Here is a 41,405-nt window from a genome sequence, read left to right on the forward strand (position 1 = left end):
CCTCCATCCGCGACGCGGGCGGCGAGGCTGCGGCGGTCGCCTTCGACGTCACCGACGTGCCCGCGACCGCCGCCGCGCTCGGGACGCTGCTCGAAGCCGGCCCGATCCAGGCCGTGGTCCACAACGCCGGCACGCACGAGGACGCGCCGCTCGCCGGCATGAGCGAGGAGCAGTGGCGCGGCGTGGTGGAGGTGTCGCTGACCGGCTTCTACGCCGTGCTGCGCCCGCTGCTGCTGCCGATGATCGGCACGCGCTGGGGCCGCGTGGTCGCCATCTCCTCGGTGTCGGGCGTCATGGGGAACCGCGGGCAGGCCAATTACGCGGCGGCGAAGGCGGGCCTCATCGGCGCGGTGAAGTCGGTGTCGCTCGAATACGCGTCGCGCGGCGTCACCGCCAACGCGGTCGCGCCCGGCATCATCGAGAGCCCCGCCGTGGACGCGGCGATGACGCGCGAGCAGATCGCCCGCATCGTGCCCGTCCGCCGCGCCGGCAGGCCGGACGAAGTAGCGGACCTAGTCGGCTTTCTGGCGTCGGACCGGGCCGGCTACATCTCCGGACAGGTCGTTTCCATAAATGGCGGCATGGCTTGACCGGTCGCACGAAACGAAAAGAGCGTTCCCCGAACGCTTCCGAATGGAACCCGGACCGCCACATGGGTTGTACCGGAATGACCAGCGGAATCCGCGTGTCAGCAAGCTTGGATGAAACCGGAGGTGGGACGACGGATGTCGCGAAGCGTAACTTCTGACGGCAAGCCCCACGGCGCCCACCCGCCCGGCCTCCACCAAAGCAGCGGCGTGCCTTCGAACGGCGAGCACGAATCGCCGTCGTTCAGCCCGACCGGGGGGCCGGGTCTGCACCACTGGCAACGGAGCACCATCAGCGAGCCGGGTCTCGAAGACCGCGGGAGCGTGTTCTTCGCAGCGATCGAGATGACGCGCATGCCGATGATCCTCACCGACCCGAACACGCGCGACAACCCGATCGCCTTTGCCAACAACGCGTTCTTGGACCTCACTGGTTACAGCACCGAGGAGATCGTCGGCCGCAACTGCCGCTTCCTCCAGGGCGCGGGGACCGATCCCAGGCACGTCCAGGAACTGCGGGACGCCGTCGCCGAAAGGCGCGCGGTCTCGGTGGAGCTCCTGAACTACAAGCGGGACGGCACCCCGTTCTGGAACGCCGTGTACATCGCGCCGGTGTTCGGCCCCGACGACGAGTTGCTCTACTTCTTCGCCAGCCAGCTCGACATCACGCGACGGCGCTCCTCGGAGCAGGCATTCCGCCAAGCGCAGAAGATGGAGTCCATCGGCCAGCTCACCGCCGGCCTCGCGCACGACTTCAACAACCTTTTGCAGGTGGTGGCTGGTAACCTCGAACTCCTGGCGGCCAAGCTGACGGAGCCGAAGCTGCTGCGCTACGCGGACGCCGCCGCCGGCGCCGCCGAGCGCGGATCGAGGCTCACCAAGCAGCTCCTGGCCTTCGCCCGCAAGACGATGCTCGACCCGAAGCCGACGAGCCTCAACGACCTCGTCCTCGAGTTCGGCGACATGCTCGAGAGCACGGCCGGTCCGGCCATCGAACTGGAATTCAGCCTCAAGCGGCGCGTGCCGGCCTGCTCGGTGGACCGGGTCCACCTGGAGATGGCGCTGCTGAACGTGCTCATCAACGCGCGCGACGCCATGCCGAAGGGCGGCACGGTGACGATCGGCACCTCCGCCTTGCGCCTGGAGAACGGCGGGGCGGAACGGCTCGGCCTCCCCGCGGGCGAGTACGCGGTGCTCTCCGTCGCCGACCAGGGCGAGGGGATGCCGCCGCATGTCTTGGAGCGGGCGACGGAGCCGTTCTTCACCACCAAGCCGCAGGGCAAGGGCACCGGCCTCGGCCTCGCCATGGTCCACGGCTTCGTCCAGCAATCGATGGGCCGCTTGGAGGTGGAGAGCGAGATGGGCCGCGGCACCACCATCCGCATGATCTTCCCGACCGCCGTCGAAGGGGCCGCGCCGACCCATCGCCGGCCCGCCGACTCCGACACGCCCCGGCGCGAGGACCCGCGCGGTTCGGCCGAGACGATCCTGGTCGTGGAGGACAGCGAGGACGTGCTGGCGTTGGCGCGGGAGCACCTGGAGGGCCTCGGCTACCGCGTGCTCACCGCGCGCAACGGCGACGAGGGCCTGGAGGTGTTCGAGCGCGAGGCCGACGGCGTGGACCTCGTGTTCTCCGACATCGTCATGCCGGGCGGCGTGAACGGCGTGGTGCTGGCCGACAGGGTGCGCGCGCGCAAGCCCGGCGTGCCGGTCGTGCTCACCACGGGCTACAACGAGCAGATGGTGGCCGACGGCCCCGCCCTCACCTCTTCGGACGTGCTCGGCAAGCCCTACAGCCGCGCCCAGCTCGCCGACCGCATCCGCGCCGCCCTCAACTCCAGGGCGCACGGCGCCGGCCGCCGCGCGCCCGCCACGGACGGGTACGCGGGGCCGCGCCACGAGGGCTGAGCCGCGCGGCGGCTAACCCATGTCCTCCAGGCCCAACGCCCGCAGCCGGCCGCGCTCCTCGTCCCAGCCGGGCCGGTCCTTGACGTTGAGGAACAGGTGGACGCGCCGCTCCAGGAGCGCCTCCAGCTCGCGCCGCGCGCGGCTGCCGATGGCCTTGATGCGCGCCCCCCCGTCGCCGATCAGGATCGCCTTCTGGGTGGCGCGGCCGACGTAGACAGTGCAGTCCACGCGCACGCTGCCGTCCTTGCGCTCTTCCCAGTTCTCGGTTTCGACGGTGGCGTGGTGCGGCACCTCCTCGTGCGTGAGGCGGAGGATCTGCTCGCGCACGATCTCGGCCACCAGCATCCGGTTCGGCAGGTCGGAAAGCTCGTCTTTCGGGAACAGGAACGGCCCCGGCGGCACCGCTTCGGCCAAGCGGTCGAGCAGGCGGTCCAGGCCGCTGCCGGTCTGCGCCGAGACCATGAACGTCTCCTCCAGCGGCAGCAGCGCGTTGATCTCCGCGGTTAGCGGCAGCAGGCGCTGCGGGGGGATGAGGTCGACCTTGTTGAGCGCCAGCCAGACGCGGTTCTTGCCCTTGGCCAGCCGGCCGAGGATGGCCCGCACGGGATCGGTCAGGCCGGCGCGGCTGTCGACGATGAGGAGCGTGAGGTCCGCGTCCTGGGCCCCGCCCCAGGCGGCGGCGACCATGGCGCGGTCGAGCCGGCGGCGCGGGGCGAAGATGCCCGGCGTGTCCACGAGCACGATCTGCGCCGCGCCGCGCATCACCACGGCGCGGATGCGGAAGCGCGTGGTCTGCGGCTTGGGCGAGACGATCGTCACCTTGGCGCCCGCGAGCGCGTTGACCAGCGTGGACTTGCCCGCGTTCGGCGCGCCCACGACGGCCACCAAGCCGCACCGCGTCGCGCTCGCCTCATCGCCGCCGCTCACCGCCGTTCCACCTCCGCCAGCCAAGCCTCCGCCGCGGCCTGCTCCGCGGCGCGGCGCGTGTCGCCCACGCCCTCCGCCTCGCGCCCCATGGCGGACACGGCCACGACGAAAACCGGCTGGTGCGCCGGGCCGGAGGTGGAGACGGTGCGGTATTCCGGCAAGGCCAAGCCGCGGCCTTGCAACCACTCCTGCAAGCGGCTCTTGGCCGGGGCGTGGGGGCGGCTTTCCGCTTCCAGCAACGGCGCGAAGGCGCGGCGCAGGAAAGGTCGGGCCGCGTCGAGCCCGCCGTCGAGGTAGAGCGCGCCGAGCAGGGCCTCCAACGCGTCGGCCAGCACGTTGCGCCGGGCGGTCAAGCCCGTCCTCCCTTCGCCGGGCGGCACCACGAGCGCCGGGCCGAGGTCGAGCGCTTCCGCCACCGACGCCAAGGTGTCCCAGGCGACCAGCGCGCCGAAGCGGCGCCCCAGCGCGCCTTCCCTCTCCTCCGGGAAGCGTTCGATCAGCCATTCCGCCATCAAGAGGCCGAGCACGCGGTCGCCGATGAACTCCAGCCGCTCGTTGGAGTCGAGTTGGCCGCGGCGCGGGTCGGCGGCGGAGCGGTGGGTCATCGCCTGGAGCAGCAGCTCCGGCCGGGCGAAGCGGAGCCCCAGGCGCTCGGCCAAGGCGTCGAGGTCGGGGGGAGCGATCGTTTCTTCGGGCCGGTTCCTCGCCATCGCGTCCTGACCAATCTGGGCCGGTGATCCGAGCCCCGGGCGTCCCGCCCGGGACGATCGCAGGCTAGCGCACCCCGTCGAAGATGCGGCCCCAGCGGATGGCGAAGGGCCACGCCCACACCTGCCACCACGCCGCCGAGCCGTCCCAGGAGAAGAAGATGAATTCCGCCCGGCCGACCAGGTTCTCCAGCGGGATGAATCCCACCGCTCCAGGCTCCCGGCTGTCCTGGCTGTTGTCCCGGTTGTCGCCCATGGCGAAGACGTGGCCTTCGGGCACGCGGAACTCCGGCGTGTTGTCGAGCCGCATGTCGTCCGACATTTCCAGGATGCCGTGGGACACGCCGTTGGGAAGGGTTTCGCGGTAGTGGCGGACGGTCATCCGCGGCCCGTCGCCATCCACGGTGTAGGGGCCGAGCGGCTTGCGCTCCACCGCCACGCCGTTGATGTGGAGGATGCCGTTGCGCACCTGCACGCGGTCGCCGGGCAGGCCGATCATGCGCTTGATGTAATCCTGGCTGGGGTCGCGCGGGAGGCGGAACACCGCCACGTCGCCGCGCTTGGGCACCGCGCCGAAGACGCGCCCCTCGAACAGGTTCGGCGCGAAGGGCATGGAATAGCGGGAGTAGCCGTAGGAATACTTGGAGACGAAGAGGTAGTCGCCCACCAGCAGGGTCGGGATCATGCTGCCGGAAGGTATGTTGAACGGCTCGAAGGCGACGGTGCGGATGCCGATGGCGATCAGGCCGGCGTAGACGACGGTCTTGATGCTCTCGGCCCAACCGCCGGTGTTCTTCTTCGCCATGGAGTTGCTCACGGTCGGGGCTTTCTCTGCTGACGCGCCGGAAAAGGCGGCGGAGCGCGGCCGGCCGGGCAGCGGGATGAAGCCTGGGGGGCCTCGGTTAGTCAAGGAAGCGGTCCGATCCGGCCGCCGCGCTCAGGGCATGAAGCTGCCGCCGCCCACGTCCAGGATGGCGCCGTTGAGGTAGGAGGCGTCATCGGAGGCCAGGAAGGCCACCACGGCCGCCACCTCCTCCGGGCTCCCGGCGCGGCCGAGCGGCGTGTCGGCGAGGAACGCGGCGTCGGCGCCGGGAGCGGCGGCCCGCGCCATGGGCGTGTCGATCCGCCCCGGGGCCACGCTGTTGGCGGTGATGCCCTCCGGCCCGAGTTCCACCGCCAGGCTGCGGGCGAGGCCGAGCAGGCCGCTCTTGGACGCGGCGTAATGGGCGCCGGCGATGCGGCTCTTGGTCCGGGCCGCTTGGCTGGCGATCATGATGATCCGCCCCCAGCGCCGCGCCGCCATGGGCGGGATGCAGGCGCGCGAGGCGAGGAAGGCGCCGGTGAGGTTCACCTCCAGCACCCACCGCCATTCTTCCGCCGGCGTGTCGCGCACGCGCCGCGCCCGGCCCTCGGCCTTGGGCGAGATGCCGGCGTTGTTCACCAGAACGCCGAGCCGGTCCCACCAGTCGCCCAGCAGGCCGGGCAGGCCGGCAACGGCATCCTCGTCGGATACGTCCAGGCGGATGGCGCGGGCCTCGTGCCCGGCGGCGCGCAGGACGGTGGCGGTGGCTTCCACCTCGTCCAGCACGTCGGCCAGGACCACGGGATGGCCCTCGGCCGCGAGGCGGGCGGCGATGGCGGCGCCGATGCCGCGGGCGGCGCCGGTGACGAGCGCGACCCGGCTCCGCCGCGCGTCGCTCATGGCGCGAGCATCACCTTGCTGGCGGCGCGCTGCCGCGCCAATTCGAAGCCTTCGAGGCCGCGCGACAGCGGCAGACGATGGGTGATCATCGGCCGGAAGGCTTCCGGGTCGCGGGCGAGGTGCGCCAGCACCCGCGTCCAGGTGCTCCGCGCCGCGCCATGGCTGGCGCGGAGCTGATGGCGCATCCGGACGAAGTCGGTCAGCGGCAGCGTGAGCGGCGCGGCGTGGATGCCGGCGGCGACGAGGACGCCGCCGCGCTTCAGCACCGCCAAGCCATCGTTGACGCTGGCCGGGACGCCGGTGGCTTCGATCACCGCGTCCACGCGCCGGCCGCCGGTCAGCGCCATCGCCTGGTCCGCCAGGGGCGCCTCGGCCACGTCCAGCAGCGCGTCGAAGCCGAGGGCGCGCAGCACGGCGAAGCGCGGCTCGTCCGCGCGGCCGGCCACCAGCACCCGCGCGGCGCCGGCCAGCCGCGCCATCAGGGCGACGCCCTGGCCGATGGTGCCGGGGCCGAGGACGAGCACGGTGTCGCCCACGCCGACGCCGACGGTCAGCACCGCTTCCAAGGCCACGCCGAGCGGTTCGGCGAGCGCGCCGACCTCGCTGTCCACGTTGTCCGGCAGCGGGACGCAGCACCGCGCCGGCACCCGCACCTCGCGGGCGAAGCCGCCGGCGCGGGTCAGGCCGATGGTTTCGCGCCGGGAGCAGTCGCGCGCCTCCCCGGCGCGGCATTCCGGGCAGGCGCCGCAGGAGACGAAGGGGATGACGCAGACGCGCGCGCCCGCCTCGAAGCCGCTGCCCGTGCCGGGGCGGGACACGCGGCCGGCGAACTCGTGGCCCATGACCACGGGCAGGTGCGGGGCCATGAAGCCGTAGCCCTCCGTCCACTCGTAGGCGTGGACGTCGCTGCCGCAGATGCCGACCGCCTCCACCGCCACGACCACCTCGCCCGGGCCGGGCGGGTGGGCCGGCGGGACCTCGTCGAGCGAGAGGCCGAAGCCGGGCGCCGCCTTGCTGAGCGCGAGCACGTCAGAAGGGCTCCGGGTAGTGCCCGGCGAAGGCCGAGATGGGCGGCTTGGCGTCCGGGTCGGTCATCAGGTCGAGCAATACCGGCCGCCGCGCGTCCAGGGCGGCGCGGAGCGCGGGGGCGATGCCGGCGCCGTCCGCCACCGTGACTCCCTCCACCCCGCAGGCGCGCGCGATGGCGGCGTGGTCCACGGCGGCGAAGTTCACCGCCTTGGTGTGCTCGCCGAACCGCACCTCCTCCGCGTGCTTCTGGTAGCCGAGGATGCCGTTGTTCAGGACCAGCAGCGTGACCGGCAGCTCCAGCCGCCGCAGCGTTTCCAGCTCCGCCCAGGAATGGGCGAAGCCGCCGTCCCCGCAAAGGCAGACCACGCGCGCGCCCGAGCCGGCCTCGTCCGCCGCGATCCGGGCGCCGATCGCCATCGGCAGGCCCCAGCCCAGGCCGGCGATGCCGCGCGGGGTGAGGAAGCGCTGGCCGGCGCGCTTCGCGGTCAGGTAGTTCGCCACCCAGATGGAGGCATAGGAGGCGTCGGCCACTACGATGTCGTCCGGCGCGAGGAGCCGGTCCAGTTCGGCCATGACGCGCTCCGGCCGGCAGGGCCCGGCGTCGCCCGTGGTGACGCCGGCGATGGTGTCGCGCCACCCCGCGACCGCGGCGGCGATCTCCCGCTCGACCGCCGTCCGGGCGGCGGCGCGCATCCGGAGGTCCTGGTCGCGCATCGCCGTCGCCAGGGCCGCGAGGGTGAGCTTGGCGTCGCCCACCAAGCGGTGCTGCGCTTCGTAGTTGCGGCCCACCTCCATCGGGTCGGCGTCGAGGTGGATGAAGCGCGTCTCCGGGCCGAACAGCTTCCAGCTGTCCGTGCCGTTCTGGTTGGTGCGGTTGCCCACCAGCAGCACGAGGTCGGCGCCCTCCACCATCGGCCGCAGCGCGTGGGCGCGGGCGCCCAGCCCCATGACGTAGCCGACGACGCCGAGGGAGAGCGGGTGTCCCTCGTCCACCGCGCCTTTGCCCATGACCGTGGTGCCGACGGGCAGGTGCGCCGCCTCTTGGAGCGCGGCGAGTTCCGGCGCGGCGCCGGACAAGTGGACGCCGCCGCCGGCGACCACCAAAGGGCGCCGCGCCGCGGCCAGCGCCTCGGCCGCGGCGGCCACCGCGGCGGGGTCGGCGACGCAGCGGTCGAGCGGGATGCGGCCCAGGTTGAGGCTGCGGGAGCGCAGCAGGGACGAGGCCGGCGGCGCCGCTTCGGTCAGCAGGTCGGCTGGCACCAGCAGCACCGCCGGGCCGGGACGCCCCGACGCAGCGGCGGTGAAGGCCATGTCCACGTAGTCGTCGAGCCGGTCGGCGCGGTCCAGGCGGCGCACCCACTTCGCCACCGGCTCGAACATGCGGAGGTGGTCCAGCTCCTGGAAGGCGTTGCGGTCGAAGGCGTCGCGCGTCACCTCCTGCACCAGCGCGAGCACCGGGACGGACGCCTTCAGCGCCTCGGCCAGCGGCGGCACCAACAGCGTCGCGGCCGGGCCGTTCTGCGCCGTGACCACGCCCACCTTGCGCGAGACGCGGGCGTAGCCGTCCGCCATGGCTCCGCCCGCGTTCTCCTGGCGGTACACCTTCTGGTCGATGCCGACGTGCGGCGCCGCCAAGTGGAAGGCCGAGGGCAGGCTCTGGCCAAAGGTGACCGACACGCCGTGGCGGGCGAACGCCTCCGCCAGCCGGAGCGCCACGGTCGCGTTCGCGGCGGCGGGGGTATCCGGCATGGCTTCTTCTCTCCTCCCTTTGGCGGCAAGCAATCGCCCTGCGCACGCGCCCGTCAAGCCGGGCGGCACCGGACCGGGGCCGGTTGCATTGCTTCGGAAACGATGCCTAGGCTTCCGGCAAGGGAAACGTGGCGCGCCGAACGTAGGGCAGCGCCGTCGCCGACGGCGCGCGGAACGCCGGCGGGTGGGAGGCGTGCATGAAGGTCGGCGAAGCCATCGCTGAGATAATGAAGCGCGAGGGCGTCGAGATCCTCTGCGGCTACCCCGTGAACCACCTCATCGAGCACGCGGCCGCCAAGGACATCCGGCCGGTGATGGTGCGGCAGGAGCGGATCGGCCTGCACATGGCGGATGCGATCTCCCGCGTCACCGCCGGCCGCAAGATCGGCGCCTTCTGCATGCAGCACGGCCCGGGCGCGGAGAACGCCTACGGCGGCGTGGCGCAGTGCTACGGCGAGTCGGTGCCGGTGCTGGTTGTGCCCATGGGCTACCCGCGGCGCCTCGCCCACGTGGACCCGAACTACAATTCCACCGTGCAGATGCGCGGGATCACCAAGTCCGCCGAGCCGATCACCTCGGCCGCGGAGGTGCCGAACATCATGCGGCGGGCCTTCACGCGGCTCCGGAACGGCCGCGGCGGGCCGGTGCTGGTGGAGGTGCCGTCCGACATGTGGACGGAAGAGCTGCCGGGGCCGCTCGACTACGAGCCGGTGCTGACCGCGCGCTCCGCCCCCGACCCGGCCGACGTGAAGCGCGCGGCGGCGTTGCTGGCGGGCGCCAAGCGGCCGGTGATCTACGCAGGCACCGGCGTGCATTGGGCGCGGGCTTGGCCGCAACTGCGGCGACTGGCGGAGCTGTTGGCCGCGCCGGTGACGACCAGCCTCGGCGGCAAGAGCAGCTTCCCGGAAACGCACCCGCTCTCCCTCGGCTCCGGCGGCCTCGCCGTCGCCAAGCCGGTGCGGCACTTCCTGGACAACGCGGACGTGGTGTTCGGCATCGGGTGCAGCTTCACCGAGACCAACTTCGGCGTGAAGATGCCGAACGGGGCGCGCTTCATCCACGCGACGCTCGACCCGATGCACCTCAACAAGGACGTGCGGGTGGAGATCGGCTTGCTGGGCGACGCCGGCTTGACCCTGGACGCGCTGCTGGCGGAGCTGGCCGGGACGGTGCGGTCGTCGCGCGACCCGTCGAAGGTGGCGGCGGAAATACAGGCCCACCACGAGCCTTGGCTGGCCGAGTGGATGCCGAAGCTCTCTTCCGACGACGCACCGCTCAACCCCTACCGCGTCCTGTGGGACCTCCAGCACACGGTGGACCGCGACAACACCATCATCACCCACGACGCCGGCAGCCCGCGCGACCAGCTCTCGCCGTTCTGGAAATCCACGACGCCGCTCAGCTACCTCGGTTGGGGCAAGACGACCCAGCTAGGCTATGGGCTGGGGTTGGCCATGGGCGCCAAGCTGGCGGCGCCGGACAAGCTCTGCATCAACGTCTGGGGCGACGCCGCCATCGGCTTCACGGGCATGGACTTCGAGACGGCGGTGCGCGAGCGCATCCCGATCCTGTCCATCCTGCTGAACAACTTCTCCATGGCCATCGAGCTCAAGGTCATGCCGATCAGCACGGAGAAGTACCGCAGCACGGACATCTCCGGCGACTACGCCGCCATGGCCCGCGCCTTCGGAGGCTACGGCGAGCGGGTGACGCGGCCGGAGGAGGTCGTGCCCGCGATCCGGCGCGGCGTCGAGAAGACGCGGGAGGGCGTGCCCGCCCTGCTGGAGTTCATCACGTCGAAGGAGACCGCGGTCTCCAGGCTCTGACCAGACGACCGGGCCGAAGATCAGGGAGGGCAAATGGCGACGGTCGACATCCGCGACGTTCGGAAGGCGTTCGGCGGCTTCGAGGTGCTGCACGGCGTCAGCGTGGACATCTCGGACGGCGAGTTCGTGGTGCTCGTCGGGCCGTCGGGCTGCGGCAAGTCCACCCTGCTCCGCATGCTGGCGGGGCTGGAGAACATCACCAGCGGCGAGATCGCGATCAGCGGCCGGGTGGTGAACAACGTGCCGCCGAAGGACCGGGACATCGCCATGGTGTTCCAGAACTACGCGCTCTACCCGCACATGACGGTGGCCCAGAACATGGGCTTCTCCATGAAGCTGGCCAAGGCGCCCAAGGAAGCGGCGGACCGCGAGGTGATGCGCGCCGCCCGCATCCTCGGCCTGGAGGAGCTGCTGCACCGCTACCCGCGCCAGCTCTCGGGCGGGCAGCGCCAGCGCGTGGCGATGGGCCGCGCCATCGTGCGCAACCCGCAGGTCTTCCTGTTCGACGAGCCCCTTTCCAACCTCGACGCCAAGCTGCGGGTGCAGATGCGCGCCGAGATCAAGGAGCTGCACCAGCGGCTCAAGGTCACGACCGTCTACGTCACCCACGACCAGATCGAGGCCATGACCATGGCCGACAAGATCGTGGTGATGAACGGCGGCAACGTCGAGCAGGCGGGGCCGCCGCTGGAGCTGTACGACCGCCCCGCCAACCTTTTCGTCGCGGGCTTCATCGGCTCGCCGGCCATGAACATGCTGCGCGGGCGGATCAGCGGCAACGCCTTCCGCACGGAGGACGGCACGCAATGGCCGCTGCCGCCCGCCAACGGGCGGGCGCTGCCCGAGGGCGACGCGGTGTACGGCATCCGCCCGGAGCACCTCCGCCTCGAACCGGAGGGCATACGCGCGACGGTGCAGGTGGTGGAGCCGACGGGGTCCGAAACCCAGGTGCTCATGCGGGTCGGCGAGGCGACGCTGATCGGCGCGTTCCGCGAGCGCGTTTCCGCGCGGCCGGGGGACGCGCTGCCGATCTCGCCGGAGCCGGGGCTGGCGCACCTATTCGACGGGGCCACCGGCAAACGCATCTGAACGACGGCAGGCAAGGCAGGGAGGGCGAGGACGATGGCGCACATCATCACCCGGCGCGGGGCGCTTGGCATCGGCGCGGGCGCGCTGGCGGCGGCCGCGGCGGGCGGCGAAGCCGCGGCGCAGCGGATACAGGCCGCGAACGTCGAGATGCCGCGCCTGCCGGTCGAGAGCGGCGCGACCTTGCGCGTCATCCGGCCCACCCGCTTCGTCGAGCCCGACGAGGTCATCTTCCGCGAGAACACGGCCAAGTTCACCCAGAACACCGGCGTGCAGGTCCGCGTGGACTTCGTGGGCTGGGAGGACATCCGCTCGCAGACCGCCGTGACGGCGAACACCGGCGCCGGCCCGGACGTCGTCGTGGGCTGGGCGGACGACCCGCACATCTACGCCGACAAGGTGGTCGAGGTCTCCGACATCGCCGAGTACCTTGGCAAGAAGTACGGCGGCTGGATGTTCCTCGGCGAGAAGTTCGGCAAGCGCGCCCGCACCAACAACTGGATCAGCATACCGCTCGGCGGCTCCACCGGCCCGGTGGTCTACCGCATCTCGGCGGTGAAGGAGGCCGGGTTCGACGGCATCCCGGAGGACCACGCCGGCTTCCTCCGCCTCTGCCAAGCGCTCAAGAAGAACAACAAGCCCGCCGGCTTCGCCCTCGGCAACGCGGTGGGCGACGGCAACGGCACGGCCAACTGGCTCACTTGGTCGCACGGCGCGTACCTGGTGGACGAGGACGGCAAGGTCGCCATCAACAGCAAGGAGACGGTGGAGGCGCTCGGCTACCTCAAGGAGCTGTACCCAACCTTCGCGCCCGGCACACTTTCCTGGCTCGACCCGTCCAACAACCGGGCCTACGCCTCGCAGGAGTGCTGGCTGACGCCGAACGGCGTGTCGCTCTACTTCGCCATGAAGAACGACCCGGCGACGCGCGCCATCGCCGACGACACCGACCACGCGCCCCTGCCCCGCGGCCGCGCCCAAGGGGTGCCGCAGACGGCCACGATCCTCAACGCCATGGTGATGCGCCACACGCGCTTCCCGAACGCGGCGAAGCAGTACATCGCGTTCATGATGGAGGCCAAGCAGTACGACCGCTGGCTGACAGGCTGCCTCGGCTACTGGTCGCACCCGCTCAAGGCCTACGGGCAGAGCGCGGTGTGGGATTCCGACCCCAAGCTGAAGGTGTTCCGGGAGGGCATGAACCACCCATTCTGGAGCGGCTACAAGGGGCCGATCACCCAGGCCTCCGGCACGGTCGCGGCGGAGTACGTCCTGGTGCAGATGTACGCCTCCGTCGCCGCCGGGCAGGCGACGCCCGAGGCCGCGGCGCGCGAGGCCGAACGCAGGGCGCGGCGCTACTTCCGCTGACCGGGGCGCGCAGGGACGGGGAACGGCGGCATGTCGGTCACAGCAGCAACGGACTGGACGCACGTCCGCCCGCAGCCGAACTGGCTCATGCGCCTGTTCGACTGGAAGCCGTTCCTGGTCTTCATGTGCATGCTGCCGGCGGCGGGGCTGCTGCTGGTGTTCCTGACCTACCCGCTGGGCCTCGGCATCTGGCTCGCCTTCACCGACACCACCATCGGCCGCGGCGGGCAGTGGGTGGGCCTGGAGAACTTCGAGTACCTGTTGGAGGACCCGCTGTTCTGGAGCGCGGTGTTCTACAGCGTGTTCTACACGGCGGTGGCCACGGTCGGTAAGTTCGGGCTCGGGCTGTGGTTGGCGCTGCTCCTGAACAACCACCTGCCGTTCAAGAGCCTGCTGCGCGCCATCATCCTGCTGCCCTGGATCGTGCCGACCGTGCTGTCGGCCATCGCCTTCTGGTGGATCTACGACCCGCAGTTCTCGATCATATCCTACCTGCTCGTGGACAAGCTCGGTTGGCTGGACGGCTACATCGACTTCCTGGGCTCGGCTTGGCCGGCGCGGTGGTCGCTCATCGCGGCCAACATCTGGCGCGGCATCCCCTTCGTGGCGATCTCGCTGCTCGCGGGGCTGCAGACCATCTCGCCCTCGCTCTACGAGGCGGCGCTGCTGGACGGGTCCACCGCTTGGCAGCGGTTCCGGTTCATCACCTTCCCGCTGCTGCTGCCGATCCTGGCGATCGTGATGACCTTCTCGATCATCTTCACCTTCACCGACTTCCAGCTCGTCTACGCCATCACCCGCGGCGGGCCGGTGAATTCCACGCACCTCCTGGCGACGCTCGCCTTCCAACGCGGCATCCCCGGCGGGCAGTTGGGCGAGGGCGCGGCCATCGCCGTGTCCATGATCCCGTTCCTCGTCTTCGCCACGCTGTTCAGCTACTTCGCGCTGGCGCGGCGGAAGTGGCAGCAAGGAGAGGGCAATGACTGAAGCCGTGGCTACCGCGGAAGCCCGGCCGGCAGCGGCGAACACCGCCACCGTCGCGCCGGAGCAGATGTCCTGGGACAGCCGGGCACGGCGGGTGGTGACGGTGTACGTCCCCCTCGCCTGCTTCGTGCTGATCCTGCTTTTCCCGTTCTACTGGATGGCGGTCACCTCGTTCAAACCGAACGCGGAGCTTTACGACTTCAAGACCTACAACCCGTTCTGGATCGACTCGCCCACGCTGGACCACATCCGCAAGCTGCTGTTCGAAACGTCCTACCCGCGCTGGGTGTTCACCACCATGACGGTGGCGGTGTGCGCGACCGTGCTGTCCCTGTTCTCCAGCACGCTCGCTGCCTACGCGATCCAGCGTCTGCGCTTCAAGGGCAGCCAGTACGTGGGCCTGGCGATCTACCTCGCCTACCTCGTGCCGCCCTCCATCCTATTCATCCCGCTGGCGACCATGGTGTTCCAGCTCGGGCTGTTCGACAGCCCGCTGGCGCTGATCCTGGTTTACCCGACCTTCCTGGTGCCGTTCTGCACTTGGCTGCTGATCGGCTACTTCAAATCCATCCCCTACGAGCTGGAGGAGTGCGCGCTGATCGACGGGGCGACGAGGCTCCAGATCCTGACGCAGATCACCCTGCCGCTCGCGGTGCCAGGCCTGATCTCGGCCGGCATCTTCTCCTTCACGCTCTCCTGGAACGAGTTCATCTACGCCCTCGCCTTCATCCAAAGCAGCGAAAGCAAGACGGTGCCCGTCGCCATCCTGACCGAACTGGTCTCGGGCGACGTGTACCAGTGGGGCGCGCTGATGGCGGGATCGCTGCTCGGCTCCCTGCCGGTGGCGATCTTCTACTCGTTCTTCGTGGACTACTACGTGTCGTCGCTCACCGGCGCGGTGAAGGAGTAGCGGGGCTACAGGCGTTGCTTCTGCTGGGCGATGTAGCCGCGGTTCCAGGTCGGCGTGAGCCAGATCTCGTTCACGCAGACATGCGGCGGCAGGGAGGCGATGTGCCGGATCATGTCGCCCACGTCCTCGGGCTGGAGCATCCGGTCGAGGTCTTCCTGGCTCAGCGGGTTGGGCCGCTTCTTGAGGATCGGCGTGTTCACCTCGCCGGGCAGCAGGGCGCAGCTCCGGATGCCGTTGGCGCACTCCTCGACATTGATGCTGTGGCTCATCGCCACCACGCCGTGCTTGGCCGCGACGTAGCCCGGCCCGCTCATCGGCCCGATGTTGCGGCCGGCCATGGAGGCGGTGTGGATCATCACCCCGCCGCCCTGGGCGCGCATGATCGGCAGCACCGCCTGCGCGCAGTAGAAGGCGGATGCCAGGTTGTTGGCGATCAACTCGTCCACCCCGGCCGGCGTCAAGCGGCTCCAAGAGCGGTCGGTGATGTTGCCGCCGGCGTTGCTGACCAGGATGTCGAGGCCGCCGAGCTCCTCGCCGATCCACTCGGCCACGGCGCGCACCTGGTCGGCCTTCGCCAGGTCGGCGGGGCGCACATGGGCGGTGCCGCCCGTGGTGCGGATGCGCCCGGCAACCTCGGCCAGCGGCGCTTCTCGCCGCCCGGTGAGCACCACGACGACCCCGGCCTCCACCAGCTTGAGCGCGGCGCTCTCGCCGATGCCGCTGCCCGCGCCCGTGACCCAGGCGATCTTGCCCCGCAGATTGTCCATGGCACGCTCCTCCCGATCCAGGGGACGCCGAGCCTACCAGCGGCCCGGGCCGTTGCCACCATGACCAGGGGAGGATGAGGGACGCATGGCGCGCTTCAAGATCGTCACGCCGGCCGGCGCGAGCTTCTCGGTCCATGGCGGCGGTTATGCCTACGAGAGCGAGGCCTTGGAGGGCCTGGATGCCGAGATCGCCGAGGCGCCGATGGACGAGGCTGGCTTCATCGCCGCCGCCCGCGACGCCGACGCGATCTACGCCAAGGGCATTGCGATCACCAAAGGTATCATCGATTCGCTGGAGAAGTGCCGCGTCATCGCCCTCGCCAGCGTCGGCGTGGACTCGGTGGACGTGAAGGCGGCCACGGCGCGCGGCATCCCGGTGACGAACGTGCCGGACACCTTCATCGAGGAGGTGGCGGACCACGCCATGTGCCTGCTGCTCGCGGGCTTCCGGCGCCTGGTCGAGCAGGACCGGATGGCCCGCGACGGCCGCTGGCGCGAGGGCCGGCCGGCGCTGCTGACGATCCCGCGCCTCATGGGCCAGACCCTCGGCTTCATCTCCTTCGGCCGGGTCGCGCGCGCGGTGGCGAGGCGGGCGGCGCCCTTCGGCCTGCGCATGGTGGCCTACGACCCCTTCGTGGAGGAGATGCTGCTGTCCGAGCACGGGGTGCAGCCGGCCACGCTCTCCGAGGTGCTGACCCAGTCGGATTTCGTGTCCATGCACGCCCCCGCGCGGCCGGAGGTCCACCACATGGTCAAGGAGCAGCACTTCCGGCAGATGAAGCCGAGCGCCGTCTTCATCAACACCGGCCGCGGGCCGACGGTGGACGAGGCGGCGCTCATCAAGGCGTTGCAGGAAGGCTGGATCGCCCACGCCGCGCTGGACGTGCTGGAGACGGAGCCGCCCTCTCACAACAACCCGCTGCTCAGCATGCAGAACGTCACGTTGACAGCCCACGTGGCCTCCGCCTCCGCGCGGTTCGACGAGGCGCGGAAGCGCCGGGCCGGGCACGAGATGGCGCTGGTGCTCTCCGGCAAGTGGCCGATGAGTTGCGTGAACCCCGCGGTCCTGCAATCCACCACGCTTCAGCGCTGGCAGCCCATCGGCATGGGCCGCGGGCCGAACAGCTAGGAGGAGGAGCGGAACCATGCCCAGCAAGATCGCCGTCGTCACCGGCGCCGGCTCCGGCGTCGGCCGGGCCGCGACCCTCGCCCTCCTCGCCGACGGGTGGACGGTGGCGCTCGCCGGCCGGCGCGCCGACGCGCTGGAGGAGACGATCGGCATGGCCGGCGGCGACGCCAAGGCGCGCGCCCTGGCCGTTCCGACTGACGTGGGCGACCCCAAGGCCGTGGAGGCGCTGTTCGCCACGGTGCGCGACCGCTTCAAGCGCCTTGATTTCCTGTTCAACAACGCCGGCGGCAACGTCCCCGGCACGCCTTTCGAGGACCTCGCCTACGAGGACTGGGCGCGCGTGGTCCAGGTGAACCTCACCGGCTCCTTCCTCTGCGCCCAGGCCGCGTTCCGGATGATGAAGGAGCAGCAGCCGCAGGGCGGGCGCATCGTCAACAACGGCTCCATCTCGGCGCACGTGCCGCGGCCGGACTCGGCGCCCTACACCTCCACCAAGCACGCCATCACCGGCCTGACCAAATCCGTCTCGCTCGATGGGCGGAAGTACGACATCTGCTGCGGCCAGATCGACATCGGCAATGCCGCCACGCCCATGACCAAGCGCATGCAGCAGGGCGTCAAGCAGGCCAATGGCTCCATCGAGGTGGAGCCGACCATGGACGTGGCGCATGTGGGCAACACCATCGTCACCATGGCCAACATGCCGCTCGACGCGAACATCCAGTTCGTCACCGTGATGGCGACGAAGATGCCCTTCATCGGCCGCGGGTGACGTAGCCCAGCGCCAGGTCGCGCTCGACGGCCTCGGCGGCCCTCATCGCAGGGTCGCCGAAGCCGCCGCCGCCCGAGGTCTCCAGCCGGACGCGGTCGCCCTTCCGCAGCGGCACGTTGTCGGCCTTGGACGGCAGGCCGCTTTCCTGGCCGTCCCTGACGAGGACCAGCCGCCCCACAGCCGCCGGCAGGCCGCCCGCCAATCCGTAGGGCGCGTGGACAAAGCGGTCCATGTTGGCGGTGAAAAAGCACTCCGGGCTGTCCACGCGCCACTCCCGCACCAGGCCCAGCCCGCCCCGGTGCCGGCCGGCGCCGGCGGAGTCCGGCAGCAGGCCGTAGCGCGTGATCGTCAGCGGCGTCTGGCTCTCGATCATCTCGACCGGGATGTTGCTGTTGTTGTGCATCCCGCTGGCGAAGGCGTTGACGCCGTCCTTCGCCGGGTGGCCGCCAGAGCCGCCGATCTCGATTTCCACCAGCACGTCCCGCCGCCCGTCCTCGGCCACGGTCTGGAAGGTGCAGACGTAGGAGTTTCCGTAGTAGGCCGCCGGGATGCGGTCCGGCACGGCTTGGTGCAGCGCGCCGAACATGGCGTTCAGCAGCCGGTGGGTCGCGGCGATGCGGTGCGCCACAGGCGCGGGATGGCGCGCATTCACCACCGTCCCCTCCGGCGCGACCGTGCGGATCGGGCGGTAGCAGCCGGCGTTGGGGGCGAAGGGCTCGTCGCAGGCGCACATCACGGCGAACATCACCGCGGCGTTGCTGCTGGCGAGCGTCGCGTTCACCGGCCCCCTCGCCTGAGGCGAGCAGCCGGACAGGTCCACCGCGATCGCGTCGCCGGCCACGGTGAGGGCCACGTGCAGCCTGATCGGCTCGCCGAGGTCCACGCCGTCGTCGTCCAGGAAGTCCTCGAACTCGTAGGTGCCGTCCGGCATCCGCGAGATGGCGCTCCGCATCGCCGCCTCGCTCATGTCGAGGATGCGGGCGCCGGCCTCGACCATTTCAGCGGCGCCGTACCGCCCCGCCAGCCGCCGCAGCGCCGCGGCGCCGACCTCCAGGCTGGCGATCTGGCTCTGGAGGTCGCCCGCCAGCAGGTCCGGTTTGCGCACGTTCTGGAGGATCATCGCCCAGACGCCCTCGTTCCGGCGGCCGTCCTCGATGAGCTTCACCGGCGGGATGCGCAGCCCTTCTTGGAAGATCTCGATGGCCTTGGCGGCGTAGCTGCCGGCCGCGAGCCCGCCCACGTCGATGTGGTGGCAGAGCGTGCCGACGAAGGCGAGGCGCTCGCCGTCGTGGAACACCGGCTTGAAGGCCACGATGTCCGGCAGGTGCTGCCCGCCGCAGTACGGGTCGTTGGTGACCACCACGTCCTCCGGCCCCCACCGCGCCGGGTCCACGTGCCGCTCCAGCAGCTCGCGCAGCAGGTGCGACATGCTGTTCAGGTGGCTGGGGATGCGCGCCGACTGCGCCAAGTTGTTCCCGTCGGCATCGAACACCGCCGTCGAGTAGTCCAGCAGCTCCCGCACGATGGTGCTGCGGCTGGTGCGCCAGACGGTCGCGTCCATCTCCGCCGCCGCGGCGGTGAGGGCGTTGCGGATCACCTCGATCTCGATGGGCCCGAGCGACGGCACGCGCGTTCCCTCCTAACCGCGGCGGGCGACCAGGGCGCCGGCCGCGCCGAGGCGCGCCGTCCACCCGGCCCCGATGAAGTGCGTGGCGAAAGGCTCTTCCACGATGGCCGGCCCTTCGATGCTGTCGACCGGCGCCAGCGCGTCGCGGTCCCAGATCGGCAGGTCGCGCCAGCCTTCCCCGTCGAAGACGCGGCGGTGCCCTTTGAGGGCGGGGCGCGCCGCCGGGGCCGGGGGCGCGTCGTCCGGCTTCGGCAGCAGCCCGACCGCCTTGACCCGCAAGGTGACGATCTCCACGGCGCCGTCCGGCTCCGAATAGCTGAACCGTTTCTTGTGCACGGCGTGGAAGCGCGCGACCAGCGCCTCCAACCCGGCCTCGCCTGTGCAGGGCGCCCCGTCCCACGGCACAAGCAGTTCGAAGGCTTGCCCCCGATACCGCATGTCGGCCGCCGCCTCGAAGCGGCGGGGCGCCGCCTCCACGCCGTCGCTTTCCAGCGCCGCTTCCGCCGCAGCGCGCAGTTCGCCCAGCAGCGCGGTGATCTCAGCCACGCTCCCGTGCTCCGCCGGCAGCACGCGCGACCGGGCGAAGTCCCGCGCGATGTCGCCGAACAGGATGCCGTAGGCGGAGAGCGTCCCGGGCTCGCGGGGGAAGACCACCTCGCCTATGCCCATCTCCGCCGCCACCTCCGTCGCGTGCAACCCGCCCGCGCCGCCGAAGGAGAGCAGGGCGAAATCCCGCGGGTCGAGCCCCTTCTCGAACAGCGACAGGCGCACGGCGGCGCCCAGCGCCGCGTTCGTCACCGTCAGGATGCCCTGCGCCGCCCGCTCCACCGGCAAGCCCAACGCGTCGCCGACGCGCGCCGCCACCGCCTGCCGCGCAGCCTCGATGTCCAGCCGCATGGCGCCGCCCAGGAAATACTCCGGGTCGAGGCGGTTCAGCACGAGGTTGGCGTCCGTCACGGTGGGCTCCGCGCCGCCGCGCCCGTAGGCCACCGGCCCGGGATGCGCGCCCGCGCTGCGCGGCCCGACGGTCAGGCGTCCGCCGGAGTCGACCGACGCGACGGAGCCGCCGCCGGAGCCGATGGTCCGCATCTCCACCATGGGCAGCCGCACCGGCAGGCGGTCCACTTCGCCCTGCGTGACCACGCTCACCCTCCCGTCCTGCACCACCGACACATCGAAGCTGGTGCCGCCCATGTCCACCGCGACCAGGTTCGGGCGTCCCAGCAGCCCGGCGATCCGCGCCGCGGCCAACGTCCCGCCGGAAGGGCCGGACAGCAGCAGCCGCGCCGGCTGCTCGGCCGCGACCGCCGGTCCGCACACGCCGCCGTTCGACTGCACCAGGAACACCGCCGGGTCGAACCCGCCCTCGCCCAAGCGCGACCGCAACCGGTCGAGGTAGGCGCGCACCACCGGCATCAGGAGGGCGTTGAGCACGGTGGTCGAGGAGCGCTCGTATTCGCGCAACTCCGGGCTCACCTCGCTCGACAAAGACACCGGCACGTCCGGCATCGCCTCCGCGATCAGCGCCTTGAGCCGCCGTTCGTGCGCCGGGTTGGCGTAGGCGTGCAGCAGACACACCGCGACCGCCTCCACGCGCGCCTCCCCCAACCGCTGGACGAGGGCGGGCACCGCCGCTTCGTCCAGCGGCAGTTCCGCCGTGCCGTCCGCCCGCATCCGCTCCGGCACGCCGAAGCGCAGGTCCCGCGGCACCAGCACCGGGAAGGGGTCGGGGTCGAGCTGGTACAGCTCGCGCCGGACGTGGCGGGTGATCTCCAGCACGTCCTCGAAGCCGGCCGTGGTCAACAATGCGCCGCGGGGGAGGCGCCGCTCCAGGACGGCGTTGGTGGCGATGGTGGTGCCGTGCAGCAGCAGGCCGACATCAGCCAGGGCAAAGCCGAAGCGCTCCGCGGCTTCGGCCACCCCGGCCATGAGGCCGCGCGACGGGTCATCCGCCGTGGTCGGCGTTTTCCAGGCCCGCACCGCGCCGGCACGGGAATCGAACACCTGCAAATCGGTGAAGGTTCCACCGACATCAACCGATACGCGAACGAGCCGGGACTTGTTCATACCCGGGATCGATCCTGGGAACCCAATCGCGTCGGCACGGAGCCCGCTCGCCGTATGTTTACGCTCATTCTGCTTCCCAACTGGTACGTCTGCGCATCTTCAATGCAACAGTTTCGCTTCCATTCGGCGGGTTTGGTGGCATCCTCCCCGTCGGGATCGGCTGTTGCGAACGCCCGAGGAGAGCCGACGCCGTGCTGATCGCCGAGACACCGTTCGGGCTGAAGGTCCGCGTCCCGGAAACCCCGGACGAGGACGCGTCCTACCCGAGCGTGGACCGCCCATCGGAGGTCGCGGCCGCTTACGAGCGCGACGGCTACGTCGTCCTGCGCGGCTTGGTGCCGCCCACGCTCTGCGACGCCGTCCGCACCGCCTTCGACGGCGAGGTCCGCCGGTCCGGCGCGCCGATCCTGCGGCAGAAGAACATGCGCTACGAGGCCAACGCCTTCGACGCCGACGGTTTCCTCTCCAACCCGATCTTCAACGTCCAGGACTTGGAAACCCGGCGCTTCGGCCGCTTCAAGCGCGCGGCGCTCGACGTGCTGACCCATCCGGCCGTCGCCGCGGCCACCGGCTCGGTGCTCGGCGTCCCGCGCACCAAGCTGATCCAATCCATGTTCTTCGAGGCGCCGGCCGGCACCTGGGCGCACCAGGACAGCTACTACCAGGACAGCGCCGACGGGCTCGGCGGCGGCGTCGCCGGCTGGTTCGCGCTGGAAGACGTGGACGCCGGCGCGGGGCGTTTCTACGTCGCCTCCAGGAGCCACGTCGCCCTCCCGCCGCTGCGCAACGAGGGCGAGTTCGGGGTCGCTCTCGGCCACGACCGCTACAAGCGGGCCGTGGTCGAGGCGGTGCGGAGCGCGGGCCTCGATTGCAGCGCGCCGCATTTGCGGAAGGGCGACGTGCTGCTTTGGAGCTCCCTCTTGGTGCATGGCAGCCTGGAAGCCCTGCGCCCCGGCGTGTCGCGCGCCTCGCTCACCGCGCACTACCTCGCCGAGAGCGCGGAGATGCTCCAGTTCCACGCCCGCGTCCGCAAGCTCGACATGACGCGGCACAACGGCATGGCAGTCGGGCTCCTGCACAACCAGGACCGCTTCCGCAACCGCGTGGTGCGGCAGGTGGCGTGGCGGGCGCCGGGCCTCTTCGGCGCCGCCCGACGGGCCGCCATCCAAGCGGTCCTCGCGGCCAACCGCCTCCGTGGCGCCGCGGCGGCAGCGCCGGCCGCGGCGGCGTCCGCCGTGCCCGGCCACGATGCGTCCCGGCCCGCCGGGCAAGGCGGTTAGCCTCCGGGCGCCCCGGACGGAGTCGCCGGGGGCGTGGCTCGCCGCCCTCCCGGCGGCGCCCGGCCGCGACCGGGAGCCGCCGGCCCCCGGCCCGCGCCGCGCTAGCCCCACGCCCGCGGCAGCCACAGCGCCAGTTCCGGGAACACCATCAGCAGCGTCACCGCCACGAGGTAGGCGGCGAGGAACGGCAGCACGCCCGCGAACATGTCGGTGATCGGCCCGCCGTCGCGGCGCATGCCTTGCAGCACGTACATCACCGTGCCGTCGGGCGGGCTGATCTGCGCGATCTCCACCAGCATCGTCACCACCACGCCGAACCAGATCGGATCGTAGCCGAGCGCGGTGACGATGGGGAACACCACCGGCACCGTGGTGATGATCATGGAGAAGCCCTCCATGAAGGTGCCTAGCGCGAGGTAGAGCGCCAGGATGCACGCCATGACCGCCCAGGGCGGCAGCGGCAGGTCCGCCATGAAGGCGGCCAGGGTCTGCGGCACGTTGACCGTGGTGAGCACGTAGTTCAGCAGGTAGGCCGCCAGGACGATGAGGCCGAGCAGGGCCGTGTTCCGCGCCGTCGCCTCCGCGCTCGCGTTCAGCAGCCGGAACGAGAGTTTGCCCTCGAAGGCGGCGAAGACGGCCGCGCCGACCGCTCCCAGGGCCGCCGCTTCCGTCGGCGTCGCCCAGCCGGCGTAGATCGAGCCGAGCACCAGCAGCATCAGCGCCAGGGTCGGCAGCAGGTCCGCGAGCGCCCGCAGCTTGAGGGCGAACGGCACCGGCGCCGGGCGCTCCGTGGGCCGCGCCAGCCCGTGCGCCAGGATCACCAGCACGAACAGCCCGGTGACGAGCAGCCCCGGCAGCAGCGCCGCCACGTAGAGCGCGCCCACCGAGGTTTCGGTGATGAGCCCGTAGACGATGAAGGTGATGCCCGGCGGGATGAGGTTGCCGAGCGCCCCGCCGGCCGCGAGGGAGCCAAGCACCATGCGCCGACTGTAGCCCGTGCCGGTGAAGTAGGGCAGCGCCACCGAGCCCATGGTGGCCGCCGTCGCCACCGAACTGCCGGAAATGGCCGAGAACATAGCGCAGGAGGCGATGTTGGTGTGCAGCAGCCCGCCCGGCAGCCGGTTCAGCCAAAGGTTCAGCGCGCGGTAGAGCCGGTCGGACAAGCCGGCTCGCAGCAGGATATCGCCCATGAGCAGGAACAGGGGCACCGCGACGAGGACGAAGTTGCTCGACGGCCCCCAAAGCGTCTGCCCGGCGAAGTCCCACCAGGGCCGGTCGGAGAACACCAGCCCGACAAGGACGCCGAGCAGCCCCAGCACCGCCGCCACGTGGACGCCGGCGCCGAAGAAGACGACGAACACCGCCGTCAAGGCGAGGATGGCCCCGACCGGCACCTCCTGCCCGCCCGCCGCCGCCACGGCGAGCGAGACGCCCAGCAGGAGCAAGAGGACGACGACGGCGATCACGCCGGCCCGCGCCCTTCGGCGGCCTCGCGCGCCATCGCCGCCGCCTCCAGCGCTTCCGCTGCTTCGTCGTCCACGGTGCGCGGCCCGAGCAGCCGGTCCACCTCCGCCGGCCGCCCGACCAGCAGCAGCGACGCACCTTCCGCCGCCAGCACCAGCACGGCGAGGCAGAACGCGGCCAAGCCGAAGAACCAAACGCCCTGCGGCACCGCGAGCGGAACGCGGAGCGCGCTGTTGTCGTGGGCGTCGAACAGCAGGCTCTCGTCCACCAACGACCACGCGGCCCAGGCGCAGAAGAACGCGAAGGCGCCGAGCAGCAGCAGCGCGAGTAGGTGCAGGACGGCGCGGAGGCGCAGCGGCAGCCGGTTCACCCAAACGTCCACGCGGATGTGCGCGCCACGCGTGAGGGCGTGCGCCAGGGCCCAGGCGATGCCGCCGGCCAGCATGTAGCCCGTGACCTCGACGGTCGCGGCCGAGGACACGCCGAGGAGGTTGCGCCCCAGGACGTCGGCGGTGATGAAGAGCGCGCAGGCGATGTAGTTCCAGCCGGCCAGGTAGGCCATGCCGGCGGCCAGCGCGGACACGCCCCGGCGCAAGGCGCCCGCGAGCCGCGGCAAGGCCGGGAGGTCGGCGCCCTCCCCGCTCACCCGCCGAAGCGCACCCGGGCGAGCGGCGCGACCGTCTGGTTGAACACCTCACCGCAGCGCGCGCCGCACCGCTTGACGAAGCCCGGCAGCACGGTCTTCTCCAGGATCTCGCGGAGCTGCGCCCGGTCGGCGTCCGTGCCGTTCACCTCCGTCATCGGCCGCGCCGCGAGGGTGTGGATGCGGCACCCTTCCGCCTTGCCGATGGCGCAGTCGATGCCGTCCCGCGTCGCCGCGTCGCCCAGCTCCCAGAGCTTGTCCGACATCTCCTTGAAGGTGCCTTCGAGGAAGGCCCGCACCTGCGGGTCCTGCCGGTTCCACCAGTTGATGTTCACCATGTAGCCCGCGAGCGCCCAGGAGACCGGCAGGTTGGAGATGTGGGTCGTCACCTCCGGCCAGCGCGCCGCCACGCCGCTGCCGGTTCCGGTCACGGCGCAGTCCACCACGCCCCGTTCCAGCGCGCTGTAGACCTCGGGGAAGCCGATGGAGACCGGCTGCGCGCCCAGCGAGTTGACGAGGTCCACCAGGCTGTTGCCGAAGGTGCGGACCTTGCGCCCGCGCAGGTCGGCGAGCGAGGCGAAGGGCTGGCGGCAGAACACCACTTGCGCCGGGAAGGGGTAGATGATGACCAGCCGCGTCCCGAACCGCTCCAGGTCGCGGTTCACCACCGGCATCATGGCGTCGGCGATCCGCCGCGCCGTGCCGATGCCGGGCGCCAAGCCGGCGAGGTCGACGCCGTCCATGATCGGCACGTCCCCGGACAGCGTGGTCAGGGTGCTGGCGCCGATGTCGGCTTGCCCCGAGCGCACCAGCCGCACCAGCTCGGTGCCGGACAGGTTGCGTTCGGCGTGGCTCGCCACCGTTCCCTCGATGCGGCCGCCGCTCCGCTCGCGCAGCATGTCGCGCAAGTACGGCATGTCCACGCGCGTGAACTGCGGCTGCGTCGGCAGCGGCTGCGTCACCGAGACGATGGAAACCTTCGGCCCCGGCGGGAGGCTCGTCGGCATCTGCGCCGACGCGGCGCCCAACGGGAGGCCCAAGGGCAGCAATGCCGCGCACGTCGCGGCGGCGAAACCGCGCAGCAGGGAACGAAGCATGGAAGCCACCCCTCTCGTCACCGGGACCGTTGCGACCCAGGATGCCACGCCGCCGGCCCGCGGCCAGCCCTGCCTTTCACGGAATCGCGCGACCTGCTTGCCGCCCTGGCGAAAACGCGGACGATGCATGCCGGGACTGCCCTTTCAGAGGGCAGCAAGAGAAAAGGAGGAGCGCCCATGGCGTCCCCGGCGTCCGAGCAACACCCGATCCGCATCGAACCCGAACCGCGGCGCGTGCGCGTCATGGCCGGCGGCCATGTCATCGCCGAGACCAAGCGGGCGTTGAGCCTGCGCGAAGCCTCATACCCGCCCGTGCTCTACATCCCGCGCGAGGACGCCCGGATGGACTTCCTGCGCCCAAGCGTCCACCGCACCCATTGCCCCCACAAGGGCGGTGCGTCGTACTTCAGCCTCTGCCTGCCCACCGGCCTCGAACCCGACGCGGTCTGGAGCTACGAGAACCCCTTCCCCGCCGTGGCGGCCATAGCCGGGCACTTGGCCTTCTACCCGAACCGGGTCGACGCCATCCAAGTCGGCTGAATCCGACGCCGGGAACGCTGGCGTGGTCGCAACGGACGAGGCACGCCCGGCGCGGGCCGTGCCGCTTGTCCGGCAAGGCCGTGGCGCGATTGCGAAGGGCGACCGGCCGCCGCAACCCGGCTCGGCCAGCGGTGGGACGGGTGGCGCCGGAGGCGTAGAGGAGCCTGCTCCGGCGGGTGCGGACACGGCCGGGGGCGCGGCGAAGGGCGCGGCGGTCGGTTCCGCCTGCTGCCTCATCGGCAACCGCGTGGCTTCTTCGGACAAAAGCCGTGTTCTGCGTTCAGGCGCCGCGTAAGCGCCGGGCGCGGAGACGGCACTTGATTATAGGAATATATGCAGGCAACTTGCCCTCTGTCCAGGGTGTCTGCGATGGCTTGCTGATGCGCGATCAGCCGCGCATCAGCACGCGGACGTGCGCCGCGGCGCTGCTCGCCAGCGCGTCCAGGTCGTAGCCGCCTTCTAGCAGGCTCACCACGCGCCCGTCGCAGTGACGTTCCGCCACCTCGCAGATGCGCTCCGTCAGCCAAGCGTAGTCGGCTTCCACGGCGTTGAGCTGCGCGAGCGGGTCGGCCGCGTGGGCGTCGAAGCCGGCCGATACCACGACCAGTTCCGGCGCGAAGGCCCGGAGCGCCGGGAGGAGCATGGTTTCCCAGCACGCGCGGAACGCCGCGCCGCTGGCGCCGGGCGGAAGGATGGCGTTGCAGACGTTGCCCGCCGCGCCGCGCTCCTTCGGGTGCCCGGTGCCGGGATAGAGAGGCCATTGGTGGCTGGAGGCGTAGAACAGCGTCGGGTCGTCCTCCATGCAGGCCTGGGTGCCGTTGCCGTGGTGGACGTCGAAGTCGAGGATCGCCACGCGGCCGACGCCGTGCGCCTTCTGGGCGTGGCGGGCGGCGACCACGGCGTTGGCGAAGAAGCAGAAGCCCATGGGCCGCGACGGTTCGGCGTGGTGGCCGGGCGGGCGGGTGGCGCAGAAGGCCCGCCGCGCCGTCCCGCCGCACACCGCGTCCACCGCGGCCACGGCCGCGCCGGCCGCGCGCTGGGCCGCTTCGGCGGTGGCGTGGTTCATCGCGGTGTCGCCGTCGATCTGCACGCGCTCGCCCGCCGCGGGGCGGATGCCGAGGATCGCGGAAACGTAGTCGGGCGGGTGCGCCAGGGCGAGCTGCTCCGGCGTGGCGAGCGGCGCTTCGGCGCGGCGGAGGCCGGCGAACTCTTCCGCTTCCAGGGCGCGCAGCACGTGGCGCAGCCGGTCCGGGCATTCCGGGTGGTACTCGCCCGCGTCGTGCTCCAGGCAGGCCGAGTGGGTCAGCAAGAGCGTGGTCACGGCGCGCCCCTCCTCCGCAGCACGAAGCGGAACACCTCGCCCTCGGCTGTGGAGGACAGGAGTTCGTGCCCGGTCTCCCGGCTGAAGGCGGCGAAGTCCTTCACCGCGGCGGGATCGGTCGCCAGCACCGCGAGGGTGGCGCCGGGCGCCATGCCGCGCAGTGCCTTGTTGGCCCTCAGCACGGGCAAAGGGCAGGACAGGCCCTGCACGTCGAGGGTGGCCGAGGTTGTGGTCGTGGCGTCCGCCGTCATGCCGGGGAATGCAGCACCCGCGAGCGTGCGCGGCAAGGCTTGCGGCGCGGGCCGTGCTTGCGCCACCTTCGGCGCGCATGGTGCGAATCGGAATCGACCTCGGCGGGACCAAGACGGAGGTCGCGGTCCTCGCGCCGGACGGGCGCGCGCTGCTCCGGCGCCGGGCACCGACCCCGCCCGGCTACGCCGGCACCGTCGCCCTCGTCGGCGAACTGGTGGAGGCGGCGGAGCGTGAAGCGGGCGCGCCGCCAGGGGGCGCAACGGTCGGCGTGGGGATACCCGGCAGCCTTTCGCCCACGACCGGGCTGGTGCGCGGCGCGAACAGCACATGGCTGAACGGCGGCCGGCTGGACCGCGACCTTTCCGCGCGCCTCCGCCGCGAGGTGCGCCTGGCCAACGACGCCAACTGCCTCGCGCTGAGCGAGGCGGCGGACGGCGCCGGCGCGGGCTTCGGCACGGTGTTCGCCGCCATCCTAGGCACGGGCACCGGTGCCGGCGTCGTCGTGGACGGCAGGCTCCTGGACGGGCGCAACCGGATCGCGGGCGAGTGGGGCCACAACCCCCTGCCTTGGATGGAGGCGGGGGAGCACCCCGGACCCGCTTGCTGGTGCGGGCAGCGGGGCTGCATCGAGGCGTTCCTTTGCGGCCCGGCGCTGGCAGCGGACGCGGACGGGCCCGGGGCGCGCGACACCGGGGCGCTGCCGGCGCGCGCCGCGGCCGGGGACGCGCGGGCGGAGGCGGCGCTGCGGCGGCACGCGGGGCGGCTGGCGCGGGCGCTGGCGCACGTCGTCAACCTGCTCGACCCGGATTGCGTGGTGCTCGGCGGCGGGCTGTCGAACATGGAGCACCTCTATGAGGAGGTGCCGCGGCTCTGGGGGCGATGGGTGTTCAGCGACTCGGTGACGACGCCGATCCTGCGCGCGCGGCACGGCGACAGCTCCGGGGTGCTCGGCGCGGCGCGGCTGTGGGACGCGGCGCCTTGATGGGCGGGGGCGAAACCCGCCGCGGCGCGCGGGCGGGGTTGCGCTACGGCTTCCTGGCCTTCCTCGCGGGCGCCGTGCTCGGGCCGGTGCGGGAGTTGCTGCTGGCGCCCGCCATGGGGGGCTTGCCGGCGGCGCTGCTCGAAGCCGCGATCATGGCCGCGCTGCTCTTCCTCGCGGCCAGGGGCGTGCTGGACCGGATGCCGCCGCGGCAGGGGTGGCGGGCGCGCGCGGCGGTGGCGGGCGTCGGCCTCGCGGTCGTGCTGCTGTCCGAGGTCGCGCTCGACGTGGCGCTGGAGGCGAGCGGGATCGCCGAGGCGCGGGCGCCGCGTTCGGTGGCGGAGCAGGCGGTCGGGTTGCCGCTGCTGCTCTGGTTGGCGGCCCTGCCGCTGTTGTTGCGCCGGTGACGCCTGCCCTCCCCGCCCTCTGCCGGGACTGCGCCGCGGTGTTCCCGGCGGGACGCGCGGCGGCGGCGGGGTGCGCTTGCGGCTCGCGCCGGCTGCTGCGGCACCCGGAGCTGCTGGCGCTCTCGGTCGCGCATGTGGATTGCGACGCCTTCTACGCCAGCGTGGAGAAGCGCGACCGGCCGGAGTTGATGGCGCTGCCGGTGGTGGTGGGCGGCGGGCGTTAGGGCGTGGTGTCGGCCGCCTGCTACATCGCGCGCGCGGCCGGGGTGCGGCCCGCCATGCCCGTGTTCAAGGCGCTGCGGCTGTGCCCGGACGCCGTGGTGCTCAAGCCGAACATGGCGAAGTACGCCGCCGAGGCACGCCGCATCCGCGCGTTCATGGAGCGGCTGACGCCGCTCGTGCAGCCGCTGTCCATCGACGAGGCGGTGCTGGGCCTTTCGGGCACCGCGGCGCTGCACCGGGCGCCGCCGGTTGCCGTGCTCGCCCGCTTCGCGCTGGACGTGTAGCGGGAGGTGGGCGTCACGTTTCGGTCGGGCCGGCCCCGAACCGGCTTTTGGCGAAGATCGCGGCGGAGCGGGGCAAGCCGCGCGGCTTCGCGGTGATCGGCGCGGCGGGGGCGGCATCCCTGCTGGCGCCCGAACCCGTCACCCTGCTGCCCGGAGTCGGCCCGGCGATGGCGCGGCGGCTGGCGGCGGCCGGGCTCACCCGGCTCGGCCAGCTCGCGGCCCTGTCGCCGCAGGAGGCGGCGCGGCGCTTCGGCGAGGAAGGGATGGCGCTCGCGGCGCGCGCCCGGGGCGAGGACGCGCGGCCGGTGGTGCCGGAACGGGAAACGCGCTCGATGAGCGCGGAGACCACCTTCGACGCGGACCTTTCCGCGGTCGAAGCGCTGGAGCGGCCGTTGTGGCGGATGTGCGAGAGGCTTTCGCGGCGCTTGGCGGAGAAGGGCTTCTCGGCCGGCGGGGCGGTGTTGAAACTCAAGACGGCGGGCTTCGCGCTGCGCACCCGCCACGCGCGGCTGCCGGCGCCGACCGTGCTGCCGGACACGCTGTTCGCGGCGGCGCGGCCGTTGCTGCTGCGGGAGGCGGACGGGACGGCGTTCCGCTTGATCGGCATCGGCGCGCAGCCGCTCGTGCCGCTGGCGCTAGCGAACCGTGGCGACCTGGCGGACCCGGAGGCGCCGCGGCGCGCGGCCCGGTGGAAGGCGATGGAGGCGCTGCGGGCGCGCTTCGGCGAGGCGGCGGTGGTGCGGGGGCTCGGGTTGCGGGCCGGGCCGTGACGCAGCGGGGCGCGATCGAGACTCCTCTCCCCCCACGCTCCTGGCAGGTGGCGTTTCGTCCGGCGCTCCGTCGCGGAACGGAAGGTCGTGGGCGCTCCCCGCGACGGTTCGGGATCGGGGGCGGCAGTCTCCGCTGAAACGGGCGCGATGGAGCGCGTTTCCGCGCGGGCGCCCTCCTTCGGGAAAGGCCGACTCTCGCCGTCGGCGCCCCTCGTGGCGGGTGCGGAGGACACATGGACCACCTGTTCGGAGGCGCCGGGGAGCTCGGCTGGGTCGCGGCCAAGGCGTTCCTGCTTTACCTCACCGCCGTGTTCGCCCTCCGGCTCGGGAAGCGGCGCGCGCTGGCGGACCTGTCCCCGTTCGACTTCGTGGCAGCCGTGGCCGTGGGCGCCGTGGTCGGTCGGCTGCCGAGCGCCGCAGATTCCAGCTACCTCGCCGGGGCCGCGACGCTGTTCGCGGTGCTGGCGGCGCACCGCTGCGTCACCCGGCTGCACGAATTCCCCGGCTTCGCGCGGTTCCTGGAGGACTTCCCGCGCCTCCTGGTCGCGCACGGCCGGGTGCTCGACCGCGAGCTGCGGCGCTGCGGGATGACGCGGGGCGACCTGTACGGCCTGCTGCGGCAACGCGGCGTCGGCGAGCTGGCGGAGGTGCGCTTCGCCGTGCTGGAGCAGCGCGGGCAGCTCTCGGTGATCCGCGGGGGCGGCGAAGGGGACGCGGACCCGGAGCTGGTCCGCGACATCCTGGCGCGGCTCCCGGGCCAGGGCGCGCGCTGACGCGGCCCGCCGCCGGCCAGGGGCGCACGGCGGCCCGGGCGGCCCGGGCGACCAGGAAGCCCCGCACCTCGCCCCGCGTTGGCGCGCGACGGAAGCGCCCGGGGCGCGGCGGAGGAGAGGGCATGAACACCTATCTGGGCCTTGCTATAGGGTTGGCATTGCTGCTGGGCGGCGGCGAGGCGCTTGTGCGCGGCTCGGTGGCCGTGGCGGCGCGGCTCGGCGTGTCGCCGCTGCTGATCGGGCTGACGCTGGTGGGCTTCGGCACCTCGACGCCGGAGCTGGTGGCCAGCCTGGACGCCGCGCTGCGGGGCTCGCCGGCGGTCGCCTTCGGCAACGTGGTGGGCAGCAACATCCTCAACATCGTGGGCATCCTCGGCCTCGCGGCCGTGATCCTGCCGGCGGCGGTGGCGCTGTAGGGCGGGATCGGCCGCGCGACGGGCCTGGGTTTCCTGGCGCTCCTCCTTGGCTACACGGTCTGGACCTACCTATCCGAGCGCGCCGACCCGGCCTCGCCTTCCGCCGCCATGCACGCGGTCGAGGCGGCGGAGCTGGAGGCCATGCCGCCGCGGGGCTTGGGCCTCGGCGCCGGCGCGGCCCTCGCGGCCGGCGGCATAGCGGGCGTGGTGTTCGGGGCCGACCTGCTGGTGGACGCGTCGCTGGAGATCGCCCGGGCCGCCGGGCTGTCCGAGGCGGTGATCGGCCTGACCCTGGTGGCCGTCGGCACCTCGCTGCCGGAGCTGGCCACCTCCGTTTCCGCGGCGCTGCGGCGGCACACCGACGTGGCCTTCGGCAACGTGCTGGGCAGCAACATCTTCAACATCCTCGGCATCGCCGGCGCCACCGCGGTGGTCTCGCCCATGGCCGCGCCAACCGAGATCGCGCGCTTCGACATCTGGGCGATGCTGGCGGCGGCTGTGCTGCTGGTGGCCTTCGCCGTGTCCGGCTGGCGCGTGAGCCGGTGGCAGGGCGCCGCGCTGGGCTTGCCCTGACGCGGCACGGCGCCCGCCGTGCCGCGTCAGGCTTGGCTGTCGCTCCCACCTCGGTTGCTCGGCGGCCCCGCCGTGCCCCTCGCCTCCGCTTCGGCGTTCATGGCCGCCAAGGTTTCGGGGCTGCATCCCGGCACCAGGGCGAGCAGCGCGAGCGCCGGCAAAAGCGCGAGCAGTCCCGCCGCCGACCGGAGGGCCGGCCGTGTGCGGCGTCGTGTTTGCGTCATGGCAAGGGTAGCGTGCGCGTCGGCGCGCGGTTGCGTTCTCTCCTCCGGGTCCTCGCGCCGCTGGTGGGCTGCCCTGCCGCTCACCGTCCCGCGCCGGCGCAGGCGTCACGCCGACGGTTGGCGCAGCCCGTCCGCGACCAGCGTGCAGCCCGCCACGGCGAGCAGGATCGCCAAGCCCGGCCAGACGGCGGTCAGAGGGGCGCTGAACACCAACTCCTGCGCGTTGGCGAGCATATTGCCCCAGGAGGGCGCCGGCGGCTGGATGCCCAAGCCGAGGAAGCTCAGCGCGCTCTCCGCCAGGATGGCGCCCGCGACCGACAGCGCCGCCGCGACCAGAACGGGCCCAGCGATGTTGGGGGCGACGTGGCGCAGCAGGACGCGCCCCTCGGTCGCGCCGGAGACGCGGGCGGCCGCGACGTAGTCGCGCGCGAGTTCCGCCAGCGCCGCCGCGCGCGCCAGGCGCGCGACGCCCACCCAGCCGAACAGCGTCAGGATCGCCACCAGGCGCGCGATGTCGGAGGCCGCCTCGCCGCGGGGCAGGCCGAAGCGGCCGGTGTCCACCGCGGCCAGCACCACCAGCAGCGGCAGCGCCGGCAGGGCGAGCATCCCGTCCGCGGTCCGCATCAGCACGGCGTCCGGCCAACCGCCGCGCCACGCGGCGAACAGGCCGACCGCGGCGCCGAGCGCCGTCGCGGCCACCGCGACCGCGAGCCCCACCAGGAGCGAGACGCGGGCGCCGAACAGGAGGCGGAGCAGGATGTCGCGCCCCAGCTCGTCCGTGCCGAGCGGGTGCTCCGCCGAGGGCGGGGCGAGGCGGCCGAACAGGTCGGGCGTGAAGGGGTCGTGGCCCAGCCAATCCTGCGCCCAAGGCGCCGCCAGGGCCCCGGCCGCCAGGGGCAGGAGCAGCGCCAAGCCCAGCCGGAGCCGCGTCAACCGCCCGCCTCAGCCACGGAGCCTCGGGTCGATCAGCCGCTGCGCGATGTCGGCGGCCAGCGTCGCCAGCATGGTCACCGCGGAGGCTAGCAGCAGCGCCAGCAGCGCGAGGTTGTAGTCGTTGCCCATCACCGCGTCGTAGATCAGCTTGCCCATGCCGGGGCGGGCGAAGATGGTTTCGGCGATCAGGGCGCCCGAGACCAGCGCGCCCGCGTCCAGCGCCGCGACCGTCAGCACCGGCACCGCGGCGTTGGGGAAGGCGTGCCGCCACACCACGGCGCGCTCGGGCAGTCCCTTCATGCGGGCGGTGCGGATGTAGGGCTCGCGCAGCACGGCTTGCGTGGCGGCCATGGCGTGGCGCGCGTAGGCGGCGAGGTTGACGATCGAGAGCGTCGCCACCGGCAGGGCAAGGAAGCGCAGGGCTTCGAGAATGCCGGGCGCCTCGGGGGAGCCGCCGGCGGGGAGCCAGCCCAGGGTGACGGCGAACAGGATCACCAGCAGGATGCCGAGCCAGAAGCCCGGCATGGACTGGGCCAGGATCGCCACCGTGTCCACCGCCGGAGCCCAGCGCGGCCGGGCCGCAGCCAGCACGCCGAGCGCCGTGCCGAGGCCGGCCGCCAACGCCAGCGACGCGCCGAGCAGCGCCAGGGTCGAGCGGAGCGCCGGCCACAGCACACGCTCCACGGCGACGGCGTAGAGGCGGGAGAAGCCGAACTCCCCGCGCAGCACAGAGGCGAGCCAAGCAAGGTATCGCTCGTGCAGCGGCCGGTCGAGGCCGTGGGCGGCGCGGAGCCGCTCGATGTCGGCAGCGGTCAGCGCGGGGTCGGCCATCATGGCGAGGTCGGCCGGGTCGCCCGGCATGAGGCCCATCACCAGCCAGACCAGGGCGGAGACGGCGAGCAGCGTCGCCGCCATCTGCAAGAACCGGGAGGCGACCAGCCGGAGCACGGCGGAGTGCGGCGGCGTTACCGGGGGGCGGCGTAGAAGGTGTAGCGCGCCGAGTAGCGCATCCGCGCCGCCTCGCCGGACTCGCAGCGGCCGGCGGGGGCGGCGCCGCCTTCGGTGTCGTAGCGGCGTATCCAGGCGACCTCGCGCAGCCGGCCCGGCGCCGCCTCGGGCGTGGCGCGCAGCAGCAGCCAAGGGATGGCGCCGGGGCGCGGCGCGGGCGCGTTCACCGCCACCGCGCCGCGGGTGGTGGACCCGTCCGCCAAGCGCCAGTGCGGCCCGGCGCCGTGGGTGCCGACCTGGCGGCCGGCGTCGTCGAACAGCGCGGCTTCCGGCCCGCGGAACACCCAAACGGGGCCGGCGCCGCGCGCCTCGCAAGCGTAGACCTGCACGCCGTCGGCGACCACGTCGAGCAACGGGGCGGCGCCGGCGGGCGGCATCGCGGGTGCTTCCTGCGCTGGGGCCGGCGGCGGGGCGGCCAGCGCGGCGAGCAACGCCGCGGAAGCGCCGCGACGGAGCGCGGCCGCTGTCATCCTCGCGCCTCCATCGCGGCCCCCCCCTCAGCCGGAGGTGGCGCCGGTCTTCGGGTTGGCCGGTTTGGAGGTGTCGGGCGGCGGCAGCCCCGGGCCCTCCCCGCGCGCCTCCTTCACCGCGGCCCGCGCGGCCATCACCATCAAGCCGACGTCGTTGGCGATGGTGACGAGCTTGAAGCCCATCTTGACCATGCGGTGCGCGTAGCCGGCGGTGCCGTTGTGCAGGCCGGCGGCGATGCCGCGCTTGGACGTCTCGTTCAGCAGGCGCTCGTAGATCTTGAGGATCTCCGGCTCCTCGCGGTCGAGCTTCGGCGCCATGCCGAGCGAGAGGCCGAGGTCGGAGGGGCCGACGTAGATGCCGTCGATGCCCGGCACGTCGAGGATGGCCTCCAGGTTGTCGAGCGCCTGCTGCGTCTCGATCATCGGGATGACCAGGATCTCGTCGTTGGCGGTCTTCTGGTAGTTGCCGCCTTCGCCGTAGAGGCCGGCGCGGATCGGGCCGTTGGAGCGCGTGCCCTTGGGCGGGTACTTGGCGTACTGCACCAAGGCGCGCGCCTCGGCCTCGGTGTTCACCATCGGGCAGATCACGCCGTAGGCGCCGGCGTCCAGCACCTTGCCGACGATGCCGGGCTCGTTCCAGGGAACGCGCACCATGGGCGTCACGCCGTGAGGCTGCATCCCTTGGAAGCAGGCGACGCAGGAGAGGTAGTCCTGCACGCCGTGCTGCATGTCCACCGTCACGCTGTCCCAGCCGGCCTGGGAGAACATCTCGGCGCTGAAGGCGTCGGGGATGGCGAGCCAGCCGTTGACCACCGCCCTGCCCGCCTTCCAGGCTTCCTTGACCTTGTTCGGCATCCTCGGCGACTCCCCTCCGGCGGCTGGTGCGGCAACGCTAGGCGAGGGAGCCGGAGGGGTCAAAGCGCCGCTCGGCGGCGCCGCCCGCGTCACCAGACCGCCGTCTTCAGCACACCGGGGAGGTGCCGGTTGCCCGCGGCGCGGAAACGCGGCGCACCTCCGGCAACGGGCGCCCCGCCCCGCGCCGCCCCCGCCTCGTAGTCCGCCAAAGCCCCGACGGCCCAGCGCGACAGCAGCACGATCGCCACCAGGTTCACCAGCGCCATCAGCCCCATGGCGACGTCGGCCAGCGTCCAGACCACGGGCAGCGCGGCGACCGAGCCGCCGGCCACCGCGGCCAGCACCGCGACGCGGAAGCCGGCGAACGCCGCGGGCGGGGCGCGCAGGAAGGTCAGGTTCCCGTCCGCGTAGCAGTAGTTGCCGAGGATGGAGGAAAAAGCGAACAGGAAGACGGCCACGGCCATGAACGCCGTCCCCGCCGCGCCGAAGGTCCCGGCCACCGCCGCCTGGGTCAGCGTCGCGCCCTCCACCGCGCCTGTCCGGGCCGGGTCGTAGACCCCGGACACCAGGATGATGAAGGCGGTGGCCGAGCAGACCACCAGCGTGTCCACGAAGACGCCGAGCGATTGCAGCATGCCCTGCGTCGCGGGATGGGCCGTGGTGGCGGTGGCCGCCGCGTTGGGCGCGCTGCCCATCCCCGCCTCGTTGGAGAAGAGGCCGCGCCGCACCCCGTTCAGCACGGCGGCCATCATCCCGCCGGTGGCGCCCGCGACAGCGGTGTCCAGACCGAAGGCGGAGCGGATGATCAGCCCCAGCACCTCGGGCACCCGGTCGATATTGAGCGCGACGATGACCAGGGCGAGGGCCACGTAGGACAGCGCCATCAAGGGCGCCAACCACTCCGCCACCCGCGCGACGGCGCGCGTGCCGCCGAACACCACCGGCGCCGCCAGCAGCACCAGCGCCGCCGCCGTTCCCCAGGTCGGCACGCCGGCGGTCTCCGCCGCCACCGCCGCGATGGTGTTCGCCTGCACCGCGTTGAAGGCGAGGCCGAAGGTGAACAGCAGCAGCACCGCGAACACCGCGGCCCAGGCGGGGGCGCCGAGGCCGTCGCGGATGTAGAAGGCCGGCCCGCCGCGGAAGGTGCCGTCCGGCTGCGGCACCTTGAACACCTGCGCCAGCGTCGCCTCGACGAAGGCGGTGGCCATGCCGAGCAGCGCCACGCACCACATCCAGAACACCGCGCCGGGCCCGCCCAGGGTGATGGCGATGGCGACGCCCGCGATGTTCCCGGTGCCGACGCGGGAGGCGAGCCCGATGGCGAAGGCCTGGAACGGCGAAATGCCTCCCCCGGCCCCTTCGCGGGAGCCGAACGCCGCGGCGCAGAACCGGCCGAAGAGCCGGAACTGGACGAAGCGGGTCCGCACGGTGAAGAAGACGCCGGCCCCTATGAGGAGATAGACCAGCAGGTACTCCCAGACCACCGTGTTGGCGACCTTCAGCGCGGCGTTGAGGCTGTCCATGGCACGTTCGCTCCCCGGCGGCCGAGCCGGGAACGGGACCGCGGAAGCAGGGTTCCGCCTCCGGGGCAGCCACGCCGCGCCGGCCGGGCCTCCCCCTCGCGGCCCGGACCGGCAACGACACCGCCTCGGCGCCGCCCGTCGAGCGCCGCCTCGCCTGCGCGCTCGCCCGGGCGGGGGCTGTCGGATACCCTCCCCGGCGATGCGCCCGGCGGCCCGCCCAGGCGGCCCGGGCACGACAAGGAAGCGCCATGAACACGATCTCCCCACGCCCGGTGGACGCGGTCATCGCCGCCGCCCGCGAGTTCCTCGGCGAGCGCCTGTCCACCGCGCAGGCGGTGCGGGAGCAGCACGGGCGCGGCGAGGACCAGACGCCGCCGACGCTGCCCGATGCGGTCGCCTTCGCCGAGACCACGGAGGAGGTGAGCCGCCTGCTCGCGCTCTGCCACCACCACGGCGTCCCCGTGACGCCCTTCGGCGCCGGGACGAGCCTGGAGGGCCACGTCAACCCGGTGCGGCAGGGCATCACGCTCGACCTGTCGCGCATGACCGCGATCCGCGAGGTCAACCCGGAGGACATGGACTGCCTGATCGAGCCGGGCGTGACTCGGCACCAGCTCAACGACTTCCTGCGCGACCAGGGGCTGTTCTTCCCGGTGGACCCGGGCAGCCACTGCACCATCGGCGGCATGTGCGCCACGCGCGCCTCCGGCACCAACGCGGTGCGGTACGGGACCATCCGGGAGAACGTGCTGGGCCTGGAGGTGGTGCTGGCGGACGGGCGCGTCATCGAAACCGGCAGCCGGGCGCGCAAGGCGGCCAACGGCTACGACCTGACGCGTCTGATGATCGGCTCGGAAGGGACGCTCGGCGTCATCACCCGCATCCGGCTCAGGCTGCACGGCATCCCGGAGGCGATGTCGGCCGCCGTGTGCCAGTTCCCGGACCTGAAGTCCGCCGTGGAGACGGTGATCGCCACCTCGCAGTCGGGCATCCCGGTGGCGCGGATCGAGCTGCTGGACGCCGACATGATGGAGGCGTGCGTCCGCTTCTCCAAGCTGGAGGGGTACAAGCCCGTCACGACGCTGTTCCTCGAATTCCACGGCAGCCACGCCGCAGTCGCGGAGCAGGCGGCGGCGGTGGAGGCCATCGCGGCGGACTACGGCGGCGAGGGCTTCGCCTGGGCGACCGACGCGGAAGAGCGCAACCGCCTGTGGAAAGCGCGCCACGACGCCTATTGGGCCGGCTTGGCGCTCAAGCCAGGCTGGCGGGCGCTGACGACGGACGTGTGCGTGCCGATCTCGCGCCTCGCCGAGGCGCTGGTGGGCGCCAAGGAAGAGGCGGAAGCGCTCGGCCACACCACCTGCATCGTCGGCCACGTCGGCGACGGCAACTTCCACCAGATGGTGCTGTTCGACCCGGACGACCCGGAAGGGCTGGAGCGGGCCTGGGAGATGGACCGGCGCATCGTGGCGCGCGGCTTGGCGCTGGGCGGCACCTGCTCGGGCGAGCACGGTGTGGGCCTGGGCAAGCGCGAGTTCCTGGAGCAGGAGCACGGGGCGGAAGCGCTGGCCGTCATGCGCGGCATCAAGAACAGCCTCGACCCCAAGGGCATCCTCAACCCGGGCAAGATGTTTCGGAACTAGAAGGGGCGTGCCGAAGAACGGGGGCGCCGCCACCCTGGCCGGCGGCGTGGCAGCGCCCATCCTGGCGCTGACGCTGGGCCATGTGTTCTCCAACGCCGTGCGCACCCTGCCCGCGGTGGTCGCGGACGTGCTGGCCGCGGACCTCGGCCTTTCGACGGAGGGGCTCGCGGCGGTCACCGCCGTCTTCCCCGCCGCTTTCGCGCTGGCGATGGTGCCGACGGGCGTGGCGCTGGACCGTTACGGGGTGCGCCGCACCGCGCTGGCGTTGCTGGCGGTCGGCGCGGTCGGGGCGGCGCTGGCGGCGCTCGCCGGGGGGGCCGCGGGGATGCTGCTGGCGCAAGCGGTGCTCGGCGTCGGCTGCTCGGGCATGCTGATGTGCCCCGTCACCTTCGCCGCGCGCGCCCTGCCGTTGCAGCGTTTCGCGCTCTGGTCCGGCGTCATCCAGGCGGTCGGCAACACCGGTATGCTGCTCTCGGCCAGCCCCCTCGCGCATCTGGTGGAATGGACGAGTTGGCGGGCCGGCTTCTGGGCGTCCGCCGCGCTCGCCGTGCTGGCATGGGCGACGGTGGCCGCCTTCGTGCCGGAACCGCCGCCCCACCGGGGCCCGCGCCGGACGGTTTGGCAGGACGCGCGGGAGGTCGTGTCCCTCGCCCGGTCGCCGGCGCTGCGGCCCTTGATGGTGTTCGCCTTCGCGTCCTTCGCCGCGGTGCTCGGCGTTCGTGGGCTGTGGGGCGGGCCTTGGCTGATGGAGGCCAAGGGCTTGGGCCGGGTGGAAGCGAGCGATCTGCTGCTGCTCTGCACCGCCGCGCTCACCCTCGGCCCGGCGCTGGCGGGGGTGGTGGACCGGCTGGCGGGCCACCGCGCCGCGCTGATGGCGGGGAGCCACGCCTTCGTGGCGTTGGTGGTGCTGCTGATGGCGGCGGGCGGGCCGGGCGGGCCGCTCGCTTCGCTCCTAGGCGTGGCGGTGCTGCCGCCGGCGTTCGACGCGGCGCTGCTGGCGCTCTTCGGGCTCGCCATTTCGTTCCAAGTGTTGATCTTTCCGGCGGCGCGCGCCTTGGTGCCGGCCGAGCAGACCGGCCGCGCCCTGTCGGCCATCAACACATCCTTCTTCGGCGGGGCGGCGGTGATGCAGGCGGTGTCCGGCTTCGCCGCGGCCGCTGGGGGCGGGATCGCGGCGGCGTTGTGCACCTTCGCCGCGGCCCTGCTGCTGTGCAGCTTTGGCTTCCTGGCGCTGCGCCCGGGCGCCGTGCCGAGGCCCGCCCGGGCGCCCTGAACCCATTGTGATCGGCCGCGCACCCCGTGTCCTTGCCGCGGTGCAGCACCACTTGTTTGCCGCACCCCACGCGCGCAGCTTGCGCTGCCACCCCAGGATCCGGAACGATGCGGCGCACCGCACTTGCCACTCTCTGCTTGCTGCTGCTCTCGGTCGCGGGCCGGGTCGATGCCCAGCCCGGCCCCGGCGGCGGTGGGCCGCCCGCAGTCGGCGTGGCGCCGGCCGAGCGCCGCCCGGTCACGGAAAGCTCGGAATTCACCGGCCGCATCGAAGCGGTGCAACGCGTGGACATCCGCGCCCGCATCACCGGCTTCATCCAGGAGCGCGCCTTCCAGGAAGGCCATGAGGTGCGCGCCGGCAGCGTGCTGTTCCGCATCGAGCGCGCGCCCTTCGAGGCGGCGCTGGAACAGGCGCGGGCCGACGTCGCTTCCGCCCAGGCCCAACTGGAGAACGCCCGCGTGGCCTTGCAACGCGCGCGGGAGCTGCGCCAGACAGGCGCCGGCACCCAGGTCGCGCTCGACAACGCGCAGGCGCAGGAGCGCACGGCCGGCGCCCAGGTCCTGCGCGCCCAGGCGGCGGTGCGGATCGAGGAGATCAACCTCGGATACACGGACATCGTCTCGCCGATCGACGGCAAGATCGGCCGCGCCTTCCTCACCCCGGGCAACGTCGTCTCGCCCACCCTGACCGAGCCGCTCGCGACCGTGGTGAGCCAGGACCCGATGCGCGTCGCCTTCCCCGTCAGCGCGCGCGCGGCGGGCGAGCTGCGCAACCGCTACGAGGCCCGGGGCGGCGCCGCGGCGGTGGTGGTGCGCGTGCGCCTGCCGTCCGGGCAGATCTACCCCCACCCCGGCCGGATCGACTTCGTGGACACCCAGATCGACCGCAACACCGACTCCATCCTGGTCCGTGCCCTCGTGCCAAACCCGCGGCGGGACGGCGTGCCGGTGGGGCAGCCCGGCGACCGCGAGCTCATCGACGGCCAGTTCGTCACCGTTTCGGTGGAGGGGGTGGAGCCGGTGCAGGCCATCGTTCTGCCGCGCGCCTCCGTGCTGCAGGACCAGGGCGGCACCTACGTGGTGCTGGTGGACTCCGAAAACCGCGCGCAGCGCCGCCCCGTGCGCCTCGGCCGAACCATCGGCGCGGACGTGGTGGTGGAGGACGGGCTCCAGGGCGGCGAAACCGTCGTTGTGGACGGGTTGCAGCGGGTGCGCCCCGGCCAGCCCGTGAGTCCCGCCCCGGCCGCCGGCGGGGCGCCGCCGCCCGGTGTGATGTTCCTGCCCGGCGACCGCGCGGGCGCGCAGGAGCGC

40 protein-coding genes and 1 pseudogene are annotated in these 41,405 nt (G+C 72.6%); 21 read left to right on the top strand and 20 right to left on the bottom strand.

Annotated features, from left to right (window positions below):
* The coding region (gene fabG, locus ABD067_RS03775; RefSeq protein WP_343893825.1) for a 3-oxoacyl-ACP reductase FabG at positions 1-590 on the top strand (590 nt) is incomplete at its 5' end.
* Positions 591-725: 135 nt separating this feature from the next.
* Complete coding sequence (locus tag ABD067_RS03780) at positions 726-2,495, top strand: histidine kinase famiy protein (RefSeq protein WP_343893826.1); 1,770 nt, start codon at positions 726-728, stop codon at positions 2,493-2,495.
* A gap of 12 nt (positions 2,496-2,507) precedes the next feature.
* On the opposite strand, the gene era is transcribed toward ABD067_RS03780, so the two are convergent.
* The 6 genes from era to ABD067_RS03810 form a co-directional block, all read right to left on the bottom strand.
* Positions 2,508-3,422, bottom strand: coding sequence for a GTPase Era (gene era / locus ABD067_RS03785; protein ID WP_343893827.1), 915 nt, complete (start codon positions 3,420-3,422; stop codon positions 2,508-2,510).
* Positions 3,419-4,132 carry a ribonuclease III gene (gene rnc, locus ABD067_RS03790; protein WP_343893828.1) on the bottom strand — a complete coding sequence of 238 codons (714 nt, stop codon included), beginning with the start codon at positions 4,130-4,132 and terminating at the stop codon, positions 3,419-3,421. The genes era and rnc overlap by 4 nt, the downstream gene beginning before the upstream one ends.
* Positions 4,133-4,196: 64 nt before the next feature.
* Entirely contained in the window at positions 4,197-4,934 is a 738-nt protein-coding gene (lepB, locus tag ABD067_RS03795; RefSeq protein ID WP_343894176.1) for a signal peptidase I, read from the bottom strand.
* A 132-nt stretch (positions 4,935-5,066) separates the two neighbouring features.
* A complete protein-coding gene (locus tag ABD067_RS03800) occupies positions 5,067-5,831 on the bottom strand; it encodes an SDR family oxidoreductase (RefSeq protein WP_343893830.1) in 765 nt (254 codons plus the stop codon).
* Entirely contained in the window at positions 5,828-6,859 is a 1,032-nt protein-coding gene (locus ABD067_RS03805; protein WP_343893831.1) for a zinc-dependent alcohol dehydrogenase, read from the bottom strand. The genes ABD067_RS03800 and ABD067_RS03805 overlap by 4 nt, the downstream gene beginning before the upstream one ends.
* Before the next feature lies 1 nt (position 6,860).
* Positions 6,861-8,609, bottom strand: a complete 1,749-nt coding sequence (locus tag ABD067_RS03810) for an acetolactate synthase catalytic subunit (RefSeq protein ID WP_343893832.1) — start codon at positions 8,607-8,609, stop codon at positions 6,861-6,863.
* Positions 8,610-8,806: 197 nt separating this feature from the next.
* On the opposite strand from ABD067_RS03810, the gene ABD067_RS03815 reads away from it, so the two are divergent.
* From ABD067_RS03815 to ABD067_RS03835, 5 genes are read left to right on the top strand one after another with little or no spacing between them, the layout of a single operon-like run.
* Complete coding sequence (locus tag ABD067_RS03815; protein WP_343893833.1) at positions 8,807-10,435, top strand: thiamine pyrophosphate-requiring protein; 1,629 nt, start codon at positions 8,807-8,809, stop codon at positions 10,433-10,435.
* Between the two features lie 33 nt (positions 10,436-10,468).
* Positions 10,469-11,524 carry an ABC transporter ATP-binding protein gene (locus ABD067_RS03820; protein ID WP_343893834.1) on the top strand — a complete coding sequence of 352 codons (1,056 nt, stop codon included), beginning with the start codon at positions 10,469-10,471 and terminating at the stop codon, positions 11,522-11,524.
* Between the two features lie 33 nt (positions 11,525-11,557).
* A complete protein-coding gene (locus ABD067_RS03825; protein WP_343893835.1) occupies positions 11,558-12,889 on the top strand; it encodes an ABC transporter substrate-binding protein in 1,332 nt (443 codons plus the stop codon).
* Between the two features lie 30 nt (positions 12,890-12,919).
* On the top strand, positions 12,920-13,876 hold the full coding sequence (locus tag ABD067_RS03830) for a carbohydrate ABC transporter permease (protein WP_343893836.1): 957 nt from the start codon (positions 12,920-12,922) through the stop codon (positions 13,874-13,876).
* Positions 13,869-14,783, top strand: a complete 915-nt coding sequence (locus ABD067_RS03835) for a carbohydrate ABC transporter permease (protein ID WP_343893837.1) — start codon at positions 13,869-13,871, stop codon at positions 14,781-14,783. Before ABD067_RS03830 ends, ABD067_RS03835 begins: the two co-directional genes overlap by 8 nt.
* Positions 14,784-14,788: 5 nt before the next feature.
* Here the strand turns inward: ABD067_RS03835 and ABD067_RS03840 are convergent, their stop codons facing one another.
* Positions 14,789-15,550: an SDR family oxidoreductase gene (locus tag ABD067_RS03840; RefSeq protein ID WP_343893838.1), complete on the bottom strand. Its 762-nt coding sequence runs from the start codon at positions 15,548-15,550 to the stop codon at positions 14,789-14,791.
* An 85-nt stretch (positions 15,551-15,635) separates the two neighbouring features.
* On the opposite strand from ABD067_RS03840, the gene ABD067_RS03845 reads away from it, so the two are divergent.
* Together ABD067_RS03845 and ABD067_RS03850 are read left to right on the top strand one after the other, a co-directional pair.
* The gene (locus ABD067_RS03845; protein ID WP_343893839.1) at positions 15,636-16,679 is read left to right on the top strand and encodes a C-terminal binding protein; all 1,044 of its coding nucleotides are present in this window, start codon (positions 15,636-15,638) and stop codon (positions 16,677-16,679) included.
* A 16-nt stretch (positions 16,680-16,695) separates the two neighbouring features.
* Entirely contained in the window at positions 16,696-17,451 is a 756-nt protein-coding gene (locus tag ABD067_RS03850) for an SDR family oxidoreductase (protein ID WP_343893840.1), read from the top strand.
* On the opposite strand, the gene ABD067_RS03855 is transcribed toward ABD067_RS03850, so the two are convergent.
* Positions 17,435-19,078: a hydantoinase B/oxoprolinase family protein gene (locus ABD067_RS03855; RefSeq protein WP_343893841.1), complete on the bottom strand. Its 1,644-nt coding sequence runs from the start codon at positions 19,076-19,078 to the stop codon at positions 17,435-17,437. The two genes, ABD067_RS03850 and ABD067_RS03855, sit on opposite strands and share 17 nt — an antisense overlap.
* Before the next feature lie 12 nt (positions 19,079-19,090).
* Positions 19,091-21,145 (bottom strand): hydantoinase/oxoprolinase family protein, encoded by a 2,055-nt coding sequence (locus tag ABD067_RS03860; protein WP_343893842.1) that lies wholly within the window; start codon positions 21,143-21,145, stop codon positions 19,091-19,093.
* A gap of 191 nt (positions 21,146-21,336) precedes the next feature.
* Between ABD067_RS03860 and ABD067_RS03865 the strand changes: the two genes are divergently transcribed.
* Positions 21,337-22,425, top strand: a complete 1,089-nt coding sequence (locus ABD067_RS03865; protein WP_343893843.1) for a phytanoyl-CoA dioxygenase family protein — start codon at positions 21,337-21,339, stop codon at positions 22,423-22,425.
* Positions 22,426-22,526: 101 nt separating this feature from the next.
* Here the strand turns inward: ABD067_RS03865 and ABD067_RS03870 are convergent, their stop codons facing one another.
* From ABD067_RS03870 to ABD067_RS03880, 3 genes are read right to left on the bottom strand one after another with little or no spacing between them, the layout of a single operon-like run.
* Complete coding sequence (locus ABD067_RS03870; RefSeq protein WP_343893844.1) at positions 22,527-23,891, bottom strand: TRAP transporter large permease; 1,365 nt, start codon at positions 23,889-23,891, stop codon at positions 22,527-22,529.
* Complete coding sequence (locus ABD067_RS03875) at positions 23,888-24,535, bottom strand: TRAP transporter small permease subunit (RefSeq protein ID WP_343893845.1); 648 nt, start codon at positions 24,533-24,535, stop codon at positions 23,888-23,890. The genes ABD067_RS03870 and ABD067_RS03875 overlap by 4 nt, the downstream gene beginning before the upstream one ends.
* Complete coding sequence (locus tag ABD067_RS03880) at positions 24,532-25,629, bottom strand: TRAP transporter substrate-binding protein (protein ID WP_343893846.1); 1,098 nt, start codon at positions 25,627-25,629, stop codon at positions 24,532-24,534. Before ABD067_RS03880 ends, ABD067_RS03875 begins: the two co-directional genes overlap by 4 nt.
* A 177-nt stretch (positions 25,630-25,806) precedes the next feature.
* On the opposite strand from ABD067_RS03880, the gene ABD067_RS03885 reads away from it, so the two are divergent.
* Complete coding sequence (locus ABD067_RS03885; RefSeq protein WP_343893847.1) at positions 25,807-26,169, top strand: DUF427 domain-containing protein; 363 nt, start codon at positions 25,807-25,809, stop codon at positions 26,167-26,169.
* A gap of 388 nt (positions 26,170-26,557) precedes the next feature.
* Here ABD067_RS03885 and ABD067_RS03890 read toward each other — a convergent pair whose 3' ends face one another.
* Together ABD067_RS03890 and ABD067_RS03895 are read right to left on the bottom strand one after the other, a co-directional pair.
* Positions 26,558-27,490: a histone deacetylase family protein gene (locus ABD067_RS03890; protein WP_343893848.1), complete on the bottom strand. Its 933-nt coding sequence runs from the start codon at positions 27,488-27,490 to the stop codon at positions 26,558-26,560.
* Positions 27,487-27,741, bottom strand: a complete 255-nt coding sequence (locus ABD067_RS03895) for a sulfurtransferase TusA family protein (RefSeq protein WP_343893849.1) — start codon at positions 27,739-27,741, stop codon at positions 27,487-27,489. The genes ABD067_RS03890 and ABD067_RS03895 overlap by 4 nt, the downstream gene beginning before the upstream one ends.
* 77 nt (positions 27,742-27,818) lie before the next feature.
* On the opposite strand from ABD067_RS03895, the gene ABD067_RS03900 reads away from it, so the two are divergent.
* The 7 genes and pseudogenes from ABD067_RS03900 (at position 27,819) to ABD067_RS03930 (ending at position 32,166) form a co-directional block, all read left to right on the top strand.
* Positions 27,819-28,724, top strand: a complete 906-nt coding sequence (locus ABD067_RS03900; RefSeq protein WP_343893850.1) for an ROK family protein — start codon at positions 27,819-27,821, stop codon at positions 28,722-28,724.
* On the top strand, positions 28,724-29,128 hold the full coding sequence (locus ABD067_RS03905) for a hypothetical protein (RefSeq protein WP_343893851.1): 405 nt from the start codon (positions 28,724-28,726) through the stop codon (positions 29,126-29,128). Before ABD067_RS03900 ends, ABD067_RS03905 begins: the two co-directional genes overlap by 1 nt.
* A 38-nt stretch (positions 29,129-29,166) precedes the next feature.
* A pseudogene (locus ABD067_RS03910) lies at positions 29,167-29,634 on the top strand (Y-family DNA polymerase).
* 47 nt (positions 29,635-29,681) lie between these two features.
* Positions 29,682-30,404, top strand: a complete 723-nt coding sequence (locus ABD067_RS03915) for a DinB/UmuC family translesion DNA polymerase (protein ID WP_343893852.1) — start codon at positions 29,682-29,684, stop codon at positions 30,402-30,404.
* 233 nt (positions 30,405-30,637) lie between these two features.
* Entirely contained in the window at positions 30,638-31,177 is a 540-nt protein-coding gene (locus ABD067_RS03920) for a DUF421 domain-containing protein (protein WP_343893853.1), read from the top strand.
* Between the two features lie 122 nt (positions 31,178-31,299).
* A complete protein-coding gene (locus ABD067_RS03925) occupies positions 31,300-31,593 on the top strand; it encodes a sodium:calcium antiporter (protein ID WP_343893854.1) in 294 nt (97 codons plus the stop codon).
* A gap of 108 nt (positions 31,594-31,701) precedes the next feature.
* Positions 31,702-32,166 (top strand): sodium:calcium antiporter, encoded by a 465-nt coding sequence (locus ABD067_RS03930; RefSeq protein ID WP_343893855.1) that lies wholly within the window; start codon positions 31,702-31,704, stop codon positions 32,164-32,166.
* Between the two features lie 26 nt (positions 32,167-32,192).
* Here ABD067_RS03930 and ABD067_RS03935 read toward each other — a convergent pair whose 3' ends face one another.
* From ABD067_RS03935 to ABD067_RS03960, 6 genes are all read right to left on the bottom strand, one after another.
* Entirely contained in the window at positions 32,193-32,390 is a 198-nt protein-coding gene (locus ABD067_RS03935) for a hypothetical protein (RefSeq protein WP_343893856.1), read from the bottom strand.
* Positions 32,391-32,495: 105 nt separating this feature from the next.
* Positions 32,496-33,323, bottom strand: a complete 828-nt coding sequence (locus tag ABD067_RS03940) for an ABC transporter permease (RefSeq protein WP_343893857.1) — start codon at positions 33,321-33,323, stop codon at positions 32,496-32,498.
* A gap of 9 nt (positions 33,324-33,332) precedes the next feature.
* Entirely contained in the window at positions 33,333-34,271 is a 939-nt protein-coding gene (locus ABD067_RS03945) for an ABC transporter permease (protein ID WP_343893858.1), read from the bottom strand.
* A 17-nt stretch (positions 34,272-34,288) separates the two neighbouring features.
* On the bottom strand, positions 34,289-34,801 hold the full coding sequence (locus tag ABD067_RS03950; RefSeq protein WP_343893859.1) for a DUF3455 domain-containing protein: 513 nt from the start codon (positions 34,799-34,801) through the stop codon (positions 34,289-34,291).
* A 27-nt stretch (positions 34,802-34,828) separates the two neighbouring features.
* Positions 34,829-35,656, bottom strand: coding sequence for an HpcH/HpaI aldolase family protein (locus ABD067_RS03955; RefSeq protein WP_343893860.1), 828 nt, complete (start codon positions 35,654-35,656; stop codon positions 34,829-34,831).
* Positions 35,657-35,745: 89 nt separating this feature from the next.
* Positions 35,746-37,179, bottom strand: coding sequence for an alanine/glycine:cation symporter family protein (locus tag ABD067_RS03960; RefSeq protein ID WP_343893862.1), 1,434 nt, complete (start codon positions 37,177-37,179; stop codon positions 35,746-35,748).
* 248 nt (positions 37,180-37,427) lie between these two features.
* Between ABD067_RS03960 and ABD067_RS03965 the strand changes: the two genes are divergently transcribed.
* The 3 genes from ABD067_RS03965 to ABD067_RS03975 all read left to right on the top strand — a co-directional run.
* Positions 37,428-38,822 (top strand): FAD-binding oxidoreductase, encoded by a 1,395-nt coding sequence (locus ABD067_RS03965; RefSeq protein ID WP_343893863.1) that lies wholly within the window; start codon positions 37,428-37,430, stop codon positions 38,820-38,822.
* A 7-nt stretch (positions 38,823-38,829) separates the two neighbouring features.
* Positions 38,830-40,095 (top strand): MFS transporter, encoded by a 1,266-nt coding sequence (locus ABD067_RS03970; RefSeq protein ID WP_343893864.1) that lies wholly within the window; start codon positions 38,830-38,832, stop codon positions 40,093-40,095.
* A gap of 107 nt (positions 40,096-40,202) precedes the next feature.
* Positions 40,203-41,405: efflux RND transporter periplasmic adaptor subunit (locus ABD067_RS03975; RefSeq protein WP_343893865.1), on the top strand; the 1,203-nt coding region annotated here is incomplete at its 3' end.

The sequence above is a fragment of the Craurococcus roseus genome (assembly GCF_039523795.1).
In the GTDB taxonomy this organism is placed as follows: domain Bacteria; phylum Pseudomonadota; class Alphaproteobacteria; order Acetobacterales; family Acetobacteraceae; genus Craurococcus; species Craurococcus roseus.

Coding starts and splice junctions, on each gene's coding strand:
- rnc (WP_343893828.1), bottom strand. CDS start 4,132: ATGGCGAGGAACCGGCCCGAAGAAACGATCGCTCCCCCCGACCTCGAC.
- ABD067_RS03820 (WP_343893834.1), top strand. CDS start 10,469: ATGGCGACGGTCGACATCCGCGACGTTCGGAAGGCGTTCGGCGGCTTC.
- ABD067_RS03810 (WP_343893832.1), bottom strand. CDS start 8,609: ATGCCGGATACCCCCGCCGCCGCGAACGCGACCGTGGCGCTCCGGCTG.
- ABD067_RS03935 (WP_343893856.1), bottom strand. CDS start 32,390: ATGACGCAAACACGACGCCGCACACGGCCGGCCCTCCGGTCGGCGGCG.
- ABD067_RS03950 (WP_343893859.1), bottom strand. CDS start 34,801: ATGACAGCGGCCGCGCTCCGTCGCGGCGCTTCCGCGGCGTTGCTCGCC.
- ABD067_RS03905 (WP_343893851.1), top strand. CDS start 28,724: ATGGGCGGGGGCGAAACCCGCCGCGGCGCGCGGGCGGGGTTGCGCTAC.
- ABD067_RS03850 (WP_343893840.1), top strand. CDS start 16,696: ATGCCCAGCAAGATCGCCGTCGTCACCGGCGCCGGCTCCGGCGTCGGC.
- ABD067_RS03960 (WP_343893862.1), bottom strand. CDS start 37,179: ATGGACAGCCTCAACGCCGCGCTGAAGGTCGCCAACACGGTGGTCTGG.
- ABD067_RS03900 (WP_343893850.1), top strand. CDS start 27,819: ATGGTGCGAATCGGAATCGACCTCGGCGGGACCAAGACGGAGGTCGCG.
- ABD067_RS03925 (WP_343893854.1), top strand. CDS start 31,300: ATGAACACCTATCTGGGCCTTGCTATAGGGTTGGCATTGCTGCTGGGC.
- ABD067_RS03965 (WP_343893863.1), top strand. CDS start 37,428: ATGAACACGATCTCCCCACGCCCGGTGGACGCGGTCATCGCCGCCGCC.
- ABD067_RS03800 (WP_343893830.1), bottom strand. CDS start 5,831: ATGAGCGACGCGCGGCGGAGCCGGGTCGCGCTCGTCACCGGCGCCGCC.
- ABD067_RS03955 (WP_343893860.1), bottom strand. CDS start 35,656: ATGCCGAACAAGGTCAAGGAAGCCTGGAAGGCGGGCAGGGCGGTGGTC.
- ABD067_RS03880 (WP_343893846.1), bottom strand. CDS start 25,629: ATGCTTCGTTCCCTGCTGCGCGGTTTCGCCGCCGCGACGTGCGCGGCA.
- ABD067_RS03815 (WP_343893833.1), top strand. CDS start 8,807: ATGAAGGTCGGCGAAGCCATCGCTGAGATAATGAAGCGCGAGGGCGTC.
- ABD067_RS03895 (WP_343893849.1), bottom strand. CDS start 27,741: ATGACGGCGGACGCCACGACCACAACCTCGGCCACCCTCGACGTGCAG.
- ABD067_RS03920 (WP_343893853.1), top strand. CDS start 30,638: ATGGACCACCTGTTCGGAGGCGCCGGGGAGCTCGGCTGGGTCGCGGCC.
- lepB (WP_343894176.1), bottom strand. CDS start 4,934: ATGGCGAAGAAGAACACCGGCGGTTGGGCCGAGAGCATCAAGACCGTC.
- ABD067_RS03930 (WP_343893855.1), top strand. CDS start 31,702: ATGCACGCGGTCGAGGCGGCGGAGCTGGAGGCCATGCCGCCGCGGGGC.
- ABD067_RS03860 (WP_343893842.1), bottom strand. CDS start 21,145: ATGAACAAGTCCCGGCTCGTTCGCGTATCGGTTGATGTCGGTGGAACC.
- ABD067_RS03830 (WP_343893836.1), top strand. CDS start 12,920: ATGTCGGTCACAGCAGCAACGGACTGGACGCACGTCCGCCCGCAGCCG.
- ABD067_RS03885 (WP_343893847.1), top strand. CDS start 25,807: ATGGCGTCCCCGGCGTCCGAGCAACACCCGATCCGCATCGAACCCGAA.
- ABD067_RS03780 (WP_343893826.1), top strand. CDS start 726: ATGTCGCGAAGCGTAACTTCTGACGGCAAGCCCCACGGCGCCCACCCG.
- ABD067_RS03840 (WP_343893838.1), bottom strand. CDS start 15,550: ATGGACAATCTGCGGGGCAAGATCGCCTGGGTCACGGGCGCGGGCAGC.
- ABD067_RS03845 (WP_343893839.1), top strand. CDS start 15,636: ATGGCGCGCTTCAAGATCGTCACGCCGGCCGGCGCGAGCTTCTCGGTC.
- ABD067_RS03835 (WP_343893837.1), top strand. CDS start 13,869: ATGACTGAAGCCGTGGCTACCGCGGAAGCCCGGCCGGCAGCGGCGAAC.
- ABD067_RS03825 (WP_343893835.1), top strand. CDS start 11,558: ATGGCGCACATCATCACCCGGCGCGGGGCGCTTGGCATCGGCGCGGGC.